This window comes from Poseidonocella sedimentorum (assembly GCF_900116005.1).
Classification (GTDB): Bacteria; Pseudomonadota; Alphaproteobacteria; order Rhodobacterales; family Rhodobacteraceae; genus Poseidonocella; species Poseidonocella sedimentorum.
Genome location: NZ_FOYI01000008.1, coordinates 61,402 through 116,602, shown reverse-complemented (window position 1 = coordinate 116,602; position 55,201 = coordinate 61,402). Strand labels below are relative to the sequence as shown.

At 67.9% G+C, this 55,201-nt stretch carries 59 protein-coding genes (2 of these 59 running past the window's edge); 33 read left to right on the top strand and 26 right to left on the bottom strand.

The genetic code is table 11. The features are described 5' to 3' along the window. Positions 1-677, bottom strand: the start of a protein-coding gene (locus BM353_RS12455; RefSeq protein WP_177220549.1) for a DUF2125 domain-containing protein. Its footprint begins 760 nt before the window's first position; the window shows 677 of its 1,437 coding nt (coding positions 1-677); its start codon is at positions 675-677; the stop codon falls past the left edge of the window. A 94-nt stretch (positions 678-771) separates the two neighbouring features. Here BM353_RS12455 and BM353_RS12450 point away from each other — a divergent pair, with 94 nt between their 5' ends. The 4 genes from BM353_RS12450 (at position 772) to BM353_RS12435 (ending at position 6,624) form a co-directional block, all read left to right on the top strand. Then, positions 772-1,539: an SDR family oxidoreductase gene (locus BM353_RS12450; RefSeq protein WP_245759641.1), complete on the top strand. Its 768-nt coding sequence runs from the start codon at positions 772-774 to the stop codon at positions 1,537-1,539. A gap of 217 nt (positions 1,540-1,756) precedes the next feature. Further along, positions 1,757-2,947 carry an aminotransferase class I/II-fold pyridoxal phosphate-dependent enzyme gene (locus BM353_RS12445; protein ID WP_092081344.1) on the top strand — a complete coding sequence of 397 codons (1,191 nt, stop codon included), beginning with the start codon at positions 1,757-1,759 and terminating at the stop codon, positions 2,945-2,947. A gap of 6 nt (positions 2,948-2,953) precedes the next feature. Then, positions 2,954-5,938, top strand: coding sequence for a DNA translocase FtsK (locus BM353_RS12440; RefSeq protein WP_092081342.1), 2,985 nt, complete (start codon positions 2,954-2,956; stop codon positions 5,936-5,938). 80 nt (positions 5,939-6,018) lie between these two features. Continuing rightward, entirely contained in the window at positions 6,019-6,624 is a 606-nt protein-coding gene (locus BM353_RS12435) for a LolA family protein (protein ID WP_092081340.1), read from the top strand. A 25-nt stretch (positions 6,625-6,649) separates the two neighbouring features. Here the strand turns inward: BM353_RS12435 and BM353_RS12430 are convergent, their stop codons facing one another. Continuing rightward, positions 6,650-7,237, bottom strand: coding sequence for a transglycosylase SLT domain-containing protein (locus BM353_RS12430; RefSeq protein ID WP_092081338.1), 588 nt, complete (start codon positions 7,235-7,237; stop codon positions 6,650-6,652). Between the two features lie 212 nt (positions 7,238-7,449). On the opposite strand from BM353_RS12430, the gene hspQ reads away from it, so the two are divergent. Beyond that, positions 7,450-7,776, top strand: coding sequence for a heat shock protein HspQ (gene hspQ, locus BM353_RS12425; protein ID WP_092081337.1), 327 nt, complete (start codon positions 7,450-7,452; stop codon positions 7,774-7,776). A 16-nt stretch (positions 7,777-7,792) separates the two neighbouring features. Here the strand turns inward: hspQ and BM353_RS12420 are convergent, their stop codons facing one another. From BM353_RS12420 to BM353_RS12410, 3 genes are all read right to left on the bottom strand, one after another. Further along, positions 7,793-9,370, bottom strand: coding sequence for a gamma-glutamyltransferase family protein (locus BM353_RS12420; RefSeq protein ID WP_092081336.1), 1,578 nt, complete (start codon positions 9,368-9,370; stop codon positions 7,793-7,795). Between the two features lie 94 nt (positions 9,371-9,464). Then, positions 9,465-9,899: an ATP-binding protein gene (locus BM353_RS12415; protein ID WP_092081335.1), complete on the bottom strand. Its 435-nt coding sequence runs from the start codon at positions 9,897-9,899 to the stop codon at positions 9,465-9,467. A gap of 13 nt (positions 9,900-9,912) precedes the next feature. Continuing rightward, positions 9,913-10,254, bottom strand: a complete 342-nt coding sequence (locus BM353_RS12410; protein ID WP_092081333.1) for an STAS domain-containing protein — start codon at positions 10,252-10,254, stop codon at positions 9,913-9,915. Between the two features lie 143 nt (positions 10,255-10,397). Here BM353_RS12410 and BM353_RS12405 point away from each other — a divergent pair, with 143 nt between their 5' ends. Together BM353_RS12405 and BM353_RS12400 are read left to right on the top strand one after the other, a co-directional pair. Further along, positions 10,398-10,817 carry a GFA family protein gene (locus BM353_RS12405; RefSeq protein WP_092081331.1) on the top strand — a complete coding sequence of 140 codons (420 nt, stop codon included), beginning with the start codon at positions 10,398-10,400 and terminating at the stop codon, positions 10,815-10,817. 1 nt (position 10,818) lies between these two features. Then, entirely contained in the window at positions 10,819-11,472 is a 654-nt protein-coding gene (locus BM353_RS12400; protein ID WP_092081329.1) for an RluA family pseudouridine synthase, read from the top strand. A gap of 57 nt (positions 11,473-11,529) precedes the next feature. On the opposite strand, the gene BM353_RS12395 is transcribed toward BM353_RS12400, so the two are convergent. From BM353_RS12395 to rbfA, 6 genes are all read right to left on the bottom strand, one after another. After that, the gene (locus BM353_RS12395; protein ID WP_092081327.1) at positions 11,530-12,450 is read right to left on the bottom strand and encodes a calcium-binding protein; all 921 of its coding nucleotides are present in this window, start codon (positions 12,448-12,450) and stop codon (positions 11,530-11,532) included. Between the two features lie 85 nt (positions 12,451-12,535). Next, the gene (locus BM353_RS12390) at positions 12,536-12,844 is read right to left on the bottom strand and encodes a DUF5665 domain-containing protein (protein ID WP_092081325.1); all 309 of its coding nucleotides are present in this window, start codon (positions 12,842-12,844) and stop codon (positions 12,536-12,538) included. Continuing rightward, positions 12,841-13,368, bottom strand: a complete 528-nt coding sequence (locus tag BM353_RS12385; protein ID WP_092081323.1) for a DUF1643 domain-containing protein — start codon at positions 13,366-13,368, stop codon at positions 12,841-12,843. The genes BM353_RS12390 and BM353_RS12385 overlap by 4 nt, the downstream gene beginning before the upstream one ends. A 37-nt stretch (positions 13,369-13,405) precedes the next feature. After that, positions 13,406-14,311, bottom strand: coding sequence for a tRNA pseudouridine(55) synthase TruB (truB, locus tag BM353_RS12380; protein WP_092081321.1), 906 nt, complete (start codon positions 14,309-14,311; stop codon positions 13,406-13,408). Between the two features lie 58 nt (positions 14,312-14,369). Further along, positions 14,370-15,122, bottom strand: coding sequence for a phosphodiester glycosidase family protein (locus BM353_RS12375; RefSeq protein ID WP_177220548.1), 753 nt, complete (start codon positions 15,120-15,122; stop codon positions 14,370-14,372). Next, positions 15,119-15,559 carry a 30S ribosome-binding factor RbfA gene (gene rbfA, locus BM353_RS12370; RefSeq protein WP_092081320.1) on the bottom strand — a complete coding sequence of 147 codons (441 nt, stop codon included), beginning with the start codon at positions 15,557-15,559 and terminating at the stop codon, positions 15,119-15,121. The genes BM353_RS12375 and rbfA overlap by 4 nt, the downstream gene beginning before the upstream one ends. An 84-nt stretch (positions 15,560-15,643) precedes the next feature. Here rbfA and dapB point away from each other — a divergent pair, with 84 nt between their 5' ends. From dapB to BM353_RS12355, 3 genes are all read left to right on the top strand, one after another. Then, on the top strand, positions 15,644-16,459 hold the full coding sequence (gene dapB, locus BM353_RS12365) for a 4-hydroxy-tetrahydrodipicolinate reductase (protein WP_092081318.1): 816 nt from the start codon (positions 15,644-15,646) through the stop codon (positions 16,457-16,459). A gap of 3 nt (positions 16,460-16,462) precedes the next feature. Further along, positions 16,463-17,722: an AGE family epimerase/isomerase gene (locus BM353_RS12360; protein WP_092081316.1), complete on the top strand. Its 1,260-nt coding sequence runs from the start codon at positions 16,463-16,465 to the stop codon at positions 17,720-17,722. Between the two features lie 83 nt (positions 17,723-17,805). Further along, positions 17,806-18,156 carry a dihydrodipicolinate reductase gene (locus BM353_RS12355; RefSeq protein ID WP_092081314.1) on the top strand — a complete coding sequence of 117 codons (351 nt, stop codon included), beginning with the start codon at positions 17,806-17,808 and terminating at the stop codon, positions 18,154-18,156. A gap of 6 nt (positions 18,157-18,162) precedes the next feature. Here BM353_RS12355 and BM353_RS12350 read toward each other — a convergent pair whose 3' ends face one another. The 4 genes from BM353_RS12350 to hpt form a co-directional block, all read right to left on the bottom strand. Beyond that, positions 18,163-19,062, bottom strand: coding sequence for a c-type cytochrome (locus BM353_RS12350; RefSeq protein ID WP_092081312.1), 900 nt, complete (start codon positions 19,060-19,062; stop codon positions 18,163-18,165). An 8-nt stretch (positions 19,063-19,070) separates the two neighbouring features. Beyond that, positions 19,071-19,553 carry a c-type cytochrome gene (locus BM353_RS12345; RefSeq protein WP_092081310.1) on the bottom strand — a complete coding sequence of 161 codons (483 nt, stop codon included), beginning with the start codon at positions 19,551-19,553 and terminating at the stop codon, positions 19,071-19,073. A gap of 81 nt (positions 19,554-19,634) precedes the next feature. Continuing rightward, positions 19,635-19,811, bottom strand: a complete 177-nt coding sequence (locus tag BM353_RS16960) for a hypothetical protein (protein WP_177220547.1) — start codon at positions 19,809-19,811, stop codon at positions 19,635-19,637. Further along, positions 19,811-20,365: a hypoxanthine phosphoribosyltransferase gene (hpt, locus tag BM353_RS12340; protein WP_092081401.1), complete on the bottom strand. Its 555-nt coding sequence runs from the start codon at positions 20,363-20,365 to the stop codon at positions 19,811-19,813. The genes BM353_RS16960 and hpt overlap by 1 nt, the downstream gene beginning before the upstream one ends. A gap of 105 nt (positions 20,366-20,470) precedes the next feature. Between hpt and BM353_RS12335 the strand changes: the two genes are divergently transcribed. After that, complete coding sequence (locus BM353_RS12335) at positions 20,471-20,926, top strand: type II toxin-antitoxin system RatA family toxin (protein ID WP_092081308.1); 456 nt, start codon at positions 20,471-20,473, stop codon at positions 20,924-20,926. 663 nt (positions 20,927-21,589) lie between these two features. Here the strand turns inward: BM353_RS12335 and BM353_RS12330 are convergent. Further along, complete coding sequence (locus BM353_RS12330; protein WP_177220550.1) at positions 21,590-21,787, bottom strand: DUF1674 domain-containing protein; 198 nt, start codon at positions 21,785-21,787, stop codon at positions 21,590-21,592. Positions 21,788-21,884: 97 nt separating this feature from the next. Between BM353_RS12330 and BM353_RS12325 the strand changes: the two genes are divergently transcribed. The 7 genes from BM353_RS12325 (at position 21,885) to BM353_RS12295 (ending at position 29,722) form a co-directional block, all read left to right on the top strand. Beyond that, positions 21,885-23,195, top strand: coding sequence for an RsmB/NOP family class I SAM-dependent RNA methyltransferase (locus tag BM353_RS12325; RefSeq protein WP_092081304.1), 1,311 nt, complete (start codon positions 21,885-21,887; stop codon positions 23,193-23,195). A gap of 55 nt (positions 23,196-23,250) precedes the next feature. After that, entirely contained in the window at positions 23,251-24,804 is a 1,554-nt protein-coding gene (locus BM353_RS12320) for a heparinase II/III domain-containing protein (protein ID WP_092081302.1), read from the top strand. 228 nt (positions 24,805-25,032) lie between these two features. Beyond that, entirely contained in the window at positions 25,033-25,521 is a 489-nt protein-coding gene (locus tag BM353_RS12315; RefSeq protein ID WP_092081300.1) for a CBS domain-containing protein, read from the top strand. A 30-nt stretch (positions 25,522-25,551) separates the two neighbouring features. Beyond that, complete coding sequence (locus BM353_RS12310) at positions 25,552-26,913, top strand: ArsB/NhaD family transporter (protein ID WP_092081298.1); 1,362 nt, start codon at positions 25,552-25,554, stop codon at positions 26,911-26,913. 150 nt (positions 26,914-27,063) lie between these two features. Continuing rightward, positions 27,064-28,650, top strand: a complete 1,587-nt coding sequence (gene purH / locus BM353_RS12305; protein WP_092081296.1) for a bifunctional phosphoribosylaminoimidazolecarboxamide formyltransferase/IMP cyclohydrolase — start codon at positions 27,064-27,066, stop codon at positions 28,648-28,650. Beyond that, positions 28,650-29,126 (top strand): signal peptidase II, encoded by a 477-nt coding sequence (lspA, locus tag BM353_RS12300; protein WP_092081294.1) that lies wholly within the window; start codon positions 28,650-28,652, stop codon positions 29,124-29,126. The genes purH and lspA overlap by 1 nt, the downstream gene beginning before the upstream one ends. Positions 29,127-29,200: 74 nt before the next feature. Beyond that, positions 29,201-29,722 carry a DUF3035 domain-containing protein gene (locus BM353_RS12295; RefSeq protein WP_092081399.1) on the top strand — a complete coding sequence of 174 codons (522 nt, stop codon included), beginning with the start codon at positions 29,201-29,203 and terminating at the stop codon, positions 29,720-29,722. A gap of 7 nt (positions 29,723-29,729) precedes the next feature. On the opposite strand, the gene BM353_RS12290 is transcribed toward BM353_RS12295, so the two are convergent. Continuing rightward, a complete protein-coding gene (locus BM353_RS12290) occupies positions 29,730-30,179 on the bottom strand; it encodes a DsrE family protein (RefSeq protein ID WP_092081397.1) in 450 nt (149 codons plus the stop codon). Between the two features lie 215 nt (positions 30,180-30,394). On the opposite strand from BM353_RS12290, the gene BM353_RS12285 reads away from it, so the two are divergent. From BM353_RS12285 to BM353_RS12275, 3 genes are all read left to right on the top strand, one after another. After that, positions 30,395-31,747, top strand: a complete 1,353-nt coding sequence (locus BM353_RS12285; RefSeq protein ID WP_092081292.1) for a M16 family metallopeptidase — start codon at positions 30,395-30,397, stop codon at positions 31,745-31,747. Continuing rightward, entirely contained in the window at positions 31,744-33,087 is a 1,344-nt protein-coding gene (locus BM353_RS12280) for a M16 family metallopeptidase (RefSeq protein ID WP_092081290.1), read from the top strand. Before BM353_RS12285 ends, BM353_RS12280 begins: the two co-directional genes overlap by 4 nt. A gap of 122 nt (positions 33,088-33,209) precedes the next feature. Beyond that, positions 33,210-33,854, top strand: a complete 645-nt coding sequence (locus BM353_RS12275; protein ID WP_092081288.1) for a VPLPA-CTERM sorting domain-containing protein — start codon at positions 33,210-33,212, stop codon at positions 33,852-33,854. Between the two features lie 47 nt (positions 33,855-33,901). On the opposite strand, the gene BM353_RS12270 is transcribed toward BM353_RS12275, so the two are convergent. After that, entirely contained in the window at positions 33,902-35,449 is a 1,548-nt protein-coding gene (locus tag BM353_RS12270; protein ID WP_143104156.1) for a helix-turn-helix domain-containing protein, read from the bottom strand. 175 nt (positions 35,450-35,624) lie between these two features. On the opposite strand from BM353_RS12270, the gene BM353_RS12265 reads away from it, so the two are divergent. The 3 genes from BM353_RS12265 (at position 35,625) to BM353_RS12255 (ending at position 38,988) form a co-directional block, all read left to right on the top strand. Then, positions 35,625-35,807, top strand: a complete 183-nt coding sequence (locus BM353_RS12265) for a hypothetical protein (protein WP_092081285.1) — start codon at positions 35,625-35,627, stop codon at positions 35,805-35,807. Between the two features lie 173 nt (positions 35,808-35,980). Next, complete coding sequence (mutL, locus tag BM353_RS12260) at positions 35,981-37,816, top strand: DNA mismatch repair endonuclease MutL (RefSeq protein WP_425439419.1); 1,836 nt, start codon at positions 35,981-35,983, stop codon at positions 37,814-37,816. Beyond that, positions 37,813-38,988: a DNA recombination protein RmuC gene (locus tag BM353_RS12255; RefSeq protein WP_092081281.1), complete on the top strand. Its 1,176-nt coding sequence runs from the start codon at positions 37,813-37,815 to the stop codon at positions 38,986-38,988. The genes mutL and BM353_RS12255 overlap by 4 nt, the downstream gene beginning before the upstream one ends. Positions 38,989-39,173: 185 nt before the next feature. Here BM353_RS12255 and BM353_RS12250 read toward each other — a convergent pair whose 3' ends face one another. The 6 genes from BM353_RS12250 to BM353_RS12225 form a co-directional block, all read right to left on the bottom strand. Continuing rightward, positions 39,174-40,049, bottom strand: coding sequence for a helix-turn-helix transcriptional regulator (locus BM353_RS12250; protein WP_092081279.1), 876 nt, complete (start codon positions 40,047-40,049; stop codon positions 39,174-39,176). Between the two features lie 19 nt (positions 40,050-40,068). Beyond that, positions 40,069-40,866 carry an ABC transporter substrate-binding protein gene (locus BM353_RS12245; RefSeq protein WP_092081277.1) on the bottom strand — a complete coding sequence of 266 codons (798 nt, stop codon included), beginning with the start codon at positions 40,864-40,866 and terminating at the stop codon, positions 40,069-40,071. Between the two features lie 17 nt (positions 40,867-40,883). Next, entirely contained in the window at positions 40,884-41,645 is a 762-nt protein-coding gene (locus BM353_RS12240; RefSeq protein ID WP_092081275.1) for an ATP-binding cassette domain-containing protein, read from the bottom strand. Continuing rightward, on the bottom strand, positions 41,638-42,345 hold the full coding sequence (locus BM353_RS12235) for an ABC transporter permease (protein ID WP_092081273.1): 708 nt from the start codon (positions 42,343-42,345) through the stop codon (positions 41,638-41,640). Before BM353_RS12235 ends, BM353_RS12240 begins: the two co-directional genes overlap by 8 nt. A gap of 207 nt (positions 42,346-42,552) precedes the next feature. After that, positions 42,553-43,206, bottom strand: coding sequence for a ChrR family anti-sigma-E factor (locus BM353_RS12230; protein ID WP_092081271.1), 654 nt, complete (start codon positions 43,204-43,206; stop codon positions 42,553-42,555). A 4-nt stretch (positions 43,207-43,210) separates the two neighbouring features. Next, positions 43,211-43,774, bottom strand: a complete 564-nt coding sequence (locus BM353_RS12225; protein WP_245759640.1) for a sigma-70 family RNA polymerase sigma factor — start codon at positions 43,772-43,774, stop codon at positions 43,211-43,213. A gap of 230 nt (positions 43,775-44,004) precedes the next feature. Here BM353_RS12225 and BM353_RS12220 point away from each other — a divergent pair, with 230 nt between their 5' ends. The 4 genes from BM353_RS12220 to BM353_RS12205 all read left to right on the top strand — a co-directional run bounded on the left by BM353_RS12220 (position 44,005) and on the right by BM353_RS12205 (position 48,205). Then, positions 44,005-45,333 carry an NAD(P)/FAD-dependent oxidoreductase gene (locus tag BM353_RS12220; protein WP_092081395.1) on the top strand — a complete coding sequence of 443 codons (1,329 nt, stop codon included), beginning with the start codon at positions 44,005-44,007 and terminating at the stop codon, positions 45,331-45,333. Beyond that, a complete protein-coding gene (locus BM353_RS12215) occupies positions 45,330-46,082 on the top strand; it encodes a DUF1365 domain-containing protein (RefSeq protein WP_092081267.1) in 753 nt (250 codons plus the stop codon). The genes BM353_RS12220 and BM353_RS12215 overlap by 4 nt, the downstream gene beginning before the upstream one ends. A 1-nt stretch (position 46,083) precedes the next feature. Next, entirely contained in the window at positions 46,084-47,331 is a 1,248-nt protein-coding gene (locus tag BM353_RS12210; protein ID WP_092081265.1) for an MFS transporter, read from the top strand. A 139-nt stretch (positions 47,332-47,470) separates the two neighbouring features. After that, positions 47,471-48,205, top strand: coding sequence for an SDR family NAD(P)-dependent oxidoreductase (locus BM353_RS12205; protein WP_092081263.1), 735 nt, complete (start codon positions 47,471-47,473; stop codon positions 48,203-48,205). Positions 48,206-48,227: 22 nt separating this feature from the next. Here the strand turns inward: BM353_RS12205 and BM353_RS12200 are convergent, their stop codons facing one another. Together BM353_RS12200 and BM353_RS12195 are read right to left on the bottom strand one after the other, a co-directional pair. Then, positions 48,228-48,881 (bottom strand): histidine phosphatase family protein, encoded by a 654-nt coding sequence (locus BM353_RS12200; protein WP_092081261.1) that lies wholly within the window; start codon positions 48,879-48,881, stop codon positions 48,228-48,230. A gap of 230 nt (positions 48,882-49,111) precedes the next feature. Beyond that, entirely contained in the window at positions 49,112-50,074 is a 963-nt protein-coding gene (locus BM353_RS12195; RefSeq protein WP_092081259.1) for a LysR family transcriptional regulator, read from the bottom strand. A gap of 82 nt (positions 50,075-50,156) precedes the next feature. Between BM353_RS12195 and hisD the strand changes: the two genes are divergently transcribed. From hisD to BM353_RS12170, 5 genes are all read left to right on the top strand, one after another. After that, the gene (hisD, locus tag BM353_RS12190; RefSeq protein ID WP_425439417.1) at positions 50,157-51,470 is read left to right on the top strand and encodes a histidinol dehydrogenase; all 1,314 of its coding nucleotides are present in this window, start codon (positions 50,157-50,159) and stop codon (positions 51,468-51,470) included. A gap of 85 nt (positions 51,471-51,555) precedes the next feature. Continuing rightward, complete coding sequence (locus BM353_RS12185) at positions 51,556-51,945, top strand: cytidine deaminase (protein WP_092081257.1); 390 nt, start codon at positions 51,556-51,558, stop codon at positions 51,943-51,945. Beyond that, positions 51,946-53,256 carry a thymidine phosphorylase gene (locus BM353_RS12180; RefSeq protein WP_092081255.1) on the top strand — a complete coding sequence of 437 codons (1,311 nt, stop codon included), beginning with the start codon at positions 51,946-51,948 and terminating at the stop codon, positions 53,254-53,256. After that, positions 53,256-54,467: a phosphopentomutase gene (locus BM353_RS12175; protein WP_092081253.1), complete on the top strand. Its 1,212-nt coding sequence runs from the start codon at positions 53,256-53,258 to the stop codon at positions 54,465-54,467. Before BM353_RS12180 ends, BM353_RS12175 begins: the two co-directional genes overlap by 1 nt. Beyond that, positions 54,464-55,201, top strand: partial view of an adenosine deaminase gene (locus tag BM353_RS12170; RefSeq protein ID WP_092081251.1) — the 5' portion only. 249 nt of this gene lie beyond the right edge of the window; 738 of the gene's 987 nt are visible here — the first part of the coding sequence; the start codon lies at positions 54,464-54,466; its stop codon lies beyond the right edge, outside the window. The genes BM353_RS12175 and BM353_RS12170 overlap by 4 nt, the downstream gene beginning before the upstream one ends.

Genomic DNA, 55,201 nt, shown 5'->3' with positions numbered 1-55,201 from the left:
TGGTTGAAGGCCTCGAAGTCGAACTCGCGGGGCGAGGACAGCGAAAGCGATGTTACGGTCTCGCTGAGGCGGGTCGTGACATCGAACTCCTGGTCCTCGCCGCGGGAGAATTTGAAGGCCGACCGATAGCTCTCTCCTCGGATGTCCATGTCGAGACTGGCGTCTTCGCTCAACGCTGAGGTTATTGCGCCCTGCAATCCGCGAAGGTTCGTATTGGTGGTGAGCTGGGCCCGCGCGGGACTGTCGAGACTCACCTCCACCACCGAGCGGGACGCAATCGAGTCCGAGAGGATAGAGATCTCTGCATTGGCAGGCGTGCCGTCGAACCGGGCTTCGAAGCCGCTGAACTCGTAGGTTCTTTGCGATGGAGTTTCGGTGAAGGTCATTGTATGGAGCGGTTCCGGGATCGTGAGGATCACCGCGCCGTCCGATGTTGGCTCGAGATGAAACGTGCCGATGATCTCGATCAGAGGATCGCTCTGGTCGAGCCAGTGCAGAGCCACGTCGGACATAACCAGCGCCGCCCCGTCGCGCCGCTCTTCCGCGACCAGATGCAACCCGCGGGCCCCAAGTTGGTCGGTCACATGCATCCACGCATCGCCCGGTGACAGTTCGGCGAAAGCGGCGGGCGCGGTCAGGCAGGTGATGCAGGCGGCAAGGAGAATGGGTCTGGTCATGGAAAGCTCGGTCCTCATATGTTGAGCCATGACCTTGGTCCCGCGGGGAAGGGGGGTCAAGGGGACAGCAGGATACGCGCAAGGAGACGCATGGATGGACCAGTCAGGCGGGATCGATTTGATGGGAAAGGTGGTGCTGATCACGGGGGCAAGCCGCGGCATCGGGGCCGCAGCGGCGCGGGCCTTCTCGGAGGCGGGCGCGGCGGTCGGGCTTGCGGCGCGCAGCGCGGCGGATCTGGAGGCGGTGGCGCGGGACTTGCCCGGGCCCTCGGTCTCGCTGCGCTGCGACGTCAGCGACAGGGCGGATGTGGATCGCGCGGTGGCGCAGACGGTCGAGGCCTTCGGGCGGATCGACGTTCTGGTCAACAACGCGGGCGCGATGGAGCCGATCGCCCATATCGAGGATGCGGATCCCGAGAGCTGGGGCAAGATCATCGACATCAACCTCAAGGGCGTCTTCTACGGGATGCGCGCGGTCTGGGACCACATGGTCGCGCAAGGGGCGGGCACGATCCTGACGGTGTCATCTGGCGCGGCGCATGGGCCGGTGGAGGCCTGGAGCCACTACTGCGCGTCCAAGGCCGGCGCGGCGATGATGACGCGCTGCGCACATCTGGAAGGCGCGGAGCAGGGGATCCGGGCGATGGGCCTCTCGCCCGGGACCGTTGCGACGCAGATGCAAATGGACATCAAGGCCAGCGGGATCAACCCGGTGAGTCAACTCGACTGGGCGGACCACATTCCGCCCGACTGGCCGGCCCGCGCGCTCGTCTGGATGTGCGGCGATCAGGCCGACGGGTTTTGCGGCGAGGAGATATCGCTCCGTGATGAGAACATCCGTCGCCGCATCGGCCTGCTTTGATCGGCGCGGGGAGCGGAAAATGATCGATCATTTTCCGGCCCGTTTTCTGATCGATCAGAAAACGGCGCGATGACCCGCCCGTGCGCCCGGCGGGGCTGGCGGAAATGACACAATCGCCGCGCGGGCGGCGCGTGAAGCTGGACGGTGTGCCCTTGTCTGCCTATGCTGCGCCTAATCAAGCGGGGCAAAACGATCCCGGGCATCGAGGCAGCTGAGCATGTATCCTGAACGGTTTTCGGACCTTCCGGCCTACGCATTCCCGCGTCTGCGCGCGCTCCTCGACGGCTGCGCGCCCGGCGGGGATCCGATTGCCATGAGCATCGGCGAGCCGCGTCACCCGTTCCCCGCATTCGTTCCCGAGATCCTCGCCGCGCATGCCCATGAGTTCGGCAAGTACCCACCCAACGACGGCGCGCCCGAGTTGCTTGGCGCGATATCGGACTGGATCGGTCGCCGCTTTGGGGTCCCGGTCGATCCGGACCGTCAGATCATGGCGCTCAACGGCACGCGCGAGGGGCTCTACAATGCCGCGATGGCGCTCTGCCCCGAGACCAAGGGCGCGCAGGCGCCTCTCGTGCTGATCCCCAACCCGTTCTATCAAGCCTATATCGTCGCGACCCTGTCGGTGGCCGCCGAGCCCTGCCTCGTGGCCGCCACGGCCGAGACCGGCTATCTGCCCGACTATGCCGCCCTGCCGCCCGAGACGCTCGATCGCGCGGCGCTTACCTATATCTGCTCGCCGTCAAATCCGCAGGGGGCCGTGGCCTCCCGCGCCTATCTGCGCGCGCTTCTGGCGTTGGCGGAGAAACACGATTTCAAGATCATCGCCGATGAATGCTATTGCGAGATCTACCGCGATGCGCCCCCGCCCGGCGCGCTGGAGGTGGCGGCCGAGATGGGCGCCGATCCCGAACGCGTCGTGGTCTTTCATTCGCTCTCCAAGCGCTCCAACCTGCCCGGCCTGCGCAGCGGGTTCGTCGCCAGCGGTCCGCAGAACATTGCCCGGATCAAGCAATTGCGCGCCTATGGTGGGGCACCGCTGCCGCTTCCGCTGCAACGGGTGTCCGAGGCGGTCTGGCGCGACGAGGCGCATGTGGCGGAAAACCGCGCGCGCTACCGTGCGGCCTATGCCATCGCCGATGAGATCTTCGCGGGCTATCCCGGCTACCGCTCTCCGGACGCGGGGTTTTTCCTGTGGCTGCCGGTCGGGGACAGCGAAACCGTGACCCGCAGGATCTGGGCCGAGACCGGGGTGCGCGTGCTGCCCGGGGCCTATCTTGCGCGCGAACAGAACGGTGTGAACCCCGGCGCGGGGTATTTGCGTGTGGCGCTCGTGGCGCCGGAGGCGGAGACGCGGGACGGCCTCACGCGGCTCCGCGACTGTCTTTTGAACGAGAACAAGAGGTAACTGGTCATGGCATCCTATCAGAGCAGACAACGCGATCCCCTGTTCGACAGCAAGATGCAGGCCGCCATCGAACGGCGCGGCAAGGAGCTTCTCGGTATCGTTCTGCTGCTCATCGGGGCCATGGCCGTGGCGATGATCGCCTCCTATTCGCCGGATGATCCAAGCTGGATTTCCGCCACCGACGCGCCGGTCCAGAACTGGATGGGTCGCTTCGGCGCGACCCTCGCGGCGCCTCTCTTCATGATCATCGGCTGGGCGGCCTGGGGGCTGGCGCTGGTGGCGCTGGGCTGGGGCGCGCGGTTCGCGCTGCACGCCGGCGAAGAGCGCGCGATCGGGCGGCTGATCTTCTTTCCCATCGCCATCGCCGTGTCGAGCCTCTATGCCGCGACGATCTCCCCGCCCGCGAGTTGGACACATTCCTTCGGCCTCGGCGGGCTCTTCGGCGATACGGTCCTTGCCGCCCTGCTCAACCTTCTGCCCTTCGGGGCGGCCACCGGCCTGCGCCTGCTGGCGCTGCTGAGCGGTTTTGGCGCGCTCGCGCTCTTGCTGTTCGTGACCGGGTTTACCCGGCCCGAGCTGCGGCGCATCGGGCGGTTCCTCCTTGGGGGCACGGTCTTTGCCTATGCCATCCTGCGCGATCTGACGGTGCGCGGTGCGCGCGGCGCTGGCGGGCGCGCGGCCCAGTGGCACCACGCGCGGCAAGAGCGCAAGGCAACGGCGGATGAGGTCGATATGGGCGATGCGATCCCTGCCGCTGCATCCCCGGCCGCGATCCAGCGCGCCGAGCCGGTTCTGGCCAATGCGCCGCGAATTCATGCCCAGCGTGGGCTTGCCGATGACGAGATGGTCCTCGAGCCGGTCGATCTGTCCGAGGCCGAACCAGAGGCGGCGCCGGGGCTCTTCACCGCGCTGCGTCGCAAGGTCATGCCGGTCCTGCCGCAGCCCGAGCTGGTCGATGGCATGGTCGACGCCGAGGTGGCCGCGCCGGATGAAGACCGGCTTCGCGCCCGGATCAGCGATGCGGTGCAAGCCCGCCTGCGCAAGAGCCCCGACGTCCAGACCCCGCTGACCAAGGGGCGCGGGCGCCGGCCCGAGCCGCTGGTCTATACCGAAACCCCGGGCCTGCCGCCCGAGCCGCCGCTGACCGCCGGCGCCGCCGCTCCTGCCGCGTTTGCCGCCGCCTCCGATCCCTTCGCCGAGGCCGTCGAGGCCGTCGAGGGCGGCTATACGGACGACCATGCCGACGGGTACGACCACGACCCCTACGACAGCGCGGCCTATGACATGGACGAAGACCACGCCGCGACGGCCTATGGCGAGGAGGCTCAGACCCCCGCCGCGCCCGCGCGTGCGCCCCAGATGCAGGTCCCTGTTCCCGAGCCGCGCCGCGTGGTGCAAAACCCGGGGCGCAAACCGGTGCAACCCTCCGCCCGCGCGCAAGCCGAAGCGCAACCGGCGCTCCGTTTCGAAGACGGCGAGGCGGGCTACGAGCACCCGCCGCTTGACCTGCTGATGAGCCCGGCCAAGATCGAACGCCACGTGCTTTCCGACGAGGCGCTGGAGGAAAACGCGCGGATGCTGGAAAACGTGCTCGATGACTATGGCGTCAAGGGCGAGATCGTTTCGGTCCGCCCCGGCCCGGTGGTCACGATGTACGAGCTGGAGCCCGCGCCCGGCCTCAAGGCCTCCCGCGTCATCGGCCTTGCCGACGATATCGCGCGCTCCATGTCGGCCCTCTCGGCGCGGGTCTCGACCGTGCCCGGCCGCTCGGTCATCGGGATCGAACTGCCCAATGAGAAACGCGAAATGGTGGCGCTTCGGGAAATCCTCTCGACCCGCCAGTTCGACGACGCGAACCAGCGCCTCCCCCTCGCGCTCGGCAAGGATATCGGCGGCGCGCCGGTGGTGGCCAACCTCGCCAAGATGCCCCACCTGCTGATCGCGGGGACCACGGGCTCGGGCAAGTCGGTGGCGATCAACACGATGATCCTGTCGCTGCTCTACAAGCTCTCGCCTGAGGAGTGCCGCCTGATCATGATCGATCCCAAGATGCTGGAACTCAGCGTCTATGACGGCATCCCGCACCTGCTCTCCCCGGTTGTGACCGACCCGAAAAAGGCCGTCGTGGCGCTGAAATGGGTCGTGGGCGAGATGGAAGAGCGCTATCGCAAGATGTCCAAGATGGGCGTGCGCAACATCGAGGGCTACAACGGCCGGGTGCGCGACGCGCTCGGCAAGGGCGAGATGTTCTCGCGCACGGTCCAGACCGGCTTTGACGACGAGACCGGCGATCCGGTCTTCGAGACCGAGGAATTCGCGCCCGAGCTGCTGCCCTTCATCGTGGTGATCGTCGACGAGATGGCGGACCTGATGATGGTCGCGGGCAAGGAGATCGAGGCCTGTATCCAGCGGCTGGCGCAGATGGCGCGGGCCTCCGGCATCCACCTCATCATGGCGACGCAGCGCCCCTCCGTCGATGTCATCACCGGCACGATCAAGGCCAATTTCCCCACCCGGATTTCCTTCCAGGTGACGTCGAAAATCGACAGCCGCACCATCCTCGGCGAACAGGGCGCGGAACAGCTTCTGGGGATGGGCGACATGCTCTACATGGCTGGCGGCTCCAAGATCACCCGCGTTCACGGGCCGTTCTGTTCGGACGAAGAGGTCGAGGACATCGTCACTTACCTCAAGGATTACGGGCCGCCGGAATATGTGGGCGGTGTGCTCGACGGGCCGGACGAGGCGGCCGAGAGCGATATCGACCTTGTGCTCGGGCTCGGTGGCAACACCAATGGCGAGGACGCGCTCTATGATCAGGCGGTGGCGATCGTGATCAAGGATCGTAAATGCTCGACCTCTTACATCCAGCGCAAGCTCGGCATCGGCTACAACAAGGCCGCCCGGCTCGTGGAGCAGATGGAGGAGGAAAGCCTCGTCTCGCCCGCCAATCACGTGGGCAAACGCGAGATCCTCGTCCCCGAGCAATAACGGCGCCATCCCGCCGACGCCGCACAACGGGATCAACAGTTGCCTTTTCAGACGGGCCGCGGGCCCTTATCTCAAAGGTCATGAAAAGACTTGCTCAGATGGCGCTCGTCGCCGCGCTTTCGCTTGGATCCGGTGCCGCGAGCGCCGAAAAACTGCCGCTGTCCGATCTCTCGGCGCATCTCAACGCGCTGCAATCGGGCGTCGGGGAATTCACCCAGATCAACCCCGACGGGACGATCGCGACCGGCACGGTCTACATCAAGCGGCCCGGCCGGATTCGCTTCGAATACGATCCGCCCGATGCGGCGCTGGTCATGGCGGGCGGCGGGCAAGTGGCCGTCTTCGACCCGGTCTCCAACGAGCCGCCGGTGCGGTTTCCGCTCCGCGAGACGCCGCTCTCGGTGGTGCTGGGCCGCGATGTCGATCTTGCCCGCGCCAACATGGTCGTCGGCCACAGTAGCGACAGCACCACCACCAGCGTCACCGCGCAGGACCCCGATCACCCGGAATACGGCAATATCCGGCTGGTCTTCTCCGGCCCGCCGGTCGAGCTTCGGCAATGGGTGGTGACGGATGACAGCGGCGCCCAGACGACCGTGATCCTCGGCGAGCTGGATCGCAGCGCACGCGTCAACGACGTGCTCTTCAACATCATGGGCGAGATGCGCAAGCGCGGCTTCCGCTAGGGGCCGCGCGCGCCGGGTCAGAGCGTCAGATCAGGCGGGAACAGCCCCGGAGCTGGCTGCGATACATCGCGGCACGGGCGCCCACGCTGTTGGACACCGCCACCAGCCAGGATTTGTTGCGGTAGCTGCCCCGGTTATAGCCGGTGTGGCCCTCGTGATAGGCGAGGTACTGGTTGCGCGCATCGCCCAGCGGGATGCCGTTGCGCTCGCGGGTGAGCGTCATGTACCAGCCCATGAAATCGGCCGCGTCGCGAATGTTGTTGCGCCGCGCGCCGCGACGGCCGGTCTCCTGGCGGTATTCATCCCAGGTCCCGTCGAGCGCCTGCGAATAGCCATAGGCCGAACTTTGCCGGCCCATCGGAATGATCCCGAGCGCATAGCGGAAGGGCGTGCGCGCGTTGCCGATGAATTTGCTTTCCTGGTAAATCGTCGCCATCTGCACATGCACCGGGACGCCGTATTTCCGCTCGGTCGCCGCGAAGGCGCGGGCATAGGTGGGGCGCTCGCGCAGGATGCTGCAGGCGTTGTCTAGGTTACGGGGCGCCGAGTAGTTGCCGCTGCCGCAGGACGACAGCAAAACAATACACAACAGCGCGCAAAAAACTCTGCTCATGGGCCTCTCGCTCGATATATTGGGCCGTTTTCCGGCTCTCGCCGCCAGACTACCGCAAGATGCTGCTCAATGAAATCACTATTCAGACAGACCGCGCCCCGCGCCCGGCGCAACGGGCCCCAAGGTGGGACACACTGTTTCAACCCCAGTGCAGTTGCAGCGATGGACTCCGGCTGATACCCGTGCCATCTTGCGTCCTTGGATAAGGTGACATGATTAAAAGCCACGCCAAATACCGTCTCGGCCAGGTCGTACGCCACCGGCTTCACCCGTTTCGCGGGGTGATCTTCGACGTCGATCCGGAGTTCAACAATACCGAAGAGTGGTACGATTCGATCCCCGAGAACCGGCGCCCCTCCAAGGAGCAGCCGTTCTATCACCTGCTCGCCGAAAACGAGCAATCCTACTACATCGCCTATGTCTCCGAGCAGAACCTCGTCGACGACCATAGCGGCGGGCCGGTCGGGCACCCCGATATCGAGGATATCTTCGGCCCCTTCGAAGACGGGAGCTATCCGCTCGAACTTCGCCTGAATTGAGCGGCCGGCTCGGGTACTAGTACCCGAGCGCGCAGCCGTCCTTGCGCGGGTCGGACGCACCGACAAGCACGCCATCGGCCCGGATCTCGATCGCCTGCGCCCCCCCGATGGGCTTGTCGGGGATCTCCACGGCGTGGCCCTTCTCGGCCAGCGCCGCGCGCACTTCATCAGAATAGCCGCGCTCCACCGTCAGTGCCCCGTCGTCAAAAAAGCTGCGCGGCGCATCGAGCGCCTCTTGCAGCCCGAGCCCGTAGGTCCGCAGGTTGCTGAGCACGCGCGCATGCCCGTTCGGCTGATAAGCCCCGCCCATGACCCCGAAGACGGCCGAGACCCGCCCATCCTCCTTGAGCATCGCGGGGATGATCGTGTGCATCGGGCGCTTGCCGGGGGCAAGCTCGTTGGCATGGCCGGGGGTGAGCGAAAAGCCCGCGCCGCGGTTCTGGAACAGGATGCCGTAGCGGTCCGAGGCAATCCCCGAGCCAAAGCCGTGGAAGATCGAATAGATCAGCGAGACCGCCATCCCGTCGCGATCCACCGCGCAGATATAGACCGTGTCGCGATGCACCGCCTCGCTGGTCGCGGTGGGGGAGGCCATGGCGCGCGCCGGATCGATCAGCGCGGCGAGGCCCTTTGCCGTCTCTGGCGAGAGCATGTGATCAAGCCGGGTGCAATGATCGGGATCGGCGAGGAACCGGTTGCGCGCGTCATAGGCGAGCTTGGCGGCCTCGGCCTCGATATGGGCGCGTTCCGCGCCGAAGGGATCCATCGCCGCAAGGTCGAACTGGGCGAGGATGTTGAGCATCAGGATCGCCGTCGCGCCTTGCCCGTTAGGCGGATGCTCGACGAGATCGACGCCGCCGTAGTGGCCCGAGATCGGCTCGACGAGGTCCGCCCGCGCGGCGGCGAAATCGGCCTCGCTGTGCCAGCCTCCGGCATCATTGAGGCCGCGCACCATGTCTTCGGAGACCGGGCCGCGGTAGAACCCGTCGCGCCCCTCGCGCGCGATCGCCCGCAGTGCCTCGGCCTGGGCGGGAAGCGCGAACCGCGCGCCGACCTTGGGCGGCTGGCCCTCCGGCAAGTAATGCCGCAGCGCCGGGCCTTGCAGGATTTCCGCACAGGCCGGCCAGTCAAAGGCCACCCGCGGCGCGACGGGTACGCCGCTTTCGGCATAGTGGATCGCCGGTGCCAGCAGGGCATCGAGCCCCAGCCGCCCATCGCTTTCACTCAGCTGGCAGAAGGCGTCGACAGCGGTGGGGATGGTGACGGAGCGCGCGTCATTGAGCGGCATCGCCGCGTGGCCTTCGGCGCGCATCGCCTCTGCGCTGGCGGCGGCGGGTGCGCGCCCCGAGCCGTTCATCGCCCGAATGCGCGTCTCGCCGGGGCGCGACCAGAGCACGAAGCAATCGCCCCCGAGCCCGGTCATCTGCGGCTCGCAAATCCCCAGCAGCACCGCGCCACAAATCGCCGCATCCATCGCGGTCCCGCCGCGTTTGAGCACGTCGAGCGCAGCTTGTGCGGCCAGCGGGTGGGAGGTCGCGACCATGCCGTTTTCAGCAAGGACCTCCGACCGGCCCGGAAGATGGAAATCGCGCATGAAGCCCCCTCGTGTCATGACTTGAATCAGTCGGAGCAGGCTAGCGGGCGCGCGGGGCGGTGCCAATGGCCGGCCACCGCGCGCGGGGGCAATCTCACTGCGCCGTAATCGAAAAGCTCAAAAGATTATGGATGCCGACCCGCCGATGCGCGATATCCTGCGTCAATTTGTGCAAGATGAGCCAGCCGAACCGCCCCTCCGGCAACTCCTGCACGGGCAAGGTCTCGGGCCGAAGCGGGCACGGCCGGGGCAGGGGCTCGGTCATCGGATTGCCGCAATCCAGGATCTCGACCTCCAGTCGACCCGCGCGCAGCTTGAGCGTGACGGTGATCCGGTCGGTGGGGGCACAGCCCGAATGCAACACGATGTTGTTGAGCGCCTCCGCGAGCACGATCTGCACATCGCTCACCCGATCCGTGCTCAGCCGTTCGGAGTGCAGGCAAGCGACGATTCGCCCCAATACGCAGCGAATGGAGGCATGTGTCGCAATGCATTCGAAGGTCAGTCCGGGGTCGCTGGCCAGGCACATGGTCGTTATTCCGTCAGGACACCCGACGCTCCAGTGCTTCGGCGGGAGAGCCGTGGATGACGAAGACCTTGTCCATCCGCGTGAGGCGGAAGACCTTGTTCACGTTGGGTTGGAGCGCGGCCAGTTCAAGCTGGCTGCCGCCCCCGTTGAGGATCTTCATGCTGGCCACGATCGCGCCGAGGCCGCTGGAATCGACGAATTCGACCTGCCCGAGATCGAGGATGACACGGTCGCCGAGCTTGTCGAGCAGGGCGCGCACCGAGTCCTTGAATTGAATCGCGCACCCGGCGTCGATACGGCTGATGCCGACATGCACGATGTCCGCCTTGGGGTGGGATTGAAGCTGGATGTCCATGATATCCGTGGGGCTGCGTCTGGATTGAGCGCAGATTAGGGCCCAAATCCTTTCCCCGAGTTTAACCGCGCAACTGATTTCGCTTGGCTTTTGCCGGGCGCGCCGTCAGGGTCCGGGCCGATCGGACAAAAGGGAGAGGCGAGATGCTGGGCGGATCCTGTGCCTGCGGCGCGGTGGCCTTCGAGCTGCATGGGCCATTGCGCCCGGTGTTTGGCTGTCATTGCACCACATGCCGCAAGACATCGGGCCACTTCTGGGCCGCCACGGCGGTCGCGTCGGAGGGGCTCATTCTGCGGCACGAGGAGGCGCTTGGCTGGTTCCGGTCCTCGGTCACAAGCGAGCGCGGGTTTTGCCGGTCCTGCGGGTCGTCGCTCTTCTATCGCGTGGACGGCGCGGCGCAGATTTCGGTCGCCGCGGGCGCGCTCGACGGGGACACCGGGCTGCACACAGCGATGCATATTTTCACCGCTGACATGGGGGATTATTACGGGTTGGAAGACGGCGTCTCGCGCTGTTCGGGCGGGGTCTCTCCCGACGTGCTCGCGCTTGGGGAGGGCAGCTGACGTGCCGGTCTCCACCCCTTACAATCCGCCCGCCGATCCGATCGAAGTGCTGCATGAGGATCACGAGATCATCATTGTCAACAAACCGGCGGGGCTGCTGTCGGTGCCGGGCAAGGGGCCGGAGCTTGCCGACTGCCTGATCGCCCGGCTGGAGCAGGTCTTTCCCGGCGTGCTCTTGGTGCACCGGCTGGATCGGGACACATCGGGCGTTATGGTTTTTGCCCAGACCCCGAATGCGCAGCGGCATCTGGGGCTTCAGTTCGAGAAGCGGCAGGTGCGCAAGATCTATATTGCGCGGGTCGCCGGGTGCCTCGATCCGGCGGAGGGAGAAATCGACCTGCCGCTGACGGTGGATTGGCCCAACCGCCCCTTGCAGAAGGTTGACCACGAGACGGGCCGGCCGGCGCAGACGCGATACAAGGCGGTCAAGACCGGGCCGGAGGAAAGCCGGGTGCGGCTCTTTCCGAAGACCGGGCGCAGCCACCAGTTGCGCGTCCATATGCTGGCCATCGGTCACCCGATACTGGGCGATCCGCTCTATGCCGAAGAGACGCTCGCGGCGCATTCCCGGCTGATGCTGCATTCGGAGGAGCTTCGGCTGCGCCATCCCGACGGGGGGCGCGGCCTGCGCTTTCGCGCCAAGACGCCGTTCTGACAGCTTCCAAAGACGCGCCGACTCCCAGCGGGCGATTGCCCCGCATCGAGTCGCAGATCACTGACCGATGGCAATGAGCGTGATGTCTTCCGGCAGAGGGGGCGCATCGCCCAAGACGCGCAGGACAACCTGGCCGTCCAGAGAGACAAGGCTGGCCTCCGGGCTATCCGGGTCCGGCTCGACGCGGATATCCGGCGGGAGCTCGTCGGTGCCCTCATAGTGGATGACGAGGCTATCTTCAGAGGCGACGAAATCCATGATTTGCGCCGGCGGCTCGTCTGCGTCGATCTCCGCCGTGCCATCAGCGGGAATACCTTCGGCGGGCGCCTCGGCAACGAAGGTGTCCGCGCCGCTTCCCCCGGAGAGGATATCGCCCGCGCCAGCCATCAGCGTATCGTCGCCCGCGCCGCCGTTGAGGTAGTCCGGCTCTGCCGCGGTCTCGCCCTCGCGCCCGTCGAGCAGATCATCGCCCGCGCCGCCCATCAGCGTGTCCTGGCCCGCGCCGCCTGAGAGGGCGTCATCGCCGAGCCCGCCCTCAAGGCTGTCATCGCCGGCGCCGCCCCAGAGCGTGTCGTCCCCCGGCCCGCCGATGAGCTGGTCGTCCTCGCCTTCCCCCGAAAGCCAGTCGTCCCCCGCGCTGCCATAGAGCGTATCGTCGCCCGCGCCGCCAAGAATCGCATCCGCGCCGCTCTCCCCCACGAGGTAATCGGCGCCATCGCCGCCGCGCAGGGTATCGTCCCCCTCCTCGCCGAGCGCGAAATCGTCGCCGTCACCGCCGTCGAGCAGGTCATCCCCGCCGCCGCCCGCGATCGCGTCGTTGCCGGCCCCGGCGAGAATCGTGTCCCCCTCGTCGCCACCGGTGATTTCGTCATCCTCATCGGTGCCCGTGATGACGTCCTCCTCGTCATCATCGCCGAGCATTACCGAGAGGGCGGCGCCGGTGGTCAGCAGACCCAGCAACCCGAATAGTCCAAACATAGCCGTTCACTCGCCTTTCACGTCCGCGAGGCTACCGCGATCGCCCGTTTGCGCCGAACAGTTTCGCGGCAATTGGTTAACCGGCTCAGTCCGGCTGGCTGTCCAGCTCTTCGCTGACCTCTTCGGCCACGCTCACGCCGATTTCCTCGGCGAGCTGCACGGCCCAGTCGCCGATGATCGGGATGAATTCGATCTGGGCCAGCCAGAAGCCGATGAGCGATACCAGAATGGTCGCGCCGACGACGGAGCCGAGCCCGAAGGCGAGGCCGCGCAGGAACTGGAACCAGATCAGGCGCAGGGTCGAATTTTGGACCTTGATGAAGCGATGGTCGTTGAGCCGGGCGAGTTCGCGGCGGAGCGCGTCCATGATCTCGATCTCTGATTTGTCGCTCATGGGACCTCCGCGAAAAGCGCGCTCCAGGGTTCGGGTTGGACCGAATAGCCGATGTAGAGCGGGTGTTTGGGGTGGCCGTCCCTGGTCAGGCCGAGGTGGTGCACGGGGGCGCCGTGGCCCGCGAGCAGTGCCGCGACCGCGGGGCCTCGGCCCAGGTGCGCGCCGTGGGTGCCCCAGGCGGCGATGATCTGGTCGGCCTCGGCGCAGGCGGCGAGAATCGCGGCATCGTTGTCGGGGCCCACCGGATCGGCCGCGGCGCGCATCGCGCGGGGATCGGTATCGCGCCAGGCGAAGATGTTGGTCACGGTGAAGCTGCCGAAGCCGAGCGCGCGGGCGCGGCGTTCGCAGCGCTCCACCGTCGGGTCGTTCTGGACCTCGGTCGCGGTGGAGGGGTTGAGCATGACGAAGAGCGCGCGCCGCCCGGCCGGATCCCAGATCCGGGTAAGGCTGTAGCGGTAGCGCTCGCAAGGCGAATAGACGGCGGTCGACTTGGCGTCGCCCTTCTGGTGGTGGCGCGTGATCATGGGCCGGTTGTCGCCCGGAGGGGCGGCGGGTGCAAGCTCAGGTGTTGAAGACGCGCGAGGGATGCAGCTCGCCCGCCTTGTAGACGCCCACGGCGACGGCGCGCCCGTCGAGCGCGGCCCAGGCCTCGTCGCCGTAATCGAGATCGCTGGTGATGACCATCGCGGGGTTGCCGTTGCGGAGCTTGGCGGCGTTCTCGGGCGTCACCGGGGCGGAGGGCAGATCGGCGAGCCCGGTTTCCAGCGGCAGGAGATGCGCATCGAGCGCCTCGGTCTGGGCCATTTCCTCGATCTGGGCGTAGCTCAGGCCCTCATCCGCCTTGAACGGACCGGACCAGATGCGGCGCAGTTCGCGCACGTGGCCGTGACAGCCAAGCGCCTGCCCGAGATCCCGGGCGATCGCGCGGACGTATCCGCCCTTGCCGCAGGTCATTTCCAGCGTGACGTGATCGGCGTCGGGGCGGTCGAGCATGACCAGCTCCTCGACCCAGAGCGGCCGGGGGGCGATCTCGATCTCCTCACCGGCACGTGCGCGTTTATAGGCGCGCTCCCCGTCGATCTTCACGGCGGAGAATTGCGGCGGGATCTGCTGGATTTCGCCCACGAACTGGTGCAGCGCTTCCTTGATCTCATCGTCACTGGGCCGCGCGTCGGAGCGGGCCGTGACCTCGCCTTCGGCATCGTCGGTGTTGGTGGCCTCGCCCAGCCGGACGGTAAAGACATAGGCTTTGAGCGCATCGGTGACGTAGGGGACGGTCTTGGTCGCCTCGCCAAGCGCGACGGCGAGCACGCCGGTGGCCTCGGGATCGAGCGTCCCCGCATGGCCGGCCTTTTTCGCCTGCATCGCCCAGCGGACCTTGTTCACCACCGCGTTGGAGGAGATCCCGGCCGGTTTGTCGACCACGAGCCATCCGGAAATGTCGCGCCCCTTGCGTCTGCGTGCCATAGCTCAATGATCCCGTTTTGCGATGAGGCGGCGCAGGTATCGCACCCGGGCAGCCCTGTCAATCTGTGGCCCGATCACTTGGCGCGGGGGAGACGGCGCCGATGATGGGCCCGAGGGGCAGGCCGATGTCGTTGCGGCCGAGCTGCGGCGCGTAGAGGCGCGAGACCTTGCCATCGAAATAGAGCGCGTTGGGCGCCTCAAGCGCGTCGCGGAAGAGGCGGGCGAATTCGTGGAAGGTGACGGGGCGGTCGGAGATGGCGAAATGGGCGACACGCCCATCCGCGCTGGTCCCGACGCCGTTGCGGATGTTGCGCGAGGTGCTGTCGGGCAGGAAGCGCGGATGCAGCGCGCCGTCGATCACCAGCATCGGCCCCGATTGGGTCGCCTCGCGGCAGGGGGGGGCGTCCTCGATATAGCGCAGCGTCTCGATCACATCGGCCCGGCCCGCGCGCAGGCACAAGAGCCCGTTGGGCAGCAGGCCAAAGTTGCCCGGCCCCGGGTTGGGTATGACGCGCATCTCCTCGCGCCCGTCCTCTATATAGAGGCCCACTGGCGCACGATCGGGGTGGAACATGCCTGCGTTCATGGCAAATTCGAGCGTCTCATCGGGCCCGAGCTCATCGGCCACGCGGGAGAAGCCGCCAAGGATCGCCCCGTCGTCATCGCGCAGGAAAAGCTTCAGCGCGGTGTCATCGAGCGTCACCGAACAGACCGCATAGCCCCGGCCCTCATGATCGACGTCGCGGCACTCGACCCCGGCCCAGGCGGGCCCGGCAAGGGCCAGACACAGCAACAGCGCGGCGCGGATCATTCGCCTGCGGGATCTTCGGCCGTATCGGTCGGGGCGGCGTCGCTCCTGGTGAGGTCGTGCTGGACCTTTTCATCGGAGAACAGGCGGCGCGTCTCGTCGAGCCGGTCAAAGGTCTCGTCGATGCGGAACCGCAGGTCGGGGGCGTATTTGAGCGAGGTCTTGCGGCCGATGATCCGGCGCAATTCGCCCTTGTTGCGGGCCAGAAGCTTGAGCACGTCCTCCTGCCCCTCGCCGCCCAGAGGGCAGACATAGGCCGTGGCGATCTTGAGATCGGGGGAGGCGGTGACCTCGCCCACGGTGATCGAGAGCCGATTGAGATCCGGATCATGGATATCGCCCCGCGCGAGCACCTCGGAGAGGGCGCGGCGGATGACTTCGCCGACGCGAAGCTGCCTCTGGCTCGGGCCAGGGCCGGTATGATGAGTATTGCGGGCCATGGCCGGAGATGTAGGGCCTATCGCCCCCTTTGCCAAGCGCCGCGCGAGCGGTTAGACGGGATCGGCGAAAAAGAGGATGCCGAGATGACCGATCTGCCGGGAATTGTCGTGACGGGAGCGGCTGGCCGCATGGGCCAGATGCTGATCAAGACCGTGCTGGAGAGCGATGCCGCGCGGTTTGTGGGCGCGCTGGAGCGGGCGGGGCACCCATGGATCGGCAAGGATGCGGGCGCCTGCGTCGGGCTTGGCGCCTGCGGGATCATGGTCAGCGACGATGCGCTGGAGCTCTTCGCCCGGGCCCAGGCGGTGATCGACTTCACCGCGCCCGATGCGACCGTGGGATATGCCGAGATGGCCGCGCAGGCGCGCGCTGTCCACGTGATCGGCACGACCGGCCTCGCGCAGGCGCATCTCGACAAGATTTCCGCCGCGGCGCGTCATGCGGTCGTGGTGCGGGCGGGCAACATGAGCCTCGGGGTCAATCTGCTGGTGCAGCTTACCCGCAAGGTCGCCGCCGCGCTGGACGCCGACTACGACATCGAGGTGATCGAAGCGCATCACAACCGCAAGGTCGATGCCCCCTCGGGCACGGCGCTGATGCTGGGGGAGGCCGCCGCCGAGGGGCGGGGCGTGGCCCTGAATGAGGTTTCCGACCGGGGGCGCGATGGAATCACCGGGGCGCGCAAACGCGGCGACATCGGGTTTTCCGCCATTCGCGGGGGCGACATCGTGGGCGAGCATGACGTGCTCTTCGCCGGTCCGGGCGAGCGCATCACCCTGCGCCACGTTGCCTCCGACCGCTCGGTCTTCGCCCGCGGCGCGCTCCGGGCCGCGCTTTGGGGGCAGGCCCAGGCGCCGGGGGAATATGACATGGTCGATGTGCTGGGGCTGGGGGATTGAACCATGAGCCATGAGACGCAAGCACCGGGCGATCCCGATCAGACGGGTCCGTGGCTGGAGGATCCGGCTCATCTCGACTGGTTGCGCGAGGACGCGCTGCGCCAGCTAGAGTTTTTCCGCGCTAGCCTGCGTCCGGATGGCGGGTTCGACGTGCTGGACCTTGACGGCGCGCCTCTGGGGGAGGGCCCGCAGGAGCTGCACACCACCACGCGCATGGTCCATTCCTACGCGCTGGCCCATGCGGCGGGCGCGCCCGATTGCGCCGGGATCGTGGAGGCCGGTCTGGCCTACCTTCAGACGCATCACCGCGATGCTGAGCACGGCGGGTTTTTCTGGTCGGTGCGCCGGGACGGGGCGCCGGTGCGCGACGAAAAGCTCGCCTACGGTCATGTCTTCGTCCTGCTGGCCGCCTCGACCGCGCGGGCGGCGGGCTTTGCCGGGACCGAGCCACTCCTGGCCGAGATCGCCGCGCTGATCGATCGCCGCTTCTGGGATGATGCCGCTGGGCTTTTGCGGGACGAGTTCACCCGCGACTGGCAGCCCTTCTCGGACTATCGCGGCTACAATTCCAACATGCACGGCTGCGAGGCATTTCTCGCGGCCTTCGAAGCCACCGGCGAGCGGGCCTTCCTCGACAAGGCCGGGCGCATTCTGGATTTCTTCCTCACCCGCATCGCGCCGGACCATGGCTGGCGCCTGCCCGAGCATTTCACCCCCGACTGGGAGGTCGATCTCGACTACGCCGGCGATCCGATGTTCCGCCCCAAGGGGACGACGCCGGGCCATTCGCTGGAGCTTGCCCGTCTCGCGCTCCAGCACTGGGATCTCGCCGGGCGCGCGGATGCGCAGGCTCCGGATCGCGCCCGGAGGTTGGCGGAACAGGCGCTGCGCGATGCCTGGCGGCCCGAGGGCGGATTGGTCTACACGCTCGATTATTCCGGCGCGGTTCAGGTGGCGGATCGCTACTGGTGGCCGGTCTGCGAGGGGATCGGAGCCTTGGCCGCGCTTCAGCGCGCGGCGCCTGAGCCGGCTGACGAGCGCTGGTATCGCACCCTCTGGGCCTCGGCGGCGGCGCTGTTCGTCGATGAGGCGCGCGGCGGCTGGTTCCCTGAGGTCGATGACGCGGGCCGCCCGGCCGCGCGGCAATTCCTCGGCAAGCCCGACATCTATCACGCGCTTCAGGCCGACGTGCTCCCCCTGAGCGGCGCTGTCTCGCGCCCTGTCGCGGCGCTGGCCAAAACCCGGCCGCTCGCGCCCCGCTAGCGTCGGCGCCCCGCCCGCGCGGGTGATCCGATCGCCGCCCTGCTGCGTAGCCTTTCCTGACCCCCCGCAGGAAAGGGCGCGTCATGCGTTTCACCACCCTCGCCATCCTGAGCCTCCTTGCCAGCCCGGCCTCTGCCGAGTTCGAGCAGATCACCGAGCGCGCCGCGTTCTTGTCGCTCGTGGAGGGGCGCGCGCTGCACCGGCCGCTGATCGCCCTCACCGTCACGCGCCAAGGCGGGATCACGGGGCGCGGCGCCGGGCTCGCGGTGCGCGGGTCCTGGGAATGGCGGGCGGGGTATTTCTGCCGCGATCTGGTCTGGGGGACGCGTGATCTGGGCTTCAATTGCCAGAAGGTCGAGCGCGATGCCCAAGGCCGGGTGCGGTTCACCTCCGATCGCGGGGCGGGGCAATCGGCCGAATTTCGCCTCAGGTGATCCGGCTCAGAAGGGCAGTGCCTTGAGATACCCCGCGACCGCCGCGCGATCCTCGGCCGGGAGCCTGGCGTAATTCTGTACCACGAGGGCCATGTGCCCGCCGGCGCTGTCAAACTCAGGCGTGAAGCCGGTCTCCAGATAATAGGCGATATCCTCCGCCGCCCAGTCGAGCCCAGAGGGGGCAATGGCCGGGATGCGCCCCTCGCCCGACGGAGCTGGCGCGCCAGCGAGCCAGCGGGCGCGGTCAAGCCCGCCGAGGGCGTTGCGCGGGGTGTGGCATTCAGCGCAGTGGCCGAGCCCCTCGACGAGATAACGCCCGCGCGCGATCTGCTCTGTTTCGGCCTCTTCGAGCACCCAGCCGGTATCGAGATTGAGGGCCTTCCAGACCCCGAGCGTGGCGCGGATGTTGAAGGGAAATCCGAGCTCATGGGGCCGGCTCTCGGCTTCGGAGGCGGGCAGCGTGGCGAAAAAGGCGTAGAGGTCGGCCACGTCTTCGCGCGTCATGTGGCTGTAGGCGACGTAGGGGAAGGCGGGGTAGTAATGCGCGCCCTCGGGCGAGACACCGCGCATCACGGCGCTGGCGAATTGCGGCAGGGTCCAGCCGCCGATCCCGGCCTCGGGGTCGGGCGAGATGTTGGGGGCGAGGAAGGTGCCGAACGCGGTCTCGAAGCGCTGACCACCGGAGAGCACCGGCGCGGCGCTCATCTCGGCCTGCTCCACCGCTTCGGGCGCGATGTGGCACGAGGCGCAGCCAGCGGCGTGGAACACTGCCTCCCCGCGCGCGGCATCACCGGCGAGCCCGGCGAATTGCGCGGCAGGCAGGGCGCGCGGGCGCGTCATGACAAGCACCGCCGCGCCGAGCGCAAGCCCGATGAGCAGGATCGCGACTACCGCCCGGCGCCACATCGGCAGGATCAGTTCTCGGGGCCGCGGTAGGATTGGTGGCAGGCGCGGCAGGCCTGGCCCAAGGCGCCGACCGCCGGGCCAAGCGCATCAGCCCCGGTGCCCGCGACGGCTTGAAGCTCTGCGGCGGCGTCGCCGAGCATGGCCCATTTGTTGGTGAAATCTTCGAAATTGTCCCAGATCGCCGGTTCGGCGCGGGTGGTGTCGAGCGCCATGTTATCGGACCCCTCGGGCCATTGCAGTGCCGTGCTCTGGGGGATCGAGGCGATGGCCACCACGTAGTCGGCGGCGAGCTGGGCGAGCGCGGGGTCGTAGTCCGCCCGCCCGCGCGCCATCCCGCCGAGCACCCCGAGCGAAAGGCCGAGCGAGGCGAACTGGCCCTGTCGGGCGGAGAGATGGCCGTCGAAATCCTGTGCAAGCGCGGCACTGCCGCAGGCGATCAGAGCGGCGGCGGCTGCGGGTGACAGGATGCGGGACAAAGCGTGCGTGGGCATGAAATTTCTCCTTGGCTGGCTTCGGGAAAGCCTACCTGCGCTTGACCTCGGGGCAAATGACTTTCTCGCGAGCGCGGGGGCTCAGCGCAGCGGCCATCGCGCGCCGCGCGGGTCGAGCGACGCCCAATCGGGCAGGCCAACCAGTCGTTCGAGCACCACGAGCAGAAGACAGATCACAAAGACCCCGAGGATCAGCCGCGCCCGCGCCGGCGATGGCGGATGCCGCGCCCACCGCGCCAGCCGCACCAGCAGCCACATCAGTCCGCGTCGAACCGCACCTTGCCGATGTAGGGCAGGTTGCGATTGCGCTGGGCGTAATCGATGCCATAGCCGACGACGAATTCATCGGGGATCTCGAAGCCGGTCCAGTCGGCGCGGATCTCCACCTCGCGACGGCTTGGCTTGTCCAGTAGCGCGATGGTCCGCAGGCGCGCCGGGTTGCGCGATTGCAAAAGCCCGGTCACGTGGCGCAGGGTGAACCCGGTGTCGACGATATCCTCCACCACCAGCACATCGCGGCCCTCGATCGCGCCGCGCAAATCCTTGAGAATGCGCACCTCGCGGCTCGTTTCCATCCCGTCGCCGTAGGATGAGGCCTCCAGGAAATCGACCTCCACCGGCAGATCGAGCTCGCGCACCAGATCGGCGATGAAGACGAAACTGCCCCGCAGCAGCCCCACGACCACGAGCTTCTCGGTCTCGCGGAACTCAGCGCGAATCGCGGCCGAGAGCTCCTCGATACGCGCGGCGATCTGTTTCGCGGTTATCATCGTGTCGATATGATAGGCGCCATTCGCGCTTTGCTGGCCCATCGTGTCCCCCGCGTTGCCGGTCTGAGCGGGCGGCAATCCGCCCCTTGAAATCCTGCGGCCCATGGCCGACACCCTTGGCCCAAGACCTACGACGACAGGACCGCCATGCCAACCCACTCGGAAACCCGCACCCTGCCGTACACGGCGCAGCAGATGTATGATCTCGTGGCCGATGTGGGCGACTATCCAAAATTCCTGCCCTGGTGCGCCGCCGCCCGGATCCGCAGCCGGACGCCCGGGGAGGGTGGCAGCGAGGTGATGGAGGCCGATCTGGTGATCTCCTTCAAGGTCTTCCGCGAGCGTTTTGGCAGCCGGGTCACGCTTTGGCCCGGGCAGAAGAAGATCGACACCGAATACATCGACGGGCCGTTCAAGGTCATGAAAAGCACCTGGTCGTTTCGCGATCTGGAGAGCGGCGGTTGCGAGGTGGACTTCTACGTCGATTTCGAGTTCCGCAACGCGGTGTTGCAGGGGATCATCGGGATAGTGTTCAACGAGGCGATGCAGCGGATCGTGCGCGCCTTCGAGCGCCGCGCGGCGGAGCTATACGGCGCCGGCTGACGCCACTTGCGCGCATGGATCACTGTGCGACGGGGGATGCGTCCGGCCCGACGGCTCATGGCCATTGAGCGGAGGGGCCGGACGGTCTTTGCGCCCCGGACGAAAAGCCCGGGGCAGGATGTGCGCTTCGCGTTCGTGAGTGGTGACGGCGCACTATTCAAAGCGGTTTTGCAAAACCGGTATAACTCTTTACTGCCCAGAACACGCAGCGCCGCTTATCTCTCACACTTTGGCGCTTGAGTCCTACGTAGTATTACCGACGGTTGAGCCAAGTGACGTAGGGTAATTAAGTCTATCGTCCTCAATCTGACCTGCGCCCCCCAGCGATTGCTTCTTCAGCGCGAGGGGGCTGGTACATGCCTCGCGCGTGCCGCCCAAGACCGGGACCCGAAGGCGCGGACAGGCGGCACGGCGATGCGTCACTTGATACCAACTCGTTTCGCCATGCCGGTGGAAACGTTTTATTCAAAGCGCTTTTGGCAAACTGTAGCACCTACTTTTTACCGGCCCACCGACATGACGGCGCTCTCTTGACGCAAAGGTCAGGCAATGTCGCGTATGGAATTCCTTACCTTTGGGCAGATCGGGCCGGAGTCGCCTCGCTCAAGGCCCGTGTGACGCCGCGTCACAAGGTGAGTGGGGGGAGGGGGAAGCCCGCGGGTCTCAGAAGTCGACCGCGAGGCCCTTCTTTTCCCAGTCGCCGTAGCGCACCGGTTCGGGCCCGTCGCGCCCGCCAAGTTCGGGCGGCAGGGCAACATCGGCCGCCGCCTTGCGCCGCGCCTCGGCTTCGGCCAGCGCTCGCTTGGCGGCATCGGGCAGGTCGGTCTGGCGTTCGGGCCCTGTGGGGGCCGCGCCCGTCATCTCGGGGCCGGATTTCGCGCTGTCCATCGCATCGCCTTTCCTCAAAACCATCCCCCTGATATACGCCCCTTTTCAAAGGGTGCAAGCAGGGTCGGCGATGTCACAAGAAGGCTTACAGGCGCGCAAGGCCGCGGTGCGGTTGCTCAACGGAGTGCTGGGCGAGGGGCGGGCGCTGGCCGATCTTCTGCGCGGCCCGATTCTCGAACGGCTGTCGCCGGAAGAGCGCGCGCGCGCCCAGCGGCTGGCGACAGAGACGCTGCGCCGGATGGAACAGGCCGACCGGCTGCTCAAGCCACATCTGCGCAAGCCGCCGCCCACGGGCGTGCGCAACATTTTGCGGCTCGCGGTGGTCGAGCTGGCGCAGGGCGGCGCGGATCACGGGGTGGTCAACGCGGCGGTCACGATTGCCGCCCATGGCAAGCGCACAGGGCATTTTCGCGGGCTGGTCAACGCGGTGCTGCGCAAGATCGCGGCAACGGAAGACGGGGACAGCGCGCCGGAGGTGGATGTCTCGCCGCTGGCCGCCGAGATGGCCCGGCTGCGCTCGCCGCGCCTGCCGCGCTGGCTGCGTGATCCGTTGAAAGAGGCCTGGGGGGCGCCGGCGGTGGCCGCGATGGAGGCGGCCCATCTCGCGGGCGCGCCGCTTGACCTCACCGCCAAGGGCGATGCCGAAGAATTGGCGCGGGCCACCGGGGGCGAGCTTCTGCCCACCGGCTCGGTGCGTCTCTCCGATCCCGGCCGGATCAGCGCGCTGCCCGGGTATGACGAGGGGGCCTTCTGGGTGCAGGATGCGGCAGCGGCCCTGCCGGTGCGGATGCTGAGGCTCACCCCGGGCGAGCGGGTGCTCGATCTTTGTGCGGCGCCGGGTGGCAAGACATTGCAGGCCGCGGCGGCCGGCGCCGACGTCACCGCCGTGGACATCTCCGAGCCGCGCATCGCCCGCATCACCGAGAACCTCGCCCGGACCGGCCTCACCGCGGAGCTCGTCGTCGGCGACGCGCTCGAGCAGGCGGGGCAGTATGACGCCATCATCCTCGATGCGCCCTGTTCGGCCACCGGCACGATTCGCCGGCACCCGGACCTGCCCCACGCGCGACAGGGTGAGGCGATCTCAGGGCTCATCGCGCTCCAGGCCGAGATGATCGACCACGCGCTGACCCTTCTGGCGCCGGTCGGGCGGATGGTTTTCTGTACCTGCTCGCTCCTGCCAGACGAGGGCGAGGTGCAGGTCGAAGAGGCGCTGGCGCGGCATCCGGGGCTCCGGGTGGATCCTGCGGCGCGCGATCTGCCCGGCGTTGCGCCGGAGTGGCACAGCGCGGAGGGCGGGCTGCGGCTGCGGCCCGATGTCTGGGCCGAACGTGGCGGGATGGACGGGTTCTACATGGCGGTGCTCGTCAAAACCGCGTGACGCCGCGCGGCGCGGGGGCTAGCCTTCGGCAACGACATCCGGGCAAGGACGCGGCATGAGCGGCAGTGAGGGCATCCTAGAAGTCTATAGCGGCCCCGGCGGTTGGCTGCGCCGCTGGCGTGACCGGCTCGGCGGACAGGGGGTCAGCTTCGCGCACCCGCCCGCGCTTGCCGATCCGGGGCGGGCCGAGGTGGGGGCGCGGCTCGTCGCGGGCTGGATGCCCCATCCGATGACCGGCGCCGAGGTGGAATTGCCGCGCGCGGGGCCCTGGGCGCTCCTGCCCGGGGATCCGGCGTTGGCGCCCCAGGCCCACGGGTTTGGCTGGCTCGAAGACCTTTCCGCCGACGGGACACAGGCCGCGCGCGAGACCGCGCAACGCTGGGTCGGGCACTGGCTCGCCGCCCACGGGCGCGCGCGCGGGGCCGCCTGGCGCCCCGAGATCAGCGCCGCGCGCCTGCGGCGGATGCTGGGGCAGGCCACCTTCCTTTTTGCCGGGCTGAGCGCCGACGCGCGCCAGCCGCTCTATCGCAGCATGGCCACCCATGCCCGCGCGCTCGACCGCGCCTGGCGGCGCCTGCCCCACGGGGCGGCGCGCCTGCCGGCGCTGGCGGCGGTGCTCTCGGCGGACGCGGCGCTTGACGGGCTTCGGATCAACGCCCCCCGCGCCCGGGCCGCGCTGACGCGGGAGTGTGCGCGCGCGCGGTCGGCGGCGGGCCCCTGTTTCGGCCAGCGCGATCCCTCCGTGCTGCTCTCGCTCCTCGAAGCGCTCATAGAGGCGCGCCGCGCCCTCGCCGCGCGCGGCCATGACCAGCCACCCGCGCTGGCCTCCGCTATCGCCGAGCTTGCCGCCGCCCTGCGGCATCTGCGCCACGCCGACGGATCGCTCGCCCGGTTCGGCCCGCCCCGCGCCCTGCGCCCCGGCCAGCTTGACCGCGCTTTGTCCGAGGCCGGCCCGGCCCGGCCGAAGGAGGGCCAGACCCAGCTGCTGGGGTATGCCCGGCTCGCCGAGGGGCACAGCACCGTGTTGATCGACGCCGCCCTGACCCGGCCGGGGGCATCGCGCGGCCAGCGACAGGAGGCGCCCGGCGCGCTCGGGATCGAGTTTTGCGGCGCGGGCACGCGGATGCTCACCGCCGAGCCGGGCGACAGCGGGCTCTCGCTTGGCGGCGCGGCGCGCGGGCGGGCCGCCCATGTGCCCACCAAGGTCACGCGCACGCCCGAGGGCCAGCGCTTCGAGGGCGGCTATGACGGCTTTGCGGCGCGCACCGGGTTGACCCACGCGCGCACCCTGACGCTCTCGGACGGCGGCACGATTTTGCGCGGAGAGGACCTGCTCATCGCGGTCGACGCCAAGGCCGAGGCGCGCTTCATGGCCTTCGGCAGCTGCGACGCGACCCTCGCATTCGGGCTCGCCCCCGGCCTCACCCCCGAGCCGCAGGATGGCGGGCGCGCCGTGTTGCTCGACTGCGGGCCCGCCGATCCGTGGCTCTTCAGCGTCGCGCACGGGCTGAGTGTCGCGCTGGAGACGGGGCGCCGGCCGCGGCTGATCATACGGGCGCCGATCACCCGCCCCGCGACGGTGCTGCGGTGGGTGCTGCGCAAGGTCTGATCGCGCCCAAACCGCCCACCACACGCCCAAACCCCCGCCCCAGGGGGCAAATACCTGCATCTGACGGGGGTTTTCCCTCTGGCGCTTTAGGACAAAGGAAACTAATGCACGGGCATTGTCCCGGAAGCCGTACGTCGCGGCAAGCCGCATGGCCGGGCCGGGCCAACATGATGGCATCGGCCGGACCGTTCTCCGCGAGTCCAACCGGGTTTGACACGAGGATAAGACATGGGCTTGACCTGTCGTGAAGTGATGCTCTCGCCAGAGCTGCAACGCACAATTCACCCCGACGAGAGCGTCGCCAAGGCGTTCAACATCATCAAGGAAAGTCGCGCGAGGTTCCTGCCGGTCGTGGATGAAAACCGCCGCTACATCGGCGTATTCACCGCGCCCACCCTGCTCAAGCTGCTGCTGCCGAAGGCGGTGACGATCGGGCTCAACTCCGACACATCGCGCCTCAGTCTCGACAGCCTCAACTTCATGAGTATGTCGAAGGAAGACTTCGACGCGCAGATCGACGCGCTCAAGGATGAGAAGGTCTCCGACAACATGTCGCGGCCCGAAAATATCCCCGTGACCGCGCCGGACACCCCGGTGATGGAAGGCATCTTCCTGATCTACAAGTTCAAACGCCACCTGATCCTCGTCGAGCCGGACACCGGCATCTTCGTCGGGACGGTCAGCGCCAATTCCCTCCTCGACAACGTGCTCAAGTAACCGCGACCAGCCGCAAGGCGGAGTTTTACAGTGACAGAACATTCGACCGCACACGGGGGACATGCGTTCTCCCTCCCTGACCTTTTGGGCATCTCGCCGTTCTGGGTCGCCACGAGCATCCTCGTGATCGTCTATGCGCTTCTCATCGCCGAGAAGCTCAACCGCGCCATCCTCGCGATGCTCGGCGCATCGCTGATGGTGATTTTCGGCATTCTCAACCAGCAACAGGCCGTCGCCGGCGTCGATGCCAACACGCTCGCGCTGCTGATCGGGATGATGGTGATCGTCGCCATCACGTCGAAATCGGGGCTGTTCCAGTTCGTGGCGATCACGGCGGCGAAGCAGGTCAACGCCAACCCGGTGGGGATCCTGATCATGCTCACGCTGATCACCGCCGTCTTCTCGGCGATGCTCGACAACGTGACCACGGTCCTGCTGATCGCGCCGATCACGCTGCTGATCACAGAGGCGCTGGAAACCAAGGTGTTTCCCTTCTTCATGGCCGAGATCCTCGCCTCCAACATCGGCGGCACGGCCACGCTCATCGGTGATCCGCCCAACATCCTGATCGGCTCGGCCACCGGGCTCAGCTTCAACGATTTCGCGGTCAACCTCGCGCCGATTTCGGCGATCTGCCTCGTTGTGGTGACGGCGATCATCTACTTCGCCTATCGCAAGGAGCTCTCGACCATCCCCGAAAGCTCGCGCCAGCGGATCATGAAATTCGACGCCAAGGGCGCGATCAAGAACTCGCGGCTCATGGTCAAATCGCTCGGCGTTCTGGCGTTGGTGGTCTTCGGCTTCACCGTGGGCCACGGCTACGGCATCCAGCCGGGCACCTCCGCGCTCGCGGGGGCTGCGCTGCTGATGCTGCTCGCCTATTGGGATCAGGACGCCGAGGAACAATCCGAATCGGTGCACCACATCTTCGGCGAGGTCGAATGGGTCACGATCCTGTTCTTCGGCGGGCTGTTCGTTATCGTCGCCGGGGTCGAGCAGGTGGGCCTGCTGGAAATGGTCGCCGATTACATCCTCACCATCACCGCGGGCGACATGATGTGGACGGCCTTCCTCATCTTCTGGGCCTCGGGCATCCTTTCGGCGATCCTCGACAACATCCCCTTCGTTGCGACCATGATCCCGCTCATCGAATCCACCGCCGACAGTTTCGGCGGCGCCTCGATCGAGCCGCTCTGGTGGTCGCTTGCGCTCGGCGCCTGTCTGGGGGGCAACGGCTCGCTTCTGGGGGCCAGCGCAAACCTGACCGTGGCGGCCTTTGCCGAGAAGGCCAAGCAGCCCATCGGTTTCATGGCCTTCATCAAGTTCGCCTTCCCGATCATGATCCTCACGCTCATGATCGCGAACGTCTACATCTGGCTGCGCTACTTCTGAGCCGGCCTGCCTGACGATCAAGCGCGCGCCCCGCATCCTTCCCGGATTGCGGGGCGCGCGGCGTTTCAGGGGCAAAGAGACGGTTCCGCTTTGCGCCGATATCGCTTATGCGGGCGCAGGATCTCTTGCTGCCTCTGAAGGACACCGCCGATGACCGATCTCGCCCCGCTCCGCCGCGCCCTCCTTTCCGTATCCGACAAGACCGGGCTCATCGACCTGGGCCGCGCCCTGAGCGAACGCGGGGTGGAGCTTCTGTCCACCGGCGGCTCGGCCAAGGCGCTGCGCCAGGCGGGGCTCACCGTGCGCGATGTGGCCGATGTGACGGGCTTTCCCGAGATGATGGACGGGCGGGTCAAGACGCTGCACCCGGCGGTCCATGGCGGGCTTCTGGCGCTGCGCGACAACGCGGAGCACGTCGCGGCGATGGAGGCCCACGGTATCGGGCCGATCGACCTGCTCGTCGTCAACCTTTACCCCTTCGAGGAAACCGTCGCCAAGGGCGCGGATTACGACACCTGCATCGAAAACATCGACATTGGCGGCCCGGCGATGATCCGCGCGGCGGCCAAGAACCACGGGGCCGTCACCACGGTGGTGGACGTGGAGGATTACGGTGCGCTGCTGGCCGAGCTGGACGCGCATGACGGCCAGACCACGCGCGCCTTCCGCCAGCGCATGGCCCAGATCGCCTATGCCCGCACCGGCGCCTATGACGCCGCCGTGAGCACCTGGATGGCCGAGGCCATCGGCGAGACCGCCCCGCGCCGCCGCGTGGCCGCCGGGACCCTCGCCCAGACGCTTCGCTACGGCGAAAACCCGCACCAGTCGGCGGCTTTCTACACCGACGGCAGCACCCGCCCCGGCGTCGCCACCGCGACCCAGCTTCAGGGCAAGGAGCTGTCCTACAACAACATCAACGACACCGATGCGGCCTTCGAGCTCGTCTCGGAGTTCGGGCAGGGCGGCCCCGCCTGCGCCATCATCAAACACGCCAACCCCTGTGGCGTGGCGCGTGGTGAGACGCTCAAGGACGCTTATGCCCGCGCGTTTGATTGCGACCGCACCTCCGCTTTCGGCGGGATCATCGCGCTGAACCAGCCGCTCGATGCGGCCACGGCGCAGGAGATCACGCAGATCTTCACCGAGGTGGTCATCGCGCCGGGGGCCGACGCCGCCGCGCGCGAGATTTTTGCGGCCAAGAAGAACCTGCGCCTGCTGCTGACCGACGGGCTCGCCGATCCGGCCGCACCCGCGCTCACCTACCGGCAGGTCTCCGGCGGGCTGCTGGTGCAGGACAAGGACAACGGCGTGATCACGGAGGCCGACCTCAAGGTCGTGACCAAACGCGCGCCCACGGCGGCCGAGATTGCCGATCTGCTCTTTGCCTGGAAGGTCGCCAAACACGTCAAGTCCAACGCCATCGTCTATGTCAAGGACGGCGCGACCGTGGGCGTCGGCGCGGGCCAGATGAGCCGCGTGGACAGCACGCGCATCGCCGCCCGCAAGGCCGAGGACATGGCCGAGGCGATGGGCCTTGCCGAGACCCCGACCAAGGGCTCCGTCGTCGCCTCCGACGCCTTCTTCCCCTTCGCGGACGGGCTCCTGACGGCGGCCGAGGCGGGCGCAACGGCGGTGATCCAGCCGGGCGGCTCGATGCGCGATGACGACGTGATCGCCGTCGCCGACGAGGCCGGGCTCGCCATGGTCTTCACCGGTCAGCGCCACTTCCGCCACTGATGCGCGCCCTCTGGACCGCCGTGGTGATCTTCCTTGCCGACCAGGCGAGCAAGCTCATCGTCGTCCACTGGATGGACCTTGCGGCGCGCGGCGTGATCGAGATCGCGCCGCCGCTCCTCACCTTCCGCATGGCCTGGAACACGGGCATCAACTTCGGGCTCTTCTCGGGCCGGGACGCGCGCTGGATCCTGATCGGAATCGCGCTCGCGATCGTTGCCGGCGTGCTGCTGTGGATGTGGCGCGAGCGGCCGGGCAAATGGGCGCAGATCAGCGCGGGCGTGCTGATCGGCGGCGCCCTTGGCAATGTGGTGGACCGCGTCGCCTATGGCGCGGTGGCCGATTTCCTCAACATGTCCTGCTGCGGGATCGACAACCCGTTCGTGTTCAACATCGCCGACGTGGCGATCTTCGCCGGCGCGGCAGGGCTCATCCTCTTTACCGGCCCCTCCAAGGGGCGCGGCGCGCGCGCAGGGTAATTCGCCCCGTGACGGCGCGCGCGCGATGAGGTAACACCATGGCCGGACAGCAAGATCGCACCCGGGGGGACGCCATGACTCATCGCCGTATCGCGCGCCGCTGCGCGCTCGTGCTTGCCACGGCGGCCACGCTTGCGGGCTGCGCGGGCGGCGAGCGCGGGCTGCACCAGTTCAGCAGTTCCGGCAACGGGCCCGACGCGTTCGCGGCCATGCCGGCCCGCCCGCTGGACATGCCCCAGACGTCCACGCTGCCGGCCCCGACGCCGGGCGCCGTCAACCGCGCTGACCGCGACCCGGTCGGGGAGGGGATCGCGGCCCTTGGCGGGACCCGCAGCACCGGGGGCATCCCGGCAAGCGACGCAGGGCTCATCGCACAAGCCAGCCGCAACGGCACGGCCCCCGGGATCCGGGCAACGCTCGCGCAGGAAGACGCCGCCCTGCGCAGCCGCAGCCGGACGCTCTCGGCAGGGGGCTGGCTCCGCGGCAGCGACCGCTATTTCCGCACCTACGCCCGACAGGCGCTCGACGCGGATGCCGAAGCGGCCCGGTTCCGCGCCGCCGGCGTTCCAACCCCGAGCGCCCCGCCGGGAAACTGAGCCTAAGTCACGGCTTGATGTAGGTGAACCCCTCCTGCTGCAGCTTGGACAGCTCAGCCACGCCGGAGGGGACGATATCCTCTTCCCAGACATCATAGAGATCATCGCTGTAATCGATGTCGCGCCCCTTGAGCGTGTTGTTGCACACCGCAAAACCGACGGCCTGACCCTTCAGCGAGGCGACGGCGGTCTGAAGCTGCTCATCCTGCTTGGCCGACATCAGAAGGCCCAACCCGTTGCCATGAAGCACGACCTTGACCTCAAGGTTCTCCGCCCCGACGGCGTTGATATGGTTCTGGATATTGCGCATCGCGCCCTTGTAGGCACGGCTCTCCTCGCCGCCGGTGTAGTTGATGTGATAGACGACCTTTTGCTTGCCATAGCCGTCCGCAAGCGCGGCGCCGCTGGACAGGGCCAAAGCGAACAGTGCGGCGATCAATGTCGTGAAACGTGTCATGATGTCCTCCCGATTTTCTGTGCGGCCCACTAAACGCGGATCGCGCAGAGCGGACAAGTCCCGTCCATAGGCCCCCGCGCTGCCGCTGGCCACCCGTAGCCGTTTTCCGATAAATCGGAAAACGGGCCGGAAAATGATCGATCATTTTCCGGGGCCCGCCCGTGGCTATGCGATTGCACCGTTGATCCCGCGCGCGTCTGGCATATCTTCTGGTCATGCGCACACATAGATTTTTCGCGGCACTCCTCCTCGCCCTCGGGCTCATCCAGCTCCCGCCCGCCGCGCGGGGCTCCGATCTCGTCACCAGTTTCACGCTCGACAACGGCATGGAGGTCGTGGTCATCGAGGACCACCGCGCACCGGTCGTGGTCCACATGGTCTGGTACCGCGCCGGGGCCGCTGACGAGCCCGCAGGCGCCTCCGGCGTCGCCCATTTCCTCGAACACCTGCTCTTCAAGGGCACAGACAACATGGCGCCCGGCGAGCTCTCCCGTGTGGTCGCCGAGAACGGCGGGACCGACAACGCCTTCACCTCGCAGGACTACACCGCTTATTTCCAGCGCGTCGCCGCTGACCGGCTGGGCCTTATGATGCAGATGGAGGCCGACCGGATGGTCAACCTCCGCCTCGGCCCCGAGGACATCGCCACCGAGCGCGACGTGATCATCGAGGAGCGCAACCAGCGCACCGAAAACAGCCCCGGCGGCCTCTTCGCCGAGCAGCGCGACGCCGCGCTCTACCTCCATCATCCCTACGGCACGCCCGTCATCGGCTGGCGCCACGAGATGGAGGCCCTCTCGCTGGAGGATGCGCTCGCCTATTACAGCCGCTACTATGCCCCCAACAACGCGATCCTGATTGTCGCGGGGGATGCGACGCCCGAGGAGGTCCGCGCTCTCGCCCAGACGCATTATGGCCCGATCCCGCCCAACCCCGAGCTGAGCCCGCGCGCCCGCGTCGCCGAGCCGCCGCACATGGCCGAGCGCCGCCTCATCTTTCGCGATGACCGCGTGGCCCAGCCGTATGTCATGCGCAGCTATCTCGCCCCCGAGCGCGATCCCGGTGATCAGACCGAGGCCGCCGCGCTGACGCTTCTGGCCGAGCTGCTGGGGGGCGACGGCATCACCTCCTACATGGCGCGCAAGCTCCAGTTCGAGACCCAGACCGCCGTCTACACCGCCGCGTTCTATCGCGGCACATCGCTCGACGACACGAGCTTCGGCTTCATCGTCGTGCCCGCCGAAGGGGTCAGCCTCGATGCGGCCGAAGAGGCGTTGGAGCGGGTCATGGCCGACTTCCTCACCGAAGGTGTCGATGCCGAGGCGCTCGCCCGGCTCAAACGCCAGATCCACGCCAGCACGATCTATGAGCGTGACAACGTCCAGAGCCTTGCCAACAGCTACGGGCGCGGACTCACCTCGGGGCTCACCCTCGAGGATATCCAGGCCTGGCCAGACATCCTTCAGGCCGTCACCGCCGAGGACATCCTCGCCGCCGCGCGCCGCCTCTGGACGCCCGAACGCTCGGTCACGGGCCATATCACCAACGCGGAGGACCCCGCCCTATGAGCCCGCTCAGCCCCCTGCGCACCGCGCCCCGAGCGGCGCTCTGGCTCGCCGCCGCGTGCCTGACGCTCCTCATGCTCGCCGCGCCCGCCCGCGCCGAAACCGAGATCACCGAGGTGACTTCCCCCGGGGGCCTCACCGCCTGGCTCGTGGAAGAACCGTCGATCCCGTTCCTCGCGCTGGAAATCCGCTTCAAGGGCGGCGCCTCGCTCGATGCGCCGGGCAAACGCGGCGCGATCAACCTCATGACCGGGCTGCTCGAAGAGGGCGCGGGGGGGCGCGACGCGCGCGCCTTCAACGAAGCCCGCGAAGACCTCGCCGCCTCCTTCGGCTTCCGCGCCTATGACGATTCGCTCGCCATCTCCGCCAAGATGCTCACCGAAAACCGCGCCGAGGCCCTCGCCCTGCTGCGCGATGCGCTCATTGACCCCCGCTTCGATCAGGACGCCATCGACCGCGTCCGCGCCCAGGTCATGGCCAACATCCGCTCCGATGCCCGCGACCCCGACGCCATCGCGAGCGCGACCTTCAACCGCCTCGCCTTCGGGGATCACCCCTACGCCACCGACCGCACCGGGACCGCCGAAACCGTCGCCGCGCTCACCCGCGAAGACCTTCTCGCCGCCAAGGACCGCGTCATGGCCCGCGACCGGATCTATATCTCGGCCGTGGGCGACGTCACCGCCGAAGAGCTCGGCCCCCTGCTCGATGACCTGCTCGGGGACCTCCCCGCCACCGGCGCCCCCCTCCCGGGCCCCGCGCCGATCAACCTCACCGGCGGCACCACCGTCGTCGACTTCGCGACCCCCCAATCCGTCGTCCTCTTCGGCCATGAGGGCATGACCCGGGACGATCCGGATTTCTTCGCCGCCTACCTGCTCAACACCATCCTCGGCGGCTCTGGCTTCAACGCCCGCCTGATGACCGAAGTGCGCGAAAAACGCGGGCTGACCTACGGCGTCTACGCCTACCTCGTGCCCAAGGACCACGCCGCGCTCTACCTCGGGTCGGTCTCCTCGGCCAACGACCGGGTGGCAGAAGCCATCGAGGTCATCCGAGACGTCTGGGCCGACACCGCCCAAAACGGCGTCACCGCCGAAGAACTCACCGCCGCCAAAACCTACCTCACCGGCGCCTATCCGCTCCGCTTCGACGGCAATGGCCCCATCGCCGATATCCTCGTCGGCATGCAGATGGACGACCTCCCCATCGACTACGCCGCCACCCGCAACGCCCGCGTCAACGCCGTCACTCTGGAGGAAGTCAACCGCATCGCCGCCCGCCTCCTGCGCCCCGAAGCGCTCCACTTTGTCGTCGTCGGCCAACCCGACGGGCTCATGTAGGTCGGGTATTCCCGCCCTGCCGCTATTCCGAAAACATGGTAAACAGAACCTGCCGCGCGGAATTTTCCCGCGCGGCGCCGCCAGATTGCGGGCGGCGTTTACCCTGGTTTACGGAGTTTCAAATGAGACATGTTCTGACCCTTTTCATCACCATCCTCGGCCTCGCGCTGCCCCCTGCTGCCAGCGCCGCCACCACCGAATTGACCATAACCGGCCTCTGGACCGCCGCCGACTACGACGTCTCCTCAGCCCTCTACGGCGATGACGACCTTGTCTTCGGCACATCCCCCTCCCGGGGCTCCCTGAGCTTCACCCTGCTGGTCGACACCTCAAGCCCCACCGTTTTCCCCTCCGGCACCGCCGGCGTGACCCACGACTGGTACGGCTACAGCTCCGTCACCCTCAAATCCACGGTGACATTCGGCACAGCCACATTCACCGCCGCCTCCGCCATCACCGACCTCGACGGCCCCTCGGGCAGCTCGGCCAAACTCTGGACCGACACAGACATCACAACAGCCGACCCGACGCGCCTGTCATTCCGCATCCAGGGGTCATGGCCCGGCGGCGCCGCCGACGCCTTCTTCGGCTCGCGCACGACCGCATCCATCGGCGACCAGTTCCTGCTCTGGGAATATTTCGACGGCGAAGAAATCCGCTCCTCGAGCTACACCGCCAGCGCCGCCGCCGTCCCGCTCCCTGCAGGCGGCCTCCTGCTGCTAACAGCCCTCGCCGGCCTCACCGCCGCCCGCCGCAAACGCGTCTAACACCCAAGCCGCGCCCCCAAAGGCGCGGCCCTTTCCCCCCACAAGCCTCACCGCCCCAACGCCGCCAGAATCCCCTCGCGAAGCTTCGTGGCCTTCTCGAAATTGTACGGCATATGCTCCGGGTCAAAGACCTCCAACGCCCCCTCCACATGCCCAAGCGCCCGCTCCAACGCCGCCCGCGCCTCAGCGCCGTTCAACAACTCGGCCCGCGCCACCTCCACAATCGCCAAGTTCTCCTGCGTCATGGCCCAGTCCACCGGATGCTCCGCGCGGGTGGTGACCTCCAGCGCCGCGCGATAGGCGCCCACCGCCTCACCGAGCAGCGCCGCGCCCTCCGGCCCGCCGGTGCGTCTGCCTTGCTCTTGCAGCGCATTGCCGAGGTTGTTCTGCGTCATGGCCCACTGCACCGGATGCGCCTCGCGAGTGCGGACCTCCAGCGCCGCGCGATAGGCACCCACCGCCTCACCGAGCAGCGCCGCGCCCTCCGGCCCGCCGGTGCGCCTGCCTTGGTCTGCCAGCGCAATGCCAAGGTTGTTCTGTGTCGCGGCCCAGTCCACCGAATGCGCCGCGCGGGTGCGGACCTCCAGCGCCGCGCGATAAGCCCCCACCGCCTTACCGAGCAGCGCCGCGCCCTCCGGCCCGCCGGTGCGCGTGCCTTGGTTTCGCAGCGCAGCGCCGAGGTTGTTCTGCGCCATGGCCCAGTCCACCGGATGCTCCGCGCGGGTAGTGACCTCCAGCGCCGCGCGATAGGCGCCCACCGCCTCACCGAGCAGCGCCGCGCCCTCCGGCCCGCCGGTGCGCTTGCCCTGGTTTGAAAGCGCGATGGCGAGGTTGTTCTGCGCATGAGCCCAAAGCTCGGGATCGTGGCCTTTCTCGACCTGCGCCAAAGCCTGCCGGATCATTGCCTCCGAAAGCGCCATCCCGGCCCCGCCGTAGCGAAGGCCGTGAGCATAGAGCAGATCCTCATAGACCAACCTGCGCCGCACCGGTTCCAACGGATCGACGCTGGCGAAACTGTCCGCGGCGGCAGACAGTATCTCATAAGCGCGCTCCACTTTGCCCTGCATCAAGGCATTCCGCGCCCGAGCCACCTTCGTCTCCGCCGCGATTTCCGTCTCCACCTCATCGACCCGCGACAGCAGATCTTCCACCTCGTCGAAATTGAGCCGCTCCGCCGCGTCCTGCGCCGCGCCCTTGAGGTTGGCAATCGCCGCCACCCGCTCATCGAGCCCGTCGATCTGCGCTTTGTAGTCGCGATATTCCGCGGCCTTGTTGTCAAGCAACTCGCGCAATTCGGCGTCTGACTTGTCCACCGCATCGGCCACCCGGAAACGCCCGGCAAGAAGCTCCAGTTCGTCTCGGCTGAGCGTGGGAATCTGGTCCAGTTGCCGCGCGTCGGGGCGCGCCATCCTGATCGGCGCAAGCTCAGCGTTGGAAATATCCAGCGCGGTACAAAGCTTCTGAATCGTCGCTTCTTGCGGCGTGACCTTACCGTTTTCGATTCGTGAGATGTCGCCCTTCCGGCCGGCGTCGCCAAAGACGTCTTCCGCCAAGGTCTCCTGCGTCAGGCGTTTCTCGCCCCGTTTCCGTTTCACGAGCGCAGCAAAGGCGACCTTGTCCAACAACTTTCAACAACCTCTCGAAGGAATCCACAACGTCAACGCGATAACAATCCGGCAACTCAAAATCCGACCGAACCGCGCAAAGTCGGTCCTGTCGACATCAGCTTTAACCAAGTCGGGGGCCCGCTCAATACTTAGGAGCGAACCGATGATCCGGAAAATTACCCATAGGCTTCAACGCCTCAATGAAACGCTGCGCCGCTGTGCCAGCCATCGTCTATGCTACAGGGGGCTCGCCGCCTGCTACGCGGGCCTCGTCTTCGTCGAGTGGTACGATGTCATTTACCTGCTCGCGGCGGCGATTTACGCAGTGCTGAGCGCCTCGAATTGAGGCTTCTGGCGGTTGTACCAAATGTTCAACCGCCCTCAAAACCGATGTACAAAATGTACCTTCGGATGAATGGCGGGTTACTGCGGCGTACAAAACGGGGCGTGCGCTGGGGCCCGGTGGTTTGGCCGTAGCCGAATCTGTGGGGGCATGCTAAGTCTTGCGGTATGGGTGAAATGAGCCGCAAGATAAGCCGTGGGCAGCCGATAATCCGGCAGCTCGATGAGGGCGCGATCAACCGCATCGCGGCGGGCGAAGTGGTCGAGCGACCGGCGTCGGCCGTCAAGGAACTGGTCGAGAACGCCCTCGATGCCGGCGCGAAAAGCATTGAAATTACAGTATCTTGCGGTGGTAAGTCCCTGATCCGTGTGGCCGATGACGGCTGCGGGATGCGCCCCGATGACCTGCCCCTCGCCCTCTCGCGCCATGCGACCTCCAAGCTCGATGGCGAAGATCTGTTGAATATCAACAGCTTTGGCTTCCGCGGAGAAGCTCTCCCCAGCCTCGGCGCCGTCGGGCGCTTGCGCATCACCTCCCGCGCCGAAGGCAGCGACGGGGCGGAAATTACCGTTTCAGGCGGGGCGCTTAGCCCGGTCCGCCCGGCCGCGCTCAACGGCGGCACCGTGGTCGAATTGCGCGATCTCTTCTACGCCACGCCCGCGCGGCTGAAGTTCCTCCGCACCGACCGCGCCGAGATGCAGGCCATCTCCGACACCGTCAAACGCCTCGCCATGGCCGAGCCTTTCGTGGGCTTTACCTTGCGCGATGCTAGCGGCGATGAGCCGCGTGTCCTGTTCCGTGCGGAGGCGGAAAACGGAAATCTATTCAATGCCTTGCGGGATCGTCTGCGCGCCGTGTTGGGCCGTGATTTCGCGTCCAATGCGCTCGCCATCGACGCCGAGCGCGAGGGGTTTCACCTCACCGGCTACGCCGCTTTGCCGACCTATTCGCGGGGCAGCGCGGTCCAGCAGTTCCTCTTCGTCAACAACCGCCCCGTGCGCGACAAGCTCCTGATCGGCGCCCTCCGCGGCGCCTACCACGACCTCCTCCCCCGCGACCGCCACCCCGCCGCCGCGCTCTTCGTGAACTGCGCGCCGCAACTGGTCGACGTCAACGTCCACCCCGCCAAGAGCGAGGTCCGGTTCCGCGATCCCGGCCTCGTGCGCGGGCTGATCGTCTCGGGGCTGCGCCATGCGCTCGCAGAGGCCGGGCACCGCGCCTCAACGACCGTCGCGAGCGCGACGCTCGGCGCGCTCCAGCCCGAGCCGCAGGGCCCTGCGCGTGTCTATCAGATGGACCGCACCTCCGCCGGTGCGCGGGCGGCGTCTTTCGCCGCGCAGTCGCCGCAATTTGCCGAAGTTGCAGAGAGTTACAGCGCGCGGGTTGTCGAGGCGGAGAGCGCGCCGGAGCCCGCCGAGCCGTCCGCCGAACAGCTTCCGCTCGGCGCGGCGCGCGGACAGGTGCACGAAAATTACATCATCGCCCAGACCGGCACGGGCATGGTCATCGTCGACCAGCACGCGGCCCATGAGCGGCTCGTCTACGAGAAGCTCAAGCGCCAGATGGCGGAGACCGGTGTGGCCGCGCAGTCGCTCCTGATCCCGGAGATCGTCGAGCTTTCGGACGGGGACAGCGCGCGGCTGCTGGACCTGTCGGAAGAGCTTGGGAAACTCGGTCTCGCGATCGAGCCCTTCGGCGGCGGGGCCGTGGCCGTGCGCGAAACCCCGGCGATCCTCGGCGAGGTGGATGCGGGCGCGCTCTTGCGGGACATTCTCGACGAGCTTGAGGATCAGGGCGACAGCCAGTTGCTCCAGGCGCGGATCGAGGCGATCCTGTCTCGGATGGCCTGTCACGGGTCGGTGCGTTCCGGGCGGCGGATGCGCGCGGAGGAGATGAACGCGCTCCTGCGCGAGATGGAAGCCACCCCGCATTCGGGCCAGTGCAACCACGGCCGGCCTACTTACGTGGAGCTGCAACTTGTTGATATCGAAAAGCTTTTCGGTCGTCGATGATTGAGATCGGGGGCAGGGTCTGGTCGCTTGGCGATCCTTTGGTTCTGGCCGCTCTGGCCGGGGTGGCGCTGGTGCTTTTGGTGCTGGTGCTGCTCATCATGGCGGTGCGCGCGGCGGGGCGGTCGGCACGAGTCGCGGCGCCACTGGCGCAGTCGATGCAGCAGTTGGGGCAGCGGGTTCAGGCGCTTTCGGACGGGCAGCAGCAGCTTTCGGGCGGGCTCACCCATGTGTCGGAGGCGCAGGCCGCGGCGCAGGGGAAGATGCTGGAGCTGATGGAGCGGCGGTTGCAGCAGGTCTCGGGCCAGATGCATGAGAACCTCTCGACCTCGGCACGGCGCACGGCCCAGAGCCTTGGCGATTTGCAGCAGCGGCTTGCCGCCATCGACAAGGCGCAGGAGAACATCACCAAGCTCTCCGGCGATGTGCTCAGCCTGCAAGATATCCTGTCGAACAAGCAGACCCGCGGCGCCTTCGGGGAGATCCAGCTCAACGACATCGTGACCAAGGCGCTGCCGTCCGACAGCTACACGTTGCAGGCCACGCTCTCCAACGGCAAGCGCGCCGATTGCCTGATCCACCTGCCCAATCCGCCGGGGCCGATCGCGGTGGACAGCAAGTTCCCGCTGGAGGCCTATGAGGCGCTGCGCAACGCGGACACGCGTTGGGAGCTCAACGAGGCCGCGAAGCTCATGCGGCAGGCGCTCAAGAAGCATATCTCTGATATTTCAGGGAAATACATCATCGAGGGCGAGACGGCGGATGGGGCTTTGATGTTCCTGCCCTCCGAAGCGGTCTACGCCGAATTGCATGCCAATTTCCCTGAACTGGTCCGGCTCGGGTTCGAAAAACGGGTCTGGATCGTCTCGCCGACGACCTGCATGGCCACGCTCCACACCATGCGCGCGATCCTCAAGGATGCGCGGATGCGCGAGCAGGCGGGGGCGATCCGCAGGGAGCTTGCGCTGCTCCACGGCGACGTGGACCGGCTCGGCACGCGGGTGGAGAGCCTCGACCGGCATTTCGGACAGGCGGCGAAGGACATCTCGGACATCAAGATCTCGGCGACCAAGGCCGGACGGCGGGCCCAGCGGCTCGACAACTTCGATTTCGAGGAGATCGAGCCGGAGAGCGGCCCGCAGATCGTACGGCTGGAGCAGCACGAGAAGGGCTGAAGATGGTTCCGGCATAGGCGGAGATTGCCGCGCCCGAGGCTGGGATGGCGCTTCGGAGCGCCTCGTGGTCTGCGGTTTATCTCAAAAGTACCGAATGACGGCTTAGCGGTTTCTGTCATCGCCATGCGCCCTCTCGGGGGAGGGGAGGGCGCGGCACGGGGCTGGTCGCCCCACGCCAACAGGGCTCAGGCGTTCCACCTCACAAGGCCCAGCGGGTCCATGTCGTAGCCGGTCGCGGCCTCCATCTGGGCCTTGAACGCGTCCGTGAGGCAATGGGCGAGGAACATCTGGAACGGGTCCTCGAACCACGCCTTGCGGTCCACCAGCAAATCGAACCGCTCGACGCTGAGCCCGACGAAGCCGAGCCCGAAGATCCGCGCCATGGACATCAGCCCGAAACAGGCATCCGCGCGCCCCTCGGCCACGGCCATGACCGCGTCCTGCTCGCTGCGGGCGATCCCGGCGCTCTCGAAACTCGAAGGGTCAACGCCGGCATCCTCCAGCAGGAAGGTGAAGATCGATTCCGTCCCCGCCTCGGGCTGGCGGCGCATGACGCGGCGCCCGGCGAGATCCTCGAACCCCTTGATGCGCGGGATGTCTTCGGGGCGGATCACCAGCCCGCGCCGCCGCTCGGCCCAGCCGATGAGCGCAGCGTTGGTGTCGCGGCAATGCTGGATCACCTGCGGCACGTTCCACTGATCGCCCGCCGGCTCGTAAAGATGCAGCCCCGCGGCGATGCACTCCCCGGCGGCAAACCGGCGCAGCCCGTCCTCGGAGCTGTCGAAATAGGTGGCGAGCCCGCACTGGCTGTCGCGCAGCGCGCGCTCGAGCAGGGGATCATGGCTGCCCATGAAAACCTGAGGCCGCGGCTCCTCGCCACCCTGTTCCCGCGCGAGCCAGGCCCGGATCGCGCGGCGCGGAAACAGCAACCGCCCGGTGGCGCGGGTGCTGGGGATCTTGCCCTGATCGGCCAGATCATAGACGCGCCTCTCCTTCACACGCAGAAGTTCGGCCAGTTCGCGAACGGTGTAGAACTCCGGGTCGGGCGGCGCGTCTGTCATTCAGTCTCCCACAGTCTTTCTAGTTCGCGTTGGGGAAGAAGAGCTGTTTGCCGCCGATCTGATGCGCGGCGATGGCGCTCTGGCCCGCGTCCGAGAGCAGCCAGTCAATGAAGCCCTGGGCCTCGTCGACCTTCACGCTGGGGCATTGCTCGGGGTTCACGAGGATCACTCCGTATTGGTTGAAGAGGTCGGGATCGCCCTCCACCACAACCTTGTAATCGCCCTTGTTGCCAAAGCTCAACCACGTCGCGCGGTCGGTCAGGGCATAGGCGCCCATGCCGATGGCGGCGTTGAGCGTCGCGCCCATGCCGGAGCCGGTCTCGCGGTACCATGCGCCGGAGGCGGCGGAGGGGTCGGTCCCAGCGGCGGACCAGAGCTGGAGCTCTTTTTTGTGGGTGCCGGAATCGTCCCCGCGCGAGGCAAAGAGCGCGCCGGCCTCGGCGATGGCGCGGAGTGCGGCCTCGGTGTCCTCGCTGCCGGCGATGCCGGCCGGGTCGGCGGCGGGGCCGACGATGACGAAATCGTTGTACATCAGGTCCGCGCGCGAGACCCCGCGGCCCTCGGCGACAAAGGCCTCTTCGGAGGCTTTGGCGTGGACCAGCAGGACGTCGGCGTCGCAGTTGGTCGCGTTGCGGATGGCCTGGCCGGTGCCGACGGCGACGACATTGACCTTGTAGCCCGCCTCGGCCTCGAACTGCGGCAGCAGGTGGTCATAGAGCCCGGAATTGGCGGTCGAGGTGGTGGATTGAACGATGATGTCGGCGCTTGCAACGGTGGCGGCGACGGCGCAGAGGAGCGCGGCGAAACATGTCTTCATGGAACTGTCTTTCTGGATCAGCTGCCCGGGAGCCTGCCGTGGAGATAGGCGCGGGCGGCGTCGGATTTCGGTGACTGGAAAAACTCGTCAACGCCTGTGTGTTCGGTGATCTGTCCCTCCTGTAGAAAGACGACCTCGTCGGCGAGGCGGCGGGCCTGACCGATGTCGTGGGTAACGAAGATGATCTTGATGCCGCTGTCATGGGCGGTGCGCACCAGCGCTTCGATCGCGGCGGTGGCGGCCGGATCGAGGCTTGCGGTCGGCTCGTCGAGGAAGAGCACGCGCGGGTCGGTGGCGAGCGCGCGCACGAGGGCGAGGCGCTGTTGCTCGCCGCCCGAGAGGCGGCGCGCGGCCTGAGTGGCGCGGGCGGTGAGCCCGGCCTGGGCAAGGAGGGCCGCGCGGCGGGCTTTGACGTCCCGGCGGCCCACGGCGCGCAGGGCGAAGTCGATGTTGGCGGCGACCGTGCGGCGCAGGAGGATCGGGGATTGGAACACCATCGCCTGACCGCGACGGGCCTCCGCCGGGGGCAGATCGCCCCAGCGAATCTCGCCCGCGTCGGGGCGCAGCAACCCGTGGAGCGCCTGCAGCAGAAGGCTCTTGCCCGCGCCGTTGTGGCCCATGATCACGGTGATGGCGCCGGCGCGCAGGGTGAGGTCGATGGGCCCCAGAAGGCGTTGGCCCCGGGGGGCGAGCGCAAGCCCGCGGGCCCGCATCGGCAGGAAGGGCGAAGGCGGGGGCGCGACGCTCAGGATGCGCGGGGGCATGCCGGTGTCATGCATGGGCGGCCCTCATGGCGCCGGCGCGGAGCCCGTAGACCGCGGCGTTGACGGTGAGGGCGAGCGCCAGAAGGACGATGCCGAGCGCGAGGGCGAGCGCCAGATCGCCCTTGGAGGTCTCCAGCGCGATGGCGGTGGTCATGACGCGGGTGAGGTGGTCGATGTTGCCGCCCACGATCATCACCGCGCCAACCTCGGCGATGGCCCGGCCGAAGCCCGCGAGCGCGACGGTGGCGAGGGCGAAGCGCCCGTCGATCAGCAGCGCGCCGATGGTCTGGCGGCGGGTGAGGCCGAAGGAGCGGAACTGGGGGTCGTATTCGTCGTGGAGCGTCTCGAGCACTTGCCGCGAGAGGGCGGCAGTGATGGGGGTGATGAGCACGGTCTGGGCGATGATCATGGCGGCGGGTGTATAGAGCAGGCCGAGAAAACCGAGCGGCCCGGCGCGGGAGAGCGAGAGATAGACGACCAGGCCGACGACGACCGGGGGTAGGCCCATCAGCGCGTTGACCAGAATCAGAAGCGCGCCGCGACCGGGGAACCGCGTGGCGGCGAGCAGGGCGCCGAGGGGCAGGCCGATGAGGCAGGCGATCGCCGTCGCGGCGAGGCTCACCCGCAGCGACAGGCCGACGATCTCAAGCAGGTCGCGATCGGCCTCCAATACGAGCGCCAACGCCAGACCCCATGCCTCCCCAAATCCCATCACCCCTCCCGCGGTGTTTGTTAACGGTGCGTGCGGGGAAGTAATGCAAAATTCGGGAAAAATGACAACTCGCGAAATCGCTTTGGGTATTTCGTAGTGCCGAAGGGGTGATTTGCCGGGCTGATGGTGGGTTGGCGCTGGGGTTTTCTAGCGCGCAGGCATTAAAAAAGGCGCGCCGTAGCGCGCCTTGCGGGCGGGGATGCGCGCCGTTCAGATGCGCAGGAACGGCTGCGCGAGGCGTGGAAGCAGGGCATTGAACCGCAGCGGCGCGTCGGTCACCGCAAGGCAGATGCAATCCTCGCCGAAATCGGCCACGGGCGTGTGGTCCACCTCTTCGGTCGCCACCTCCACATCGCCTCGGGCGTAGTAGCCGTCGTCATCCTGAAAGGCGCCTTGCAGAACGAGGGTGATCTCTGTCCCCGTGTGGCCATGATCGGGCATCGCCGCGCCGGCGGGAATGTAAAGCAGCCTTGCCCGCGCCTCGCGGCTGGTGGGCAGGATCGCTTGCCGGACACCCATCCCGACCCGGCGCCAGCGGATCGCCTCCACACCGCCGCCGACATACTCCGCCAGCGGAACCGGCAAGACCGGATCGCGCCGCGCCGCCGCAGCGGGGGCCGCCGGGCCCTCGGCGATGCGCGCCAGAGTGGCCTCGAGGCTGTCATCGGCCAGCGGAGCGACGGGCCCTGCGGCCTCGTCGAGCACCGCGCCGCCGAGCATCTCGAACCCCGCCGCCCGCGCGCGGCAGGCGTCGCAGAGCGACAGATGCGTGGCGATCACGAGGTCGAACGCCTCCGGCAAGGCGCCGGCCGCATAGCCCATCAGCAGGGCGTCGGTGAGGTGATGTGTGATTTCGCGCGTCATGTCGTCAACTACCCATCGCATGGCGCAGTTTCTCCAGCGCCAGTCTGATCCGTGATTTGATCGTGCCGAGCGGAAGGCCGGTTTCGGCGGCGATCTCGCTATGGCTGAGATCACCGAAATAGGCTTTCTCGATCAGTGTTCTCTGTTTCTCCGGCAACTGCCGCAAGGCGTCGCCCAGGCGCGCGCTGTCTTGTTGCAGCGCGAGGATATCGGCCTGATCGGGGCCGGCTTCGGGGCCCCAGTCGAGCTCTTCAGGCTCCGGCCGGCGCTGGCGCCGGATCACGTCGATCCGCTTGTTGCGCGCGATGGTGAAGATCCATGTCGCCACGCTCGCGCGCGATGGATCGAAGAGATGCGCCTTGTGCCAAAGCGTCACCATGACCTCCTGCATGCACTCCTCGGCCATCGCCCCATCCGCGCCACTGCGCAGCAGATAGCCCTTCACCCGGGGCCCGAAATGGCGGAAAAGCTCGGCAAAGGCCGCGCGGTCCTGCGCATCGGCAACCAGCCGCACCTGCCTGACCCAACTCGCGCCCTGTTCCGCGTCGCCGCGCTCGCCTGCCGTCACCGCTACCGCCTTCGTTACCTGCCGTTTCCGCCTAGCATGAAACGGCGCCGCAAATGAAGGGCGCGCAGGGGTGCAGGGATGGGCAAACGGCATCATGAAAGCTCTACGCGGCCCGGCGCGGGGCAGATCAAAAACCCCGCAAAAAAAGTTTTTTCGGCGTTTTTGCATCCAGCCGCGCGCGGCCCCCGTATCACTTGACAAGTTTTGAAGACAGCAAGGACACCACCACCATGCCATTTGAGAGCGGCGAGACTGGATTGCCACGCAAGATCGCCGTGATCGGCGGCGGAATTTCGGGGCTTGGGGCCGCGCATCTGCTCAGCTCGGACACCCGGGCCAATCACCGGGTCGTGCTGTTTGAAGCGGCCCCCGAGCTTGGCGGCCATGCGCGCACGGTGCTGGCCGGGCGGCGCGGCGATCAGCCGGTCGACACCGGGTTCATCGTCTTCAACCGCGCCAACTACCCGCATCTGACCGCCCTCTTCGAGGCGCTGGATGTCCCCGTCGCGGAAAGCAACATGAGCTTCGCGGCCTCGATCGACGGCGGGCGGGTCGAGTACGGGCTGGCCTCGCTCGATGTGCTCTTTGCCCAGCGGCGCAACGCCATGCGGCCAAGTTTTCTGCGCATGTGCCGCGACATCCTGCATTTCAACCGCAACGGCGCGCGCGTTGCCGCCGAAGAGCCGCAGCAGAGCGTGGGCGATTTTCTCGATCGGCTCGGGACCGGCGCGGCCTTTCGCGAGCATTACCTCTCGCCCTTTTCCGGCGCGATATGGTCCACCCCGCTGGAGCGCATTCTCGACTTTCCCGCCCATGCGATGATGGAGTTTTTCCGCAACCACGCGCTGCTCGACTACGACGGCCAGCATCAGTGGTACACGGTGCGCGGCGGCTCGCGCGAATATGTCGGACGGCTGGAAGCGGCGTTGCGGCGGAGCGGCGTCGAGCTGCGCACCGGGACCCCGGTCGAGGCGGTGCAGCGCGGCAGGGATGGCGCGGCGGTGCGGATGCCCGGCGGGGAGTGGGAGCTTTTCGACGAGGTGATCCTCGCCACCCATTCGGACATCGCGCTGCGCCTTCTGGTGGACGCGAGCCCCGAGGAAGCGGCCGATCTCGGCGCGATCCGATACCAGCGCAACGACGCGATTCTCCATGCCGATGCCGCGCTCATGCCGAAAAGCCGCAAGGTCTGGTCGAGTTGGAACTACACCGAGCCCAAGGGCGCGCGGCGCGAGCGGATCGACCTGACCTACTGGATGAATTCGCTCCAGCCGATCCCGGCGGACGATCCGATGTTCCTGACGCTCAACACCGCCCAGCCGATCCGCGAGGAGTTGATTTACGATCAGGTGCGTTTCGATCACCCGGTCTTTGATCTGGGCGCGATGGGGGCGCAGGAGCGGATTCGCCAGCGCAACGGCCAGAACCAGACCTGGTTCTGCGGCGCATGGCTCGGCAACGGGTTTCACGAGGATGGGCTCGCGAGTGCGCACCGGATGGCCGAGGCGCTGCACGCCAAGCTGCGGCCCACGCTTCGGATGCCGGTCGCGGCGGAATGAGCCCGGTCGAGCATATCGCGGGCCACACCAGCCACAGCCGGCGCGGCGCGATCCGCAACGCCTTTCGCTATTCCATCGACTACGTGCTGCTCGATGCCGAGACCCCGCCAAAGGGGCCGTGGCTCTTCGGGCGCAACCGGCGCAATCTGGCAAGCCTCTGGGACAGCGACCACGGCGGGCCGGTCGGGCAAGGCGTGGGCGCGGCCTGGGCGCGCGGGGTGCTGGCCGATCACGGGGTCGAGGCGCCGGGGCGGCTGATGCTGCTGGCGCAACCGCGGATGCTGGGCCACGTCTTCAACCCGGTGAGCTTCTGGCTCGCCCATGATCGCGCCGGCGCGTTGCGCGCGGTGATCGCGGAGGTCACCAACACCTTCGGCGAGCGCCATTCTTACCTCTGCCAGCGGCCCGACGGCGGCCCGATCGATGCCGAGGACCGCATCGTGGCGACCAAGGTCTTCTACGTCTCGCCGTTTCAGCCGATCGAGGGGATCTATGAGTTTCGCTTCGACATCCGGGATGACCGGATCGGCATCTGGATCGATCACCGCAACGAAGAGGCCGGGGTCGTCGCGACGCTCTCGGGCCCGCGCGCGCCGCTGACCAGCGCGGGCCTGCTTGGCGCGATGCTGCGCCGCCCCGTCGGCGCGCGCCGGGTCGTGGCGCTGATCTTCTGGCAGGCGCTCAAACTGCGGTGGAAAGGCGCGCGCTATCGCACCCGCCCGGAGCCCCCGGCCGAAGAGGTCTCGTGAGGTGCGCGCGGCGGCCGAGCGCCTGCCCGCCTATGCGGGCTTTGCCGCCGTGCTCGCGGCCGCGGGGCTGCCGATCTACATCCACGCGCCCAAAGTCTATGCCGACCGGTTCGGGCTGAGCTTCGCGGCGCTCGGGCTGGTGCTCTCGGCGCTGCGGCTGCTCGACGTGGTGCAGGATCCGGCGCTCGGCTGGCTCTCGTCCCGTCTGGGGCGCTGGCGCGGGCCGGGGGTGGCGATCGCGCTGGCGCTCATGGCGCTGAGCATGGTCGCGCTTTTCGCGGTGGCGCCGCCAGTGGCGCCGCTTGCGTGGTTCGCGCTGTGCATGGCCGGGCTATTTACCGGATACAGTTTCCTCAGCATCACCTTCTATGCCCGCGGCGTGACCAAGGCCCGCGGGCTCGGGCCGGGCGGCCATTTGCGCCTTGCGGGCTGGCGCGAGACGGGCGGGATCCTCGGGCTCTGTTTGGCGGCGGTCGCGCCGGCTCTGCTGACCGGGGGCGCGCAGCCGATGGCGATCTATGCCGCGGGCTTCGCTCTGGCGGCGCTGCTCGCGGGCCTCGCGATGCGCGCGGAATGGGCCGGGCCGCAGGCAGAGGCCGGGGACCCCGGCCTGCGCGCGATCCTCGCCGACGCTTTGGCGCGCCGGTTGCTCCTCATCGCGCTTGCCAATGCCGCGCCCGTGGCCATCACCGCCACGCTGTTCCTCTTCTTCGTGGAAACACGGCTCGGCGCGCCGGCGGCGGCGGGCCCGTTGCTGCTGCTGTTCTTTCTCTCTGCCGGGGCCACCGCGCCGCTCTGGGCGCGGCTCGCGGGCCGCTTCGGTGCGCGCCGCGTCCTGCTCTGGGCCATGGCGCTTGCCATCGTCACCTTCGCCGGCACGCTGGCCCTGGGCGCGGGGGATCTGCCGTGGTTCGCGCTGATCTGCTTTCTGTCCGGCGCGGCGCTCGGCGCGGACATGACGCTCCTGCCGGCGATCTTCGCGGCCCACCTGGCGCGCATCGCGCCGCAGGCAAGCCTCGGGTTCGGGCTCTGGTCCTTTGTCTCCAAACTGACGCTGGCGCTCGCCGCGGGCTTTGCCCTGCCGCTGCTGGACTGGGCCGGGGTCTCGCCCGGCGGATCGACCTCCCCACCAACCTCCGCCACCGGCCTCGGCGCGCTGAGCCTGCTCTATGCGGGGGTGCCCTGCCTGCTCAAACTCGTCGCCATGGGCCTTCTGGCCCGGACCGCGCTGCCCGAGGCGCGGCCATGACCGGCGCCTCGCCGGGAAACCTTGAGGCGCATGAAGCGTTGTTCCGGGGAGGGCCCGCGCGCGGGGCCACTCGCCGGCGCGTTGAAATGACCGTGTCGGGCTCATACCTTTTGTCGCGCAACCGGTGGGAGATTTCAGGATGAAAGAGTGGCGCGGCAAACGGTACTGGATCGTCGGGGCGAGCGCGGGGCTCGGCGCGGCGCTTGCACGGCAGCTCAGCCGCGTCGGGGCGGAACTTGTCCTCTCAGGCCGCAACGAAGAGCCGCTTCGCACCCTGGCCAAAGATCTTCCGGGCAAGGCGAGCGTTCTGGTCTGCGACGTGCAGGATGACGCGAGCGTCGAGGCCGCGGTGGCCGAGCTTGGCGAGATCGACGGGCTGGTCTGCCTCGCCGGGGTCTACTGGCCGATGTCGGCCACCGAGTGGGAGCCCGAGAAGGTCACCGCGATGCTTGACGTCAACCTCACCGGCACCGCCCGGGTGCTGGGCCGTGTCGTGCCCGGGATGGTCGCGCGCGGGGCGGGGCACATCGTGCTCACCGGCTCGCTCACCGCCTATCGCGGGCTGCCCGGGTCGATCGGCTATACCGCGTCCAAGGCCGGGATCATGTCGCTTGCCGAATGCCTGCGCGCCGATCTGGGCAGTAGCGGGGTCGAGGTGCAACTGCTCAACCCCGGCTTCATCCGCACGCGGCTGACCGAGAAGAACGACTTCCGCATGCCCTTCCTCATGGAGCCCGACGAGGCCGCCCGCATCGCCTTCGAGCACATGAATTCCGGCCGCTTCGCCCGCGCCTATCCGATGGTCTTCAGCTGGCCCTTCCGGCTTGGCCGGCTCCTGCCAGACGGGCTCTATTTCCGGCTCTTCGGCGCCTGATGCGTCTAGATGCCTGACGCGCCTAGATGAAGGTCCGGGATGCGAGGCGCTGCGGCGTGTCGAGGTGGGGCGTGGCCCCGAATTGCATCAGGTGAAGCTCGCCGCCGCGCAGGGCGAAACGGTGCAACGACGTGTGGCTGATCGACAGGAAAATCTTGCTCTTGGCGGTGGTGTCGAGTCCGAGCGCCATGGCCGTCAGGGTCGCGATCACGCCGGTGGACGTCACCAGCAGGGGCCGCTCGCTCTGCTCTGCCGCGTCCGAGGCCGCGGCGAAAATCCGGCTGCGGAAATGCTCGTAGCTCTCGACCACGGGGCGGAGCCGGCCCGCGCGCCAGACGTCGATCACCTGCGGCACATGGGCGGCGAAACTCTCGTGCGTCTCCGGAAAGGGGACGCCGTGATCGTCACGCAGGGCGGTGCTCAGGCCGAAGTAATCAAGCTCGTTGAGCCGCGCATCGTGGTCGTGGGGCAGCGCTGAGACGTTGAGCCCCTTGGCCGTCTGAATCTGGCGGCGCATCGTGCCCGAGACGATCCGGTCAAACCCCGGATGGCCGCGCAGATACTCGCCGAGCCATTCCGCCTGCTGATGCCCGAGATCCGAGAGCCAGTCATAGCTCTCCTCGTCCTTGGCTTCCGAATTGGCCTGCCCGTGACGGACCAGTGTGATTTCCTTCATCTGCGCGCGCGCCTCCTTCGGGCCCAGTTATGACAGCGCCGCGCCGGAGGGCAAGCCGCCCATGCGCCGTGCAATCGCCCGGGCCGGGGCGCGGGACTTTAAGCGAACTGAAATCTGGCGATCCCGTTTCGTGAATGGGCGCTCTGCCCCCTTGCCAGAGGCGCGTGCCGGGCCCTTGGTGAGGGCGTGCCCCCCGGTTTCAGAGCAAAGAGAGCGCGCCGCCTATGCCGTCAGCCTTCGAGAATACGCAACTCATCGCCGAGCCAGGGCAGCGCCTCCTGCGCCGGGGTGATCACCTGCGCCAGCAGCAGGTTGCGCATCGTGCGGGCCACATCGCGGGGCACGCGCTCGGCCCAGTCGGTGCTGGCAAAGAGGCTGATCTGGCGGGCGAAGGGTTTGAAGGGGAGCGGGTGCGCGGCGAGATCCTGATGCATCCGCGCGGCGCGCATGTAGCCCATCGGGGTGGTGATCGTCCAGCCGACGCCGCGGGCCACCAGCGTCATCAGCGACAGGTGCGGGCCGATCTCGAACCGCTCGGGGAAGTGGATCTTCTGGCGGGCAAGCTGGGCTTCGATCTGACGGCCGATGAGTTGGGCCCGGTCGTGCCGCAGGAAGGGCAGGGCCGAGAGGCTCGCGACCGGATCCTCCTTGCGCAACAAGCCTTTAGGCGCCACGAGGATGAAGGGATCGCGCGCAAGCGGGTATTCCACGACTCCATCCACCACCGCGCCCGTGCTGGCCGAAACCGCGATGTGGAGCTGCCCCTCGACGAGCGCGGCGGTGATCTCGTGGCTCGGCGCGGTGATCAGCTTGAAGTGGCACCGGGTGAGATTCTCGGCCAGCAGGGTGACGAGCCGGGGCGTCAGGTCATTGTCGAAATCGTCGATCACGCCGAGGTTGAGCGCGGTCAGGTGCGACAGGTCCATGACCGTGAGCTCGTTCTGGGCGAGGCGCAGCTGGCTCAGCACGGTCTCGACCCGTCTGAGGAAAGTCCGGCCCGCCGGGGTCAGCTGCATCGGGCGGCGGCCGTGGTTGATCAGGTCGATCCCGAGCGCGGCTTCGAGATTGCGCAATTGCTGCGACACGGCGGGCTGGCTGAGCCCGGTCGCTTCGGCGGCGAGCGCGACCGAGCCGCTCTCGGCCAGGGCCTCGAAGACCTCCAGCCCGCGCAAGCTCACGCCCTTCATCAACATGACTCATCCTCCGCCAGATTTGTCTTTTGTGAATTGAGCCGCCCCGCCGGTCAAGGCCGCGGCCGCATCAAGGAGCCCGCCGATGCCCGTTGACCTGCCCTTTGCCACCGCGCTCAAGCGGCTCGCCGATGCCGCGCCCGTCTCGATGCGCGATGTTTCCGACACCGTCCAGATCATGCTTGCCCGCATCGCCGGGGAGGGGGAGAACGCGGTGCGCCACTATGCCAAGGCGCTCGACGGCCACTCCGGGCCCTACGTGGTGCCGCCCGAGGAGATCGCGCGCGCGGTGGCCACGGTGCCCGAGGAGGTCCGGGCGCGCATTCGCTATGCCCATGAGAACATCCGCGCCTTTGCCGAGGCGCAGCGCGCGAGCCTGCGGGAATTCGAGACCGAGCTCCGCCCCGGGCTCATGGCCGGGCAGCGGGTCATCCCGCTCGACGTGGCCGGGGCCTATGTGCCCGGCGGGCGCTATGCGCATGTGGCTTCCGCGCTGATGACGATCACCACCGCGCGGGTCGCCGGGGTGCCCCATGTGATCGCCGCCTCACCCGCGCGCGATGGCGCGATCCCCGCCCCGGTCCTCTTCGCGATGCAGCTTGCGGGGGCCGATACGGTGCTCATGCTCGGCGGGGTACAGGCGGTCGCGGCGATGGCGGGCGGGCTCTTTGGGGCGCCGCCGGCGGATATCATCGTCGGCCCCGGCAACGCTTTCGTGACCGAGGCCAAGCGCCAGATCTTCGGCTCGGTGGGGATCGACATGGTCGCCGGGCCCACCGACACGCTCATCCTCGCCGATCGGACCGCGGATCCGGACTTCGTCGCCTGGGATCTGATCGGGCAGGCCGAACACGGGGAGACGTCGCCAGTGCGGCTGGTGACGGATCACGCGCCGCTGGCGGAGGCGGTGATGGCCCGGAGTCCTGCGCTCATCGCCAGCCTGCCGGAGGCGAATGCCGCGGCGGCGGCGGCGGCCTGGGCGGCGCTCGGCGAGGTGCTGCTCGTGACCTCCCGCGAGGACATGGCCCGCGCCGCCGACGTGATCGCGCCCGAACACCTCCACGTGCAGGCCGCCGATCTCGAGTACTGGCGCGCGCGGCTGACCGCCTATGGCGCGCTCTTTCTGGGCGAGGAGACCACCGTGGCCTTCGGCGACAAGGCGGCCGGGCCCAACCACGTTCTGCCCACCGAACGCGCGGCGCGCTATACCGGGGGGCTCTCGGTCCTCAAGTTCCTCAAGGTCGTCACCTGGCACCGGGCGCGGCCCGAGGCGGTGGGCGAGCTGGCGCAGGCGACGGCGGCGATTTCCCGGCTCGAGGGGATGGAGGGCCACGCCCGCACCGCCGACATCCGCATCGCGCGCTACGGTGGCGCGGAAGGCGCGCGGCGCAGCGGCTGATCCCGCCCGCCCTTTGCCGCAACGCCCCTTGCCAATTCCCGGCAATACCGGTCAACTCGGCGCGATACGTTGAAGGAGGCGAGCCATGTCGCTCAAGGAAGCTGCCGAAGAGGTCCGGCTCAAGGCCTATGCGCCCTACTCGAAGTTCAAGGTCGGTGCCGCGCTGCGCGGCGCGTCGGGCGCGATCTACGCGGGGTGCAATGTCGAAAACGTGGCCTACCCCGAGGGCACCTGCGCCGAGGCGGGGGCGATTGCGGCGATGATCGCGGCGGGCGAGACGCGGATCACGGAGGCCTATGTCGTTGCCGAGAGCCCCGAGCCGGTGCCGCCCTGCGGCGGCTGCCGCCAGAAGCTCAAGGAATTCGCCGCAGCCGACGTGCCCGTCACGCTCGCGACCACCGGCGGCGCCAGCCGGACCATGACCGTTGCCGAGCTGCTCCCCGGAGCGTTCACCGGCGCGCATATGGTGCGCTGAGTGCCCCTCGGCGCGCGTCAGGTTCTGGGCCGGTTGCGGGAGGGCGAGGAGCCCAGCCCCAAGGAACTCGCGTGGTTTGCCGCCGGGCTGGCCGACGGCTCGATCAGCGACGCTCAGGCCGGGGCCTTTGCCATGGGCATCTGTCGCGCTCCGATGGGGGCCGAGGCGCGCGCGGCGCTCACGCTCGCGATGCGCGATACCGGTGATGTGCTGCGGTGGGACCTGCCGGGCCCGGTGCTCGACAAACACTCGACCGGCGGCGTCGGCGATTGCGTCTCGCTCCTGCTTGCGCCCGCTCTCGCGGCCTGCGGCGCCTATGTGCCGATGATCTCGGGCCGGGGCCTTGGCCACACCGGCGGCACGCTCGACAAGCTCGAAGCCATCCCGGGCCTGAGCACCGCGCTCTCCGAAGAGAGGTTCCGCGCGGTGGTCGGCGAGGCCGGCGCGGCGATCGTGAGCGCCTCAAGCGAAATCGCCACGGCGGACAAGCGGCTCTACCGCGTCCGCGACGTGACCGGCACGGTGGAGAGCCTCGATCTCATCACCGCTTCGATCCTCGCCAAGAAGCTCGCCGCCGGGCTGGAGGCGCTTGTGCTCGACGTCAAGACCGGCTCCGGCGCCTTCATGAAAGGGCCCGAGGAGGCGCGCGCCCTCGCGCAATCGCTGGTCAGTACCGCCAAGGCCGCCGGCTGCCCGACCAGCGCGCTCATCACCGACATGTCCCAGCCGCTCGCGCCTGCGCTCGGCAACGCGCTCGAAGTGGCCGAATGCATCGCGGTGCTGCGCGGCGAGGGGGCGGGTCCGCTGCTGGACGTGACCCTCGCGCTCGGGGCAGAGCTTCTGGTCGCCGGGGAGCTTGCCGCGAATACCGCAGCGGGGACGGCGCAATTGCGCGCGGCGTTGGAGAGCGGCGCCGCCGCGGACCGGTTTGCCCGAATGATCGCCGCAATGGGCGGCCCGGCGGACCTGATCGAGCGGCCCGAGGCGCATCTCGCCCGCGCGCCGGTGATCCGCGATGTCCCCGCGCCGGCGACCGGGATCATCGCGCGGATGGACGCCGAAGCGCTCGGGCTCGCGGTTGTCGCGCTTGGCGGCGGGCGGCAGGTCGAGAGCGACGTGATTGACCCCGCCGTCGGGCTTTCCGCCGTGCTGCCGCTCGGCACGACCGTGGCCAAGGGCCAGCCGCTCGCGCGGGTGCACGCCGCCAGCGAAGACGCCGCAGCTGCCGCCGCCAGCGCGGTTTCGGGCGCGATCACTCTGGCGGGCGGCGCGCAAGACCTGCCGCCCCTCATTGTCGAAAGGATCAGCTGATGCCCCGTGCCTTCCTCGTCGTGATGGACAGCGTCGGCATCGGCGGCGCGCCGGATGCGGCGTCGTTCTTCAACGATGGCGTGCCCGACACCGGGGCCAACACGCTGGGCCATATCGCCCGGGCCTGCGCGGCGGGTGAGGCCGAGGAGGGGCGCAGCGGCCCGCTCCGGCTTCCCACGCTCAGCGCGCTCGGGCTCGGCCGCGCCACCGCCCTCGCCAGCGGGCTCGAGCCCCCGGGGCTCGACGCCGCGCCGACCGGGTTCTGGGCCGCCGCGACCGAGACGAGCCCGGGCAAGGACACGCCCTCGGGGCATTGGGAGCTCGCCGGGCTGCCCGTCCCCTGGGACTGGCACTACTTTCCCGACAAGCAGAACTCCTTCCCGCAAGAGGTCATTGACGCCGCCATCGCGGCCGCGGGGGCCGACGGGATTCTCGGCAATTGCCATGCTTCCGGGACCGTCATCGTCGATGAGCTGGGGCCCGAGCACCTGCGCACCGGGCGCCCCATCTGCTACACCTCCGCCGACAGCGTTTTCCAGATCGCCGCGCATGAGGCGGCTTTCGGGCTGGAGCGGCTCTACGACATGTGCCGCGCGCTGGCGCCGATGCTCCATGCGATGAAGGTCGGCCGCGTGATCGCGCGCCCCTTCCTCGGCGATGAGACCAACGGATTTGCCCGCACCGGAAACCGCAAGGATTTCGCGATCGAGCCCCCCGCGCCGCTCCTCACCAACTGGGTGCAGGAGGCGGGCGCCCATGTCTATGCCATCGGCAAGATCGGCGATATCTTCTCGATGACCGGGATCGACGAGCTGCGCAAAGGCAGCGACGAGGTGCTTATGGGGCATCTGCATGATCTCGTGGAGGAGGCCGAGGACGGCAGCCTCACCTTCGCCAATTTCGTCGAATTCGACAGCCTCTACGGCCACCGGCGCGATATCTCGGGCTATGCCCGCGCGCTGGAATGGTTCGATGGCGAGATCGGGCGGCTCCTGCCGAAACTGCGCGACGGCGACATGCTGCTCCTGACCGCCGATCATGGCAACGATCCGAGCTGGACCGGGACCGATCACACCCGCGAGCGCGTCCCCGTGCTGATCGCCGGGCGCGGCGTGGGCTCAGCGGGGCAAGTGATGTTTGCGGACGTGGCGGCGAGCGTCGCCGCGCATCTTGGCGTGCCCGCGCAAGGGCCGGGACGGAGTTTTCTATGAGTTATCGCGACGTGCCGAAAATCGAGCTGCACCTGCACATCGAAGGTGCCGCGCCGCCGGGGTTCATCCGCGGGCTCGCGCAGGAGAAATCGGTCAATCTCACCGGCGTTTTCGACGAGGCGGGGCACTACACCTATCGCACCTTCAACGAATTCCTCTCGGTCTACGAGGCCGCCACCGAGGTCTTAAAATCGCCGCGGGACTACGCGCGGCTGACCACGGCGGTTCTGGAAGAATGCGCGGCGAACGGCGTTGTCTATGCCGAGACATTCATCAGCCCGGACTTCTGCGGCGGCGGCGATCTGGCGGCCTGGCGCGAGTACCTCCACGCGATGCAGGAGGCGGCGGAGGCGGCCGAGCGCGCGATGGGCATCACCCTGCGCGGCATCGTCACCTGCGTGCGCCATTTCGGGCCCGACAAGGCCAAGGCCTCGGCGCGCTGCGCGGCGGAAACGGCGGGGAACTGGATCACCGGCTTCGGCATGGGCGGCGACGAGATGATGGGCCATCAGGGCGATTTCGCCTATGCCTTCGACATGGCCCGCGAAGCCGGACTTCGGCTGACGACCCACGCGGGCGAATGGGGCGGGCCGGCGAGCATGCGCGAGGCGATCCGCGACCTGCGCGTCGAGCGCATCGGCCACGGGGTGCAGGCGATCTCGGATGCAAGCCTCATCGACGAGCTTATCGAGAAAAACATCGTGCTGGAGGTCTGCCCCGGATCCAACGTGGCG

Coding starts and splice junctions, on each gene's coding strand:
- BM353_RS12315 (WP_092081300.1), top strand. CDS start 25,033: ATGGGCTTGACCTGTCGTGAAGTGATGCTCTCGCCAGAGCTGCAACGC.
- BM353_RS12320 (WP_092081302.1), top strand. CDS start 23,251: ATGAGCGGCAGTGAGGGCATCCTAGAAGTCTATAGCGGCCCCGGCGGT.
- BM353_RS12395 (WP_092081327.1), bottom strand. CDS start 12,450: ATGTTTGGACTATTCGGGTTGCTGGGTCTGCTGACCACCGGCGCCGCC.
- truB (WP_092081321.1), bottom strand. CDS start 14,311: ATGGCACGCAGACGCAAGGGGCGCGACATTTCCGGATGGCTCGTGGTC.
- BM353_RS12405 (WP_092081331.1), top strand. CDS start 10,398: ATGCTGGGCGGATCCTGTGCCTGCGGCGCGGTGGCCTTCGAGCTGCAT.
- BM353_RS12415 (WP_092081335.1), bottom strand. CDS start 9,899: ATGTGCCTGGCCAGCGACCCCGGACTGACCTTCGAATGCATTGCGACA.
- BM353_RS12200 (WP_092081261.1), bottom strand. CDS start 48,881: ATGAAGGAAATCACACTGGTCCGTCACGGGCAGGCCAATTCGGAAGCC.
- BM353_RS12420 (WP_092081336.1), bottom strand. CDS start 9,370: ATGCGCGATTTCCATCTTCCGGGCCGGTCGGAGGTCCTTGCTGAAAAC.
- BM353_RS12445 (WP_092081344.1), top strand. CDS start 1,757: ATGTATCCTGAACGGTTTTCGGACCTTCCGGCCTACGCATTCCCGCGT.
- hpt (WP_092081401.1), bottom strand. CDS start 20,365: ATGGGCCAGCAAAGCGCGAATGGCGCCTATCATATCGACACGATGATA.
- BM353_RS12185 (WP_092081257.1), top strand. CDS start 51,556: ATGTCGCTCAAGGAAGCTGCCGAAGAGGTCCGGCTCAAGGCCTATGCG.
- BM353_RS12325 (WP_092081304.1), top strand. CDS start 21,885: ATGTCACAAGAAGGCTTACAGGCGCGCAAGGCCGCGGTGCGGTTGCTC.
- BM353_RS12350 (WP_092081312.1), bottom strand. CDS start 19,062: ATGTGGCGCCGGGCGGTAGTCGCGATCCTGCTCATCGGGCTTGCGCTC.
- BM353_RS12295 (WP_092081399.1), top strand. CDS start 29,201: ATGACTCATCGCCGTATCGCGCGCCGCTGCGCGCTCGTGCTTGCCACG.
- BM353_RS12275 (WP_092081288.1), top strand. CDS start 33,210: ATGAGACATGTTCTGACCCTTTTCATCACCATCCTCGGCCTCGCGCTG.
- hspQ (WP_092081337.1), top strand. CDS start 7,450: ATGATTAAAAGCCACGCCAAATACCGTCTCGGCCAGGTCGTACGCCAC.
- BM353_RS12220 (WP_092081395.1), top strand. CDS start 44,005: ATGCCATTTGAGAGCGGCGAGACTGGATTGCCACGCAAGATCGCCGTG.
- BM353_RS12290 (WP_092081397.1), bottom strand. CDS start 30,179: ATGACACGTTTCACGACATTGATCGCCGCACTGTTCGCTTTGGCCCTG.
- BM353_RS12335 (WP_092081308.1), top strand. CDS start 20,471: ATGCCAACCCACTCGGAAACCCGCACCCTGCCGTACACGGCGCAGCAG.
- BM353_RS12360 (WP_092081316.1), top strand. CDS start 16,463: ATGAGCCATGAGACGCAAGCACCGGGCGATCCCGATCAGACGGGTCCG.
- BM353_RS12440 (WP_092081342.1), top strand. CDS start 2,954: ATGGCATCCTATCAGAGCAGACAACGCGATCCCCTGTTCGACAGCAAG.
- BM353_RS12390 (WP_092081325.1), bottom strand. CDS start 12,844: ATGAGCGACAAATCAGAGATCGAGATCATGGACGCGCTCCGCCGCGAA.
- BM353_RS12195 (WP_092081259.1), bottom strand. CDS start 50,074: ATGTTGATGAAGGGCGTGAGCTTGCGCGGGCTGGAGGTCTTCGAGGCC.
- BM353_RS12285 (WP_092081292.1), top strand. CDS start 30,395: ATGCGCACACATAGATTTTTCGCGGCACTCCTCCTCGCCCTCGGGCTC.
- BM353_RS12430 (WP_092081338.1), bottom strand. CDS start 7,237: ATGAGCAGAGTTTTTTGCGCGCTGTTGTGTATTGTTTTGCTGTCGTCC.
- purH (WP_092081296.1), top strand. CDS start 27,064: ATGACCGATCTCGCCCCGCTCCGCCGCGCCCTCCTTTCCGTATCCGAC.
- hisD (WP_425439417.1), top strand. CDS start 50,157: ATGCCCGTTGACCTGCCCTTTGCCACCGCGCTCAAGCGGCTCGCCGAT.
- BM353_RS12240 (WP_092081275.1), bottom strand. CDS start 41,645: ATGCATGACACCGGCATGCCCCCGCGCATCCTGAGCGTCGCGCCCCCG.
- BM353_RS12355 (WP_092081314.1), top strand. CDS start 17,806: ATGCGTTTCACCACCCTCGCCATCCTGAGCCTCCTTGCCAGCCCGGCC.
- BM353_RS12250 (WP_092081279.1), bottom strand. CDS start 40,049: ATGACAGACGCGCCGCCCGACCCGGAGTTCTACACCGTTCGCGAACTG.
- dapB (WP_092081318.1), top strand. CDS start 15,644: ATGACCGATCTGCCGGGAATTGTCGTGACGGGAGCGGCTGGCCGCATG.
- BM353_RS12255 (WP_092081281.1), top strand. CDS start 37,813: ATGATTGAGATCGGGGGCAGGGTCTGGTCGCTTGGCGATCCTTTGGTT.
- BM353_RS12280 (WP_092081290.1), top strand. CDS start 31,744: ATGAGCCCGCTCAGCCCCCTGCGCACCGCGCCCCGAGCGGCGCTCTGG.
- BM353_RS12245 (WP_092081277.1), bottom strand. CDS start 40,866: ATGAAGACATGTTTCGCCGCGCTCCTCTGCGCCGTCGCCGCCACCGTT.
- BM353_RS12175 (WP_092081253.1), top strand. CDS start 53,256: ATGCCCCGTGCCTTCCTCGTCGTGATGGACAGCGTCGGCATCGGCGGC.
- rbfA (WP_092081320.1), bottom strand. CDS start 15,559: ATGGCCCGCAATACTCATCATACCGGCCCTGGCCCGAGCCAGAGGCAG.
- BM353_RS16960 (WP_177220547.1), bottom strand. CDS start 19,811: ATGTGGCTGCTGGTGCGGCTGGCGCGGTGGGCGCGGCATCCGCCATCG.
- lspA (WP_092081294.1), top strand. CDS start 28,650: ATGCGCGCCCTCTGGACCGCCGTGGTGATCTTCCTTGCCGACCAGGCG.
- BM353_RS12375 (WP_177220548.1), bottom strand. CDS start 15,122: ATGATCCGCGCCGCGCTGTTGCTGTGTCTGGCCCTTGCCGGGCCCGCC.
- BM353_RS12345 (WP_092081310.1), bottom strand. CDS start 19,553: ATGCCCACGCACGCTTTGTCCCGCATCCTGTCACCCGCAGCCGCCGCC.
- BM353_RS12385 (WP_092081323.1), bottom strand. CDS start 13,368: ATGATCACGCGCCACCACCAGAAGGGCGACGCCAAGTCGACCGCCGTC.
- BM353_RS12330 (WP_177220550.1), bottom strand. CDS start 21,787: ATGACGGGCGCGGCCCCCACAGGGCCCGAACGCCAGACCGACCTGCCC.
- BM353_RS12410 (WP_092081333.1), bottom strand. CDS start 10,254: ATGGACATCCAGCTTCAATCCCACCCCAAGGCGGACATCGTGCATGTC.
- BM353_RS12450 (WP_245759641.1), top strand. CDS start 772: ATGGACCAGTCAGGCGGGATCGATTTGATGGGAAAGGTGGTGCTGATC.
- BM353_RS12215 (WP_092081267.1), top strand. CDS start 45,330: ATGAGCCCGGTCGAGCATATCGCGGGCCACACCAGCCACAGCCGGCGC.
- BM353_RS12205 (WP_092081263.1), top strand. CDS start 47,471: ATGAAAGAGTGGCGCGGCAAACGGTACTGGATCGTCGGGGCGAGCGCG.
- mutL (WP_425439419.1), top strand. CDS start 35,981: ATGAGCCGCAAGATAAGCCGTGGGCAGCCGATAATCCGGCAGCTCGAT.
- BM353_RS12265 (WP_092081285.1), top strand. CDS start 35,625: ATGATCCGGAAAATTACCCATAGGCTTCAACGCCTCAATGAAACGCTG.
- BM353_RS12435 (WP_092081340.1), top strand. CDS start 6,019: ATGAAAAGACTTGCTCAGATGGCGCTCGTCGCCGCGCTTTCGCTTGGA.
- BM353_RS12230 (WP_092081271.1), bottom strand. CDS start 43,206: ATGACGCGCGAAATCACACATCACCTCACCGACGCCCTGCTGATGGGC.